The sequence below is a fragment of the Gramella sp. KN1008 genome (genome assembly GCF_004332155.1).
In the GTDB taxonomy this organism is placed as follows: Bacteria; Bacteroidota; Bacteroidia; order Flavobacteriales; family Flavobacteriaceae; genus Christiangramia.
Genome location: NZ_SJDV01000001.1, coordinates 516,736 through 574,406, shown reverse-complemented (window position 1 = coordinate 574,406; position 57,671 = coordinate 516,736). Strand labels below are relative to the sequence as shown.

56 protein-coding genes (2 of these 56 only partly in view) are annotated in these 57,671 nt (G+C 41.9%); 30 read left to right on the top strand and 26 right to left on the bottom strand.

Translation table 11 applies throughout. The features are described from left to right. The 12 genes from EZJ28_RS02665 to EZJ28_RS02610 all read right to left on the bottom strand — a co-directional run. Positions 1-24: the 5' end (the start) of an NAD(P)/FAD-dependent oxidoreductase gene (locus tag EZJ28_RS02665; protein ID WP_131394618.1), read on the bottom strand. Its footprint begins 1,044 nt before the window's first position; the window shows 24 of its 1,068 coding nt (coding positions 1-24); the start codon lies at positions 22-24; the stop codon falls past the left edge of the window. Continuing rightward, the gene (locus tag EZJ28_RS02660) at positions 17-610 is read right to left on the bottom strand and encodes a bifunctional precorrin-2 dehydrogenase/sirohydrochlorin ferrochelatase (RefSeq protein WP_131394616.1); all 594 of its coding nucleotides are present in this window, start codon (positions 608-610) and stop codon (positions 17-19) included. Before EZJ28_RS02660 ends, EZJ28_RS02665 begins: the two co-directional genes overlap by 8 nt. Positions 611-727: 117 nt before the next feature. Further along, positions 728-1,519: a uroporphyrinogen-III C-methyltransferase gene (gene cobA / locus EZJ28_RS02655; protein ID WP_131394613.1), complete on the bottom strand. Its 792-nt coding sequence runs from the start codon at positions 1,517-1,519 to the stop codon at positions 728-730. After that, entirely contained in the window at positions 1,512-3,605 is a 2,094-nt protein-coding gene (locus tag EZJ28_RS02650; RefSeq protein ID WP_131394610.1) for a HEPN domain-containing protein, read from the bottom strand. The genes cobA and EZJ28_RS02650 overlap by 8 nt, the downstream gene beginning before the upstream one ends. 335 nt (positions 3,606-3,940) lie before the next feature. Then, on the bottom strand, positions 3,941-5,185 hold the full coding sequence (locus tag EZJ28_RS02645; protein ID WP_131394607.1) for a sulfate adenylyltransferase subunit 1: 1,245 nt from the start codon (positions 5,183-5,185) through the stop codon (positions 3,941-3,943). Positions 5,186-5,247: 62 nt separating this feature from the next. Continuing rightward, complete coding sequence (gene cysD / locus EZJ28_RS02640; RefSeq protein WP_131394605.1) at positions 5,248-6,147, bottom strand: sulfate adenylyltransferase subunit CysD; 900 nt, start codon at positions 6,145-6,147, stop codon at positions 5,248-5,250. Between the two features lie 11 nt (positions 6,148-6,158). Continuing rightward, positions 6,159-6,788 (bottom strand): phosphoadenosine phosphosulfate reductase family protein, encoded by a 630-nt coding sequence (locus EZJ28_RS02635; protein WP_131394603.1) that lies wholly within the window; start codon positions 6,786-6,788, stop codon positions 6,159-6,161. Positions 6,789-6,790: 2 nt separating this feature from the next. Continuing rightward, a complete protein-coding gene (locus EZJ28_RS02630; RefSeq protein WP_242670053.1) occupies positions 6,791-7,042 on the bottom strand; it encodes a DUF2061 domain-containing protein in 252 nt (83 codons plus the stop codon). A 116-nt stretch (positions 7,043-7,158) separates the two neighbouring features. Beyond that, a complete protein-coding gene (locus EZJ28_RS02625) occupies positions 7,159-7,575 on the bottom strand; it encodes an Rrf2 family transcriptional regulator (protein WP_131394598.1) in 417 nt (138 codons plus the stop codon). 33 nt (positions 7,576-7,608) lie between these two features. Further along, the gene (locus EZJ28_RS02620) at positions 7,609-8,772 is read right to left on the bottom strand and encodes a PLP-dependent aspartate aminotransferase family protein (protein ID WP_131394596.1); all 1,164 of its coding nucleotides are present in this window, start codon (positions 8,770-8,772) and stop codon (positions 7,609-7,611) included. Further along, positions 8,772-12,152: a bifunctional aspartate kinase/homoserine dehydrogenase I gene (thrA, locus tag EZJ28_RS02615; RefSeq protein WP_131394593.1), complete on the bottom strand. Its 3,381-nt coding sequence runs from the start codon at positions 12,150-12,152 to the stop codon at positions 8,772-8,774. The genes EZJ28_RS02620 and thrA overlap by 1 nt, the downstream gene beginning before the upstream one ends. Before the next feature lie 67 nt (positions 12,153-12,219). Next, entirely contained in the window at positions 12,220-13,512 is a 1,293-nt protein-coding gene (locus EZJ28_RS02610) for an O-acetylhomoserine aminocarboxypropyltransferase/cysteine synthase family protein (protein ID WP_131394590.1), read from the bottom strand. A 943-nt stretch (positions 13,513-14,455) separates the two neighbouring features. On the opposite strand from EZJ28_RS02610, the gene metK reads away from it, so the two are divergent. The 10 genes from metK to EZJ28_RS02560 all read left to right on the top strand — a co-directional run bounded on the left by metK (position 14,456) and on the right by EZJ28_RS02560 (position 23,711). After that, positions 14,456-15,721, top strand: coding sequence for a methionine adenosyltransferase (gene metK / locus EZJ28_RS02605; RefSeq protein WP_131394586.1), 1,266 nt, complete (start codon positions 14,456-14,458; stop codon positions 15,719-15,721). A 157-nt stretch (positions 15,722-15,878) separates the two neighbouring features. Beyond that, entirely contained in the window at positions 15,879-17,243 is a 1,365-nt protein-coding gene (locus tag EZJ28_RS02600) for an acyl-CoA dehydrogenase family protein (RefSeq protein WP_131394583.1), read from the top strand. Positions 17,244-17,265: 22 nt separating this feature from the next. Continuing rightward, positions 17,266-18,195: a glyoxylate/hydroxypyruvate reductase A gene (locus tag EZJ28_RS02595; protein ID WP_131394579.1), complete on the top strand. Its 930-nt coding sequence runs from the start codon at positions 17,266-17,268 to the stop codon at positions 18,193-18,195. 18 nt (positions 18,196-18,213) lie between these two features. Further along, positions 18,214-18,663 (top strand): universal stress protein, encoded by a 450-nt coding sequence (locus tag EZJ28_RS02590; RefSeq protein ID WP_131394576.1) that lies wholly within the window; start codon positions 18,214-18,216, stop codon positions 18,661-18,663. 62 nt (positions 18,664-18,725) lie between these two features. Continuing rightward, a complete protein-coding gene (locus tag EZJ28_RS02585) occupies positions 18,726-19,661 on the top strand; it encodes a threonine/serine dehydratase (protein WP_394346087.1) in 936 nt (311 codons plus the stop codon). Positions 19,662-19,749: 88 nt separating this feature from the next. After that, positions 19,750-21,555 carry an SLC13 family permease gene (locus EZJ28_RS02580; RefSeq protein ID WP_131394571.1) on the top strand — a complete coding sequence of 602 codons (1,806 nt, stop codon included), beginning with the start codon at positions 19,750-19,752 and terminating at the stop codon, positions 21,553-21,555. A 2-nt stretch (positions 21,556-21,557) separates the two neighbouring features. Next, entirely contained in the window at positions 21,558-21,896 is a 339-nt protein-coding gene (locus EZJ28_RS02575; RefSeq protein ID WP_131394569.1) for a DUF202 domain-containing protein, read from the top strand. Between the two features lie 9 nt (positions 21,897-21,905). After that, positions 21,906-22,259: a DUF6122 family protein gene (locus tag EZJ28_RS02570; protein WP_131394566.1), complete on the top strand. Its 354-nt coding sequence runs from the start codon at positions 21,906-21,908 to the stop codon at positions 22,257-22,259. Positions 22,260-22,416: 157 nt separating this feature from the next. Beyond that, the gene (locus EZJ28_RS02565) at positions 22,417-23,031 is read left to right on the top strand and encodes a deoxynucleoside kinase (protein WP_131394564.1); all 615 of its coding nucleotides are present in this window, start codon (positions 22,417-22,419) and stop codon (positions 23,029-23,031) included. Positions 23,032-23,042: 11 nt separating this feature from the next. Beyond that, entirely contained in the window at positions 23,043-23,711 is a 669-nt protein-coding gene (locus EZJ28_RS02560; RefSeq protein WP_131394561.1) for a sterol desaturase family protein, read from the top strand. 115 nt (positions 23,712-23,826) lie between these two features. Here the strand turns inward: EZJ28_RS02560 and EZJ28_RS02555 are convergent, their stop codons facing one another. From EZJ28_RS02555 to EZJ28_RS02540, 4 genes are all read right to left on the bottom strand, one after another. Beyond that, positions 23,827-24,864 carry an App1 family protein gene (locus EZJ28_RS02555; RefSeq protein WP_131394558.1) on the bottom strand — a complete coding sequence of 346 codons (1,038 nt, stop codon included), beginning with the start codon at positions 24,862-24,864 and terminating at the stop codon, positions 23,827-23,829. An 82-nt stretch (positions 24,865-24,946) separates the two neighbouring features. Then, the gene (gene ligD, locus EZJ28_RS02550; RefSeq protein ID WP_131394556.1) at positions 24,947-27,346 is read right to left on the bottom strand and encodes a DNA ligase D; all 2,400 of its coding nucleotides are present in this window, start codon (positions 27,344-27,346) and stop codon (positions 24,947-24,949) included. A 3-nt stretch (positions 27,347-27,349) separates the two neighbouring features. After that, positions 27,350-28,126, bottom strand: coding sequence for a Ku protein (locus tag EZJ28_RS02545; RefSeq protein WP_131394553.1), 777 nt, complete (start codon positions 28,124-28,126; stop codon positions 27,350-27,352). Between the two features lie 2 nt (positions 28,127-28,128). Then, complete coding sequence (locus EZJ28_RS02540; protein WP_131394551.1) at positions 28,129-28,377, bottom strand: Rho termination factor N-terminal domain-containing protein; 249 nt, start codon at positions 28,375-28,377, stop codon at positions 28,129-28,131. 356 nt (positions 28,378-28,733) lie between these two features. Between EZJ28_RS02540 and EZJ28_RS02535 the strand changes: the two genes are divergently transcribed. Then, a complete protein-coding gene (locus tag EZJ28_RS02535; RefSeq protein ID WP_131394548.1) occupies positions 28,734-29,147 on the top strand; it encodes a hypothetical protein in 414 nt (137 codons plus the stop codon). A 50-nt stretch (positions 29,148-29,197) separates the two neighbouring features. On the opposite strand, the gene EZJ28_RS02530 is transcribed toward EZJ28_RS02535, so the two are convergent. From EZJ28_RS02530 to EZJ28_RS02515, 4 genes are all read right to left on the bottom strand, one after another. Continuing rightward, a complete protein-coding gene (locus EZJ28_RS02530; protein WP_131394545.1) occupies positions 29,198-31,615 on the bottom strand; it encodes a sodium-translocating pyrophosphatase in 2,418 nt (805 codons plus the stop codon). A 125-nt stretch (positions 31,616-31,740) separates the two neighbouring features. Continuing rightward, positions 31,741-32,268: an inorganic diphosphatase gene (locus tag EZJ28_RS02525; protein WP_394346086.1), complete on the bottom strand. Its 528-nt coding sequence runs from the start codon at positions 32,266-32,268 to the stop codon at positions 31,741-31,743. Between the two features lie 64 nt (positions 32,269-32,332). After that, complete coding sequence (locus EZJ28_RS02520; protein WP_131394540.1) at positions 32,333-34,825, bottom strand: DUF5686 and carboxypeptidase-like regulatory domain-containing protein; 2,493 nt, start codon at positions 34,823-34,825, stop codon at positions 32,333-32,335. Positions 34,826-34,884: 59 nt separating this feature from the next. Further along, complete coding sequence (locus tag EZJ28_RS02515) at positions 34,885-35,862, bottom strand: pyruvate dehydrogenase complex E1 component subunit beta (protein ID WP_131394537.1); 978 nt, start codon at positions 35,860-35,862, stop codon at positions 34,885-34,887. Positions 35,863-36,165: 303 nt separating this feature from the next. Between EZJ28_RS02515 and EZJ28_RS02510 the strand changes: the two genes are divergently transcribed. From EZJ28_RS02510 to EZJ28_RS02460, 11 genes are all read left to right on the top strand, one after another. Then, on the top strand, positions 36,166-36,912 hold the full coding sequence (locus tag EZJ28_RS02510) for an electron transfer flavoprotein subunit beta/FixA family protein (RefSeq protein WP_131394534.1): 747 nt from the start codon (positions 36,166-36,168) through the stop codon (positions 36,910-36,912). Positions 36,913-36,967: 55 nt separating this feature from the next. Beyond that, a complete protein-coding gene (locus EZJ28_RS02505) occupies positions 36,968-37,936 on the top strand; it encodes an electron transfer flavoprotein subunit alpha/FixB family protein (protein ID WP_131394531.1) in 969 nt (322 codons plus the stop codon). Between the two features lie 84 nt (positions 37,937-38,020). Further along, positions 38,021-38,647 (top strand): bifunctional nuclease family protein, encoded by a 627-nt coding sequence (locus tag EZJ28_RS02500; protein WP_131394528.1) that lies wholly within the window; start codon positions 38,021-38,023, stop codon positions 38,645-38,647. Positions 38,648-38,658: 11 nt separating this feature from the next. Continuing rightward, on the top strand, positions 38,659-40,365 hold the full coding sequence (locus EZJ28_RS02495; protein ID WP_131394525.1) for a NupC/NupG family nucleoside CNT transporter: 1,707 nt from the start codon (positions 38,659-38,661) through the stop codon (positions 40,363-40,365). 115 nt (positions 40,366-40,480) lie between these two features. Beyond that, on the top strand, positions 40,481-41,458 hold the full coding sequence (locus EZJ28_RS02490; RefSeq protein ID WP_131394523.1) for a YihY/virulence factor BrkB family protein: 978 nt from the start codon (positions 40,481-40,483) through the stop codon (positions 41,456-41,458). A gap of 128 nt (positions 41,459-41,586) precedes the next feature. Further along, positions 41,587-42,411: a thymidylate synthase gene (locus EZJ28_RS02485; RefSeq protein WP_131394521.1), complete on the top strand. Its 825-nt coding sequence runs from the start codon at positions 41,587-41,589 to the stop codon at positions 42,409-42,411. 27 nt (positions 42,412-42,438) lie between these two features. After that, positions 42,439-42,816, top strand: coding sequence for a TonB family protein (locus tag EZJ28_RS02480; RefSeq protein WP_131394518.1), 378 nt, complete (start codon positions 42,439-42,441; stop codon positions 42,814-42,816). A gap of 17 nt (positions 42,817-42,833) precedes the next feature. Then, positions 42,834-43,244 (top strand): energy transducer TonB, encoded by a 411-nt coding sequence (locus EZJ28_RS02475; RefSeq protein ID WP_131394516.1) that lies wholly within the window; start codon positions 42,834-42,836, stop codon positions 43,242-43,244. A 98-nt stretch (positions 43,245-43,342) separates the two neighbouring features. Further along, positions 43,343-44,506, top strand: coding sequence for an ergothioneine biosynthesis protein EgtB (gene egtB, locus EZJ28_RS02470; RefSeq protein WP_131394857.1), 1,164 nt, complete (start codon positions 43,343-43,345; stop codon positions 44,504-44,506). 12 nt (positions 44,507-44,518) lie between these two features. Next, positions 44,519-45,487 (top strand): L-histidine N(alpha)-methyltransferase, encoded by a 969-nt coding sequence (locus tag EZJ28_RS02465; protein ID WP_131394513.1) that lies wholly within the window; start codon positions 44,519-44,521, stop codon positions 45,485-45,487. 16 nt (positions 45,488-45,503) lie between these two features. Beyond that, a complete protein-coding gene (locus EZJ28_RS02460; RefSeq protein ID WP_207388424.1) occupies positions 45,504-45,785 on the top strand; it encodes a DUF427 domain-containing protein in 282 nt (93 codons plus the stop codon). A gap of 59 nt (positions 45,786-45,844) precedes the next feature. On the opposite strand, the gene EZJ28_RS02455 is transcribed toward EZJ28_RS02460, so the two are convergent. Both EZJ28_RS02455 and EZJ28_RS02450 read right to left on the bottom strand, forming a co-directional pair. Beyond that, a complete protein-coding gene (locus EZJ28_RS02455; RefSeq protein WP_131394507.1) occupies positions 45,845-46,135 on the bottom strand; it encodes an isoamylase early set domain-containing protein in 291 nt (96 codons plus the stop codon). 201 nt (positions 46,136-46,336) lie between these two features. Continuing rightward, a complete protein-coding gene (locus tag EZJ28_RS02450) occupies positions 46,337-47,413 on the bottom strand; it encodes an aminotransferase class V-fold PLP-dependent enzyme (RefSeq protein ID WP_131394504.1) in 1,077 nt (358 codons plus the stop codon). Positions 47,414-47,475: 62 nt separating this feature from the next. Between EZJ28_RS02450 and EZJ28_RS02445 the strand changes: the two genes are divergently transcribed. The 5 genes from EZJ28_RS02445 to fabD all read left to right on the top strand — a co-directional run bounded on the left by EZJ28_RS02445 (position 47,476) and on the right by fabD (position 50,935). Continuing rightward, positions 47,476-47,934, top strand: coding sequence for a 2TM domain-containing protein (locus EZJ28_RS02445; protein ID WP_131394501.1), 459 nt, complete (start codon positions 47,476-47,478; stop codon positions 47,932-47,934). A 7-nt stretch (positions 47,935-47,941) separates the two neighbouring features. Next, positions 47,942-48,424 (top strand): dihydrofolate reductase, encoded by a 483-nt coding sequence (locus EZJ28_RS02440; protein WP_131394499.1) that lies wholly within the window; start codon positions 47,942-47,944, stop codon positions 48,422-48,424. Continuing rightward, positions 48,411-49,271, top strand: a complete 861-nt coding sequence (locus EZJ28_RS02435; protein ID WP_131394496.1) for a fructosamine kinase family protein — start codon at positions 48,411-48,413, stop codon at positions 49,269-49,271. The genes EZJ28_RS02440 and EZJ28_RS02435 overlap by 14 nt, the downstream gene beginning before the upstream one ends. 96 nt (positions 49,272-49,367) lie before the next feature. Beyond that, positions 49,368-49,871, top strand: coding sequence for a pyridoxamine 5'-phosphate oxidase family protein (locus tag EZJ28_RS02430; protein WP_131394494.1), 504 nt, complete (start codon positions 49,368-49,370; stop codon positions 49,869-49,871). Between the two features lie 179 nt (positions 49,872-50,050). After that, complete coding sequence (fabD, locus tag EZJ28_RS02425; RefSeq protein WP_131394491.1) at positions 50,051-50,935, top strand: ACP S-malonyltransferase; 885 nt, start codon at positions 50,051-50,053, stop codon at positions 50,933-50,935. A gap of 193 nt (positions 50,936-51,128) precedes the next feature. Here the strand turns inward: fabD and EZJ28_RS02420 are convergent, their stop codons facing one another. Together EZJ28_RS02420 and EZJ28_RS02415 are read right to left on the bottom strand one after the other, a co-directional pair. Next, positions 51,129-52,412, bottom strand: a complete 1,284-nt coding sequence (locus tag EZJ28_RS02420; protein WP_131394488.1) for an amidohydrolase family protein — start codon at positions 52,410-52,412, stop codon at positions 51,129-51,131. 3 nt (positions 52,413-52,415) lie between these two features. After that, the gene (locus tag EZJ28_RS02415) at positions 52,416-53,549 is read right to left on the bottom strand and encodes a DegT/DnrJ/EryC1/StrS aminotransferase family protein (protein ID WP_131394485.1); all 1,134 of its coding nucleotides are present in this window, start codon (positions 53,547-53,549) and stop codon (positions 52,416-52,418) included. Between the two features lie 95 nt (positions 53,550-53,644). Between EZJ28_RS02415 and EZJ28_RS02410 the strand changes: the two genes are divergently transcribed. The 3 genes from EZJ28_RS02410 (at position 53,645) to EZJ28_RS02400 (ending at position 55,547) form a co-directional block, all read left to right on the top strand. Further along, the gene (locus EZJ28_RS02410) at positions 53,645-54,889 is read left to right on the top strand and encodes a 3-deoxy-D-manno-octulosonic acid transferase (RefSeq protein ID WP_131394482.1); all 1,245 of its coding nucleotides are present in this window, start codon (positions 53,645-53,647) and stop codon (positions 54,887-54,889) included. Between the two features lie 84 nt (positions 54,890-54,973). Continuing rightward, entirely contained in the window at positions 54,974-55,207 is a 234-nt protein-coding gene (locus tag EZJ28_RS02405) for a hypothetical protein (RefSeq protein WP_131394479.1), read from the top strand. 37 nt (positions 55,208-55,244) lie between these two features. Next, positions 55,245-55,547, top strand: coding sequence for a hypothetical protein (locus tag EZJ28_RS02400; protein WP_131394477.1), 303 nt, complete (start codon positions 55,245-55,247; stop codon positions 55,545-55,547). An 82-nt stretch (positions 55,548-55,629) separates the two neighbouring features. On the opposite strand, the gene EZJ28_RS02395 is transcribed toward EZJ28_RS02400, so the two are convergent. Both EZJ28_RS02395 and EZJ28_RS02390 read right to left on the bottom strand, forming a co-directional pair. Beyond that, a complete protein-coding gene (locus EZJ28_RS02395; protein WP_131394474.1) occupies positions 55,630-56,397 on the bottom strand; it encodes a LexA family transcriptional regulator in 768 nt (255 codons plus the stop codon). An 85-nt stretch (positions 56,398-56,482) separates the two neighbouring features. Further along, positions 56,483-57,671: the 3' portion of a heavy metal translocating P-type ATPase gene (locus tag EZJ28_RS02390; RefSeq protein WP_131394471.1), read on the bottom strand. 800 nt of this gene lie beyond the right edge of the window; the window shows 1,189 of its 1,989 coding nt (coding positions 801-1,989); its start codon lies off the right edge, out of view — the gene reads right to left on this strand; it ends in the stop codon at positions 56,483-56,485.

Here is a 57,671-nt window from a genome sequence, read left to right as displayed (position 1 = left end):
TATCAGGATGTCTGTTTTAATCATCTTTTTCTTTTTTTTCGATTAAGGATTCTGTTAAACTATTCAACTCATTTACTTTGGCTTCAAAATCGCCTTTAATTGTTTTTCGGTATTCATTAAGGTTCTCTACCATTTCGTTCACGTTCTCTGGGATCACTTCCTCGAAGAACTGCCGTAACCTCTTGGCCGTAGTGGGCGATTTTCCATTGGTAGAGATCGCTATTTTTACATGGCCCTTGTTCACTATACCACCCATGTAGAAATCACATAGTTCTGGGGTATCGGCTATATTGGCCAGCAGATAGCGTTTTTTAGCATGCCGGTGCACTCGTTTGTTGAGTTTAGCATCATTGGTTGCCGCTATCACCACATGCCTTTTCTTTAAAAATTTCCGCTTATACCGGCTTTTGGTCAGCTTTACCCCATGTTTAAGTGCTAATTCTTCAGTTTCTGGCAGAAACCATTTGGCGACGACTTCAACATTGGCATTCGGACTGGATTTCAGTAAAAAATGTAGCTTTTCATGCCCCACATTTCCACCGCCCACTACCAGAATATTGAGCTTGCTGACCTTTAAAAAAACCGGATATAATTCATTTCTCTCTTTCATAGCAATTTTATTTTTATCCAAACCTCTCGACTTCGCTCGAGGTGAATATTGTATTCGTCATCCTGAACTTGTTTCAGGATCTATTGAGAAGCTGAAACGAGTTCAGCTTGATGACTTTTATACAGCATCGGCATCAATAAATTTTGTTTGCTCCGGAATGCTCTTTACATTATGAAAAACCTGCTGCAAAGCATTCGCTTCCTTTACCACTTCACCAATAACTATTATTGCCGGTGCAGTGAGCTTCTTATTCTTCACAACCTCCACTATATTCCTTATCGTGCCGAAGCCCGCTTTTTCATTCACTGTTGTTCCGTTCTGAATGATCCCGACCGGGGTATCTTCTTTTCCAAACCGACTGAAAACCTCAGCGATCTCAGCGATCCTGCTCATTCCCATCAATATGACCACTGTGGCTGTTGACTGGGCTGCAAGGCGCACATCATTTGACAGTTTTCGCTGCGACGTGGTTCCCGTAATCACCCAGAAACTTTCAGAGGTTCCCCTTTGCGTTAAAGGAATACCCACATTTGCAGGAACGGCTACCGAAGAAGTAATACCAGAAACCACTTCGGTTTCCAGGCCCTTACTTCTGGCATAAGTGATTTCCTCTGATCCTCTTCCAAAGACAAATGGATCACCACCTTTTAATCTTACCACATGGCCTTTTTCCAAAGCATTTTTTACTATCAACTCATTGATCTCATCCTGGGAGTAACGATGTTTATCCTTACGTTTTCCCACAAAAACATGTTCTGCCTGTGGTGCATACTCCAGTAATTCCCGGTTGATCAAGGCGTCATAAAGAACCACTTTTGCGCTTTTCAAAGCCTTCACTGCCTTTATGGTGATCAATTCAGGATCTCCCGGCCCGGCTCCTACTACACTTAATTTTGGTGTATTATACATTTTGTACCTCCTTTGTTCTATAAGCATCTACTCTCTTCAGGAATAAATGAGCATCTTCCAGATATTTCTTTGCAAAAGCCTCTGTAGGCTCATTTTCATTCAACTGGTATGCGAACTCCTTGAAAGAAGTCGACAATTCAATTTTTCCAGGCTCTACGAATAGTTCATCAAACTGCGAAATAATCCCGGCCTGTGTATTTGTCTTCACATCTTCTGCCAGTAATAATGCCTTGGCCGAATTCACAATAGATGTATAAGAATGATAAATACTATCTGCCCAGGCCTTTCTTTCAAGAGCGCTTTTCGCGTTATCTATCTTTTCCTCACTTTCAAAAAGCAAAGTAGAAATCAGGTCTATCACAACTCCAGCACATTCTCCCACACCTACGGCCTTTATGTATGGCTTTTCATGTCCCCAATCCACATAGTCACTTTCGGTGAGATTGGAAGTATCGGCAAGGTCTTTAAGAAGATCATAGAAATAAGGCTTTTCCTGACGATCATAATAATCGGCATATTTCTCCTCGCTTCCCGAATTGGCTTCAAAATCATCGAGCAGGATCCTTAATGCTTCCGGCCCTCTCTTACTAGGCACTTTTATCACCTTGTCGGCAAAACGTCCCTTTCCATCACCAAGGGTTCCTCCACCGAGTAACACCTGAAGTGCAGGTGCCACTGTTTTTCCAACTTTAATTGACATTCCCTGGAAACCTATCTCGGCCATATTATGCTGGCCGCAGGCATTCATACATCCGCTTATTTTAATAGTGATATCCTTTCCGTTCACAAACTGGGGATATTCCTCTTTCAGAACATCTTCCAGTACATCTGCTATCCCAGTACTGCTAGCAATTCCAAGATTACAGGTATCTGTACCGGGGCAGGCGGTGATATCTACCGTCTTGTTATAACCGGTCTCAGCATAGCCAAGCTTTTTAAGTTCAGAATAAAAGAATGGTAAAAATTCTTCACGCACATGACGAATTAAGATATCCTGTCTCAAACTTAACCTGATCTCATTACCGGCATATTTCTTAACTAGATCGGCCAGCTGTCTTGCTCCACCGGTATAAAAATCCCCTAACGGAACACGGATCCCAACTGCAAACAATCCTTCCTGCTTTTGAGGAATAACATTGGTACTTTTCCAAAGCTCAAATTCTTTTTCGTCCTTGATCTCTACTGAAGGAACATCAACTTCCTTCAAAGGAGGTTCAACTCCATATTTTTCGATTTCAAACTCAGGCTGTCTTTTAGAAAGGGCAGTCTGCTGCTCTGCAACAAGATCCATAAAGGCTTCCTTTCCAATATCCTTAATAAGGAACTTCATCCTCGCCTTTAATCTTTTTGCTCTTTCTCCATGTCGATCAAATACCCTCAATACTCCTTCGATAAGAGGAAGGATCTCTTCTGCCGGAAGAAAATCATAAAGCTCATCGGCATGTCTTGGCTGTGAACCCAGGCCGCCACCCAGCAATACTTTAAAGCCACGTTTTCCATCTTTGATCTTTGCAATAAATCCAAGGTCATGGATATAACTAAGGGCTGTATCCTCATCTGAAGACGAGAATGATATTTTGAATTTTCTTCCCATCTCCTGGCAGACCGGATTCCTAAGGAAGAAACTGAAAGCTGCATGAGCATAGGGCGATACATCAAAAGGCTCTTCAGGATCGATTCCGGCCGTTGGGGAAGCAGTAATATTTCTTACCGTATTCCCGCAAGCTTCACGAAGCGTGATATCATCTTTTTCCAGCTGAGCCCATAATTCAGGGGTACGGTCCAGGCTCACATGATGTATCTGTATATCCTGACGGGTAGTGATATGTAATCTTCCCGTTGAATATTCATCAGAGACATCTGCAATCCTGTGTAACTGTTCTGAAGTCACTTTTCCAAACGGCAGTTTTATACGAACCATTTGAACACCAGCCTGTCTCTGCCCGTAAACCCCACGTGCAAGACGAAGGCTTCGGAATTTTTCTTCATCAGCCTTTCCTTCACGGAACAGCCTGATCTTTTTCTCTAACTCCAGGATGTCCTGTTCAACAACTGGATTTTCAATTTCGGTTCTAAAACTTTGCATGATTTACTTATTTAAATTCTTATCTGAAATTTCTCTCTATTTCCTATAGATGCTGAAACAAGTTCAGCATGACATCAAACTTATCGACTCGTCACCCTGACCTCGTTTCCGGGTCTTATTTATATATTTGGATAGGTGGGGGCTGAGATTATTCACTTCTAATATTTGAGATTGTGAAAATTCATAAAATGAAAAAAGTCCTTTTAGGCATGACACTTAAAAGGACTTTTTGAATTCAGTTTGCAGAATAGTCTTCTAAGTGTGAGGCGGTGAGCACATACACATGTTTTTGATCATATTCATAACTAAATTCTTCACTTCTATATCTGTTTTAATTAACTGATGAATCCTACTCCCGCTGTTGTATTAGTTTGAGGGTCTATAAGAATGAATCTTCCGTTAGCTTTATTCTCTTCGAAATTATCGGCAAAAACAGGTTTGCTTAATTTGATACTTACTTTGCCAATTTCATTCAGTTTTAAAGAGTCAGCTTTTGTCACACCTCCAAAGTTGGTTTCCACGTGACCTTCTATACGATCAATTTTGGCCAGAATCCCATTGGTATTATGTTGCAACAAATATTTATTTCCTGGAAGCAGAGCTTTATTATCCATCCAGCATACAGTCGCTTCAAGCAGTTTCGTTTGTTGCGGAACTTCACCAGACTTTACTAACATATCCCCACGGGCCACATTGATATCATCGGCCAGACTAATAGTAACAGAGCTTCCGGCTGGGGCCTCTTCAAAACTTTCATCAAAGAACTGTATATCCTTGATCGTTGAAGTGGTGAGGGAAGGAAGAGCGGTCACCTCGTCACCAACTTTCAGACTGCTGCCACTAATCTTCCCTGCGTAACCTCTGTAATCATGATATTCATCGGTTTTTGGTCGGATCACGGTTTGAACAGCGAATCTTGCCTGACTTTCTTCCTCGAAATCTTCAGCTTTTAGTGCTTCGAGATGCTCGAGAACAGTATCTCCTTCATACCATGACATAGCAGAAGACTTTTCGGCTATATTCTCACCCCATAAAGCACTTACCGGGATAAAGGTGATATTCTGTCCTTTAAAATCACTTTTACTTCGCAGTTCCTGAAACTCAGCAACAATCTCATTGAAAACATTCTCCGAATAATTGACAAGGTCCATCTTATTCACAGCAACGATCACCTCTTTCACCCTCAAAAGGTTATTGATGAAGAAGTGCCTGTAAGTCTGCTCGATCACTCCTTTCCTCGCATCGATAAGAATGATGGATGCCTGTGAGGTTGATGCTCCGGTAACCATATTCCTGGTATATTCCACATGTCCCGGAGTATCGGCAATTATATAGCTCTTCTTAGGTGTTGAAAAATATATATGGGCCACATCTATTGTGATCCCCTGCTCTCTCTCGGCCACCAGCCCGTCGGTTGCGAGGGAGAAATCAAGGTAATCAAGTCCTTTTTTCCGGCTGCTGGCTTCAATAGATTCCAGTTTATCTGAAGTCAGGGATCGGGTATCGTAAAGCAGTCTCCCGATAAGGGTGCTTTTCCCGTCGTCTACACTTCCTGCTGTCGCTATCTTTAAAACTTCCATTTTGTTCTTTTATAATAAGGTCTGAACCAATTCCGATCGAATCAGAAATACCTGTTTTTATTTTAGAAATATCCCTGTTGTTTTCTGGTTTCCATCGCTGCTTCAGAACGTTTATCATCAATTCTGGCTCCTCTCTCGGAAATAGCTGATTCTCTTATCTCCTGGACGATCTTGTCAATACTGTCTGCATCCGACTCCACCGCTGCGGTACAGGTCATATCTCCCACGGTTCTGAATCTCACTCTTTTTTTCACCGGGATCTCATGTTCCTCTCTGTAAACATATTCTGAAGCCGACCATAAAAGGCCGTCACGTTCAAATATTTCCCTGTCATGAGCATAATAAATTGAAGGAATTTCGATGTTTTCAGTGGCTATATAACTCCAAACATCGAGTTCTGTCCAATTGGAAATTGGAAAGACCCTTACATTTTGTCCAATTTCTATCCTTCCGTTAAGCATATCAAAGACCTCGGGGCGCTGATTCTTTTCGTCCCATTCTCCAAAATCGTTTCTTACTGAAAATATCCTTTCCTTGGCCCGGGCTTTTTCCTCATCCCGCCGGGCTCCTCCTATACAGGCATCGAATTTGAATTCCTCTATAGCATCCAGGAGTGTGTTGGTTTGTAAAGAATTCCTGCTGGAATATTTTCCGCTTTCTTCAATCGCCTTTCCACTGTCAATATCATCCTGTACATGACGAACTATAAGCTTAAGCCCAAGTTCCTCTACAAGTTTATCCCTGAACTCTATGGTTTCAGGAAAATTATGACCGGTGTCTATATGCAGAAGCGGAAAAGGAATCTTAGCTGGAAAGAAGGCCTTTTGCGCCAGTCTTACCAGGGTTATCGAATCTTTCCCTCCAGAAAATAAAAGCACCGGATTCTCAAACTGTGCAACTACTTCCCTGAAAATATAGACCGCTTCGCTCTCTAAGGTATTTTGATTTAAAACTGCTCCCATTTTATTCTTTTTTAGGCATGTAAACCACACTCCCTGTTTCCTAATACTTTAGTTGGATCGAAATATTTGAATTCATTTGGCAAGTTTTTTTCTGCCAGGTATACATCCAGTTCTTTGTCACTCCAGTGGTAGAAAGGGCTTACCTTTAACAAGCCATCTTTACTATAGCTCAGGATATCTATACTGTCCCTGAATGCAGTTTGTCCCTTTCTTAAATTGGTGAACCAGAGATCTGGTTTCTGCTGAGCCATAGCCCTCTGAAATGGTTCAAGTTTTACCTGGCGGGTAAATTCTTCATGCTTTGGGCTGTTTATTTCCGGAATTCCTCCAAAATAGGCATCCCTGTAAGCTGCCGTTTGCTGAGGGATATAAAGCTTCACATTCAGGTGCAGCTGTTCTATCAATTCACTGGCATGTTTGTAAGTTTGAGGAGTATTATAACCCGTATCACACCATATCACCTTAATGGAAGGGTCTTCACTTGCACAGGCGTAAAGAATTGCCGCTTCATAAGGCCTGAAATTAGTGGTTACCACCGGCTTATCGCTCGCGGCTAAAGCCCACTTGATAATTTCTCCAGGACTTGCTTTCCTGAATTTCTCGTTTAGAATTTTTAATTCCTTTTCTGTATACTTTTTCATAATTAATCCCTCCCAAAATTTATCATGTTCCAAACTCGTTCATGAGCAAAATAGAGGATCATCTTAGTCACCAGTTCTACCGAACCAATTGCCAGGGCCGTCTCGATCTGACCCGTAAGCAACCAGGAGATCCCAATGGTATCCAGGGTACCAACGATACGCCAGCTTACGGTCTTGGCGATACTCCTAAGAGGCTTCTCCGAGGCCCTGTCTTGCTTAAAAGTTTGGCTTGCTTTTGACTGGTTTAAAAACATTCCCGTGATCATTTCTATATATTCCTATCGGTTTACTAGGTTTTTAGCAAAACTATGTTCGAATTCCCTAACGACCAATAAATTCGTTAATAAAAAACTTATTTTAACATTCGTGATTATTCAGTAACAGCAATATCTCTCAATGTATTTTCACCAAGTATGTTCAATGTGGCATCCCTTACCTGGATAAGCAATTTATGCACTGAACAGGTTTTTTCATCCGGACAATCATCACATTTCTCATAATAATTAAGGCTTACACAAGGTACCATCGCTATTGGACCTTCCAAAACCCGGATCACCGAGGTCATCTTTATCTCTTCAGGTTCTTTAATGAGATAATAACCTCCTCCTTTTCCCTTTTTTGAACCCAGGAATCCCGATTTTCTTAATTCCAGCAGAATACTTTCCAGAAATTTCTGTGAAATATTCTCACTTTCAGAGATCTCTGAGGTCTGGACCGGTTTCCTGTCCTTTTTTCTGGCAATGTAGGCCAGTGCCTTAATTCCGTACTTGGTCTTTTTTGAAAGCATAAGACGAATATAAAAATATTCCTCCTGCTTCCTTTAATTGTTTAATGCGTTTTTTAAATCCTTAATAATATCTTCTACAGATTCCAGCCCTACCGAAACCCTAACCAAACCTTCAGAAATCCCTGCGGCTGCCAGTTCTTCCTTAGATAATTTACTATGAGTGGTAGATGCCGGATGCGTTACTATGGTCCTGGTATCGCCCAGGTTTGCCGATCGCGAACAAAGCTCAAGTTTATCGATGAACTTTCGCCCGGCTTCAATTCCTCCCCTAATTTCAAATGAAACGATATTTCCTCCCTGCTTCATCTGCTTTTTCGCGATCTCATATTGTGGATGCGATTTCAGAAAAGGATACTTAACGTTTTCTGCATTATTTTCAGTTTCAAGAAACTCTGCCACTTTCAATGCATTCTCGCAATGCCTGTCCAGCCTTACTGCAAGAGTCTCAAGACTCTTTGATAATACCCAGGCATTGAATGGTGACAATGCCGGTCCGGTATTTCTGCTGAAAAGGTAGATCTCTCTGATCAACTCCCCACTTCCAACTGTCACTCCTCCAAGCACCCTTCCCTGGCCATCAATAAGTTTGGTTGCCGAATGGATCACCAGATCGGCTCCAAATTTTATCGGATTCTGAAGATATGGAGTGGCAAAGCAATTATCTATGACCAAAAGCAGATCATGCTTTTTTGCTATCCTTCCCAGTTCTTCAAGATCCAGGATATCCACACCCGGATTCGTGGGAGTTTCTGCAAAAATGACCTTTGTTTCCGGTTTTATGAGACTTTCAATCTTATCGACTTCATTCACATTAAAATAGCTGTGTGAAATGTTCCACTTTGGAAAAAATTTGGTGAACAGACTATGAGTAGAACCAAAAACAGCTCTTGCCGAGATTATATGATCATCACTATCCAGCAGTGTTGCCAGGGTTGAGAAAACCGCCGACATTCCCGTAGCAAATGCATAGCCCGCTTCGGCTCCTTCCATCTTCGCGATCTTTTCTACAAATTCGGAAGTATTGGGGTTTGTGAATCTACTATAGATATTCCGCTCTTTCTCCTCGGCGAAGCTCGCTCTCATCTCCTCAGCATCTTCAAACACATAACTTGAGGTGAGATACAAGGGCACCGAATGCTCCTGAAACCCTGTTCTCTCTGCCTGTGTTCTTACTGCTATGGTTTCAAAATTTTCCATTAACTTATTTTTTCTGATAATTTTAAAATATCCCCAAATACACCTCTTGCCGTAACAGCCGCTCCGGCTCCGGCTCCCTGAATCACAATTGGTCGGTCTCCATAAGATTCCGTATAAATTTCAAAGATCGAATCGGCACCCTTCACCTGCCCGAGACTACTATCTGCCGGAACAGAGACAAGCTTGACTTCCAGCTCACCCTTATCCTGTTGTAAATCTCCTGACAGATCCCCGATAAATCGCAAAACATGACCCGGCTCCTGTGCTTCTTTTATCTTTTGGTAAGTTTCATCCAGTTTTTCCAGATTGGAAATAAAGGTCTGGGCGTCTCCCCCTCTCAGGTTTTCCGGCACTAAATTCTTAATCTTCACATCCCCAAATTCATTCTGCAAATCGAGTTCTCTTGCTAGAATAAGTAGTTTTCTACCCACATCATTTCCATTAAAATCTTCCCTTGGGTCTGGTTCTGTAAAACCTTTTTCGATTGTTTCTTTCACCACACTGCTAAATGGCCGGTCTTCAGAAGAAAACGTATTAAAAAGATAACTCAGGGTTCCGGAAAAGACACCCCTGATTCTAGTAATATTTTCTCCTGAAAGATGCAGAATTCTGATGGTGTCTATAAGGGGAAGTCCTGCACCCACATTGGTTTCATAAAAATATCGTTTCTGGTTTTTCTCCAGATCTTTCCGCAAATCATTATAAAACTGCATACCTAAAGTATTGGCTATTTTATTGGATGAGATGAGATCGAAACCACTTTTAACCAATTTCGGATAGTGATAAACAAAATCATGGCTGGCCGTATTATCAATCGCAATAAGATTTTCAAGATGATGCAGTTGCGCGTAGTCAATAATTTCTGAAACCGAAGATCCCCTTTTTGATGAATCCAACTGGTCTTTCCAATCTGCTGAAATACCTTCTGAATTCAACAGCAGTTTTCTGGAATTGGCCACTGCGAATACATTCAGCCTTATTTTCTTACGCTCCTCAATAGAAGCTGCAGAATCCAGGATCTGTTCGATAAGCGTTCCGCCCACATTTCCATGTCCGAAAATGGCAATATTGATCTTCTTATATACTTCAAAAATTTCCCCGTGAATTACATTCAGCGCTTTATGAAGCTGTGTTTTTTTCACTACGAGACTCACGTTTTTCCCTGTCACGGTATTATTGAAAAGAAGCGGCACGATCTGATTCCTGATAAGCGCGTTATAAGGTTTATGAAAAGTGCTTAAATCCTGACCCACGATGGATATTACCGAAACATCTTCTACGACAGATATCTTATTGACGTCCTTGGAATAAAAATCACTTTCAAATTCCCTTTCCAGCGCTTTCACAGCACGATTCGCGTTTTCTGCGTCAACCACAAGACCAATACCTCTTTCTGAAGAGCCCTGTGAAATAATGCTAACACTAATCCCGTTGTCTCCAAGCGCCCTAAAGATTCGTGCATCAACACCAGATTTCCCTAACAGTCCACGGCCTTCCAGATTAAGCAAGGAAGTATGTTCAAGAACTGATAGTGACTTTATCCCTTCTTTAGTAGGTTTGGCAGTGATTAACGTTCCCTGATTGTCTCCATTAAACGTATTCAAAATACGTAAGGGAATATTCTTTTCAATTAGAGGGATAATCGTTTTGGCGTGTAAGATCGTCGCGCCAAAATTAGCCAGTTCGTTGGCTTCACTATAAGAAAGCTCCTCTATACGTTGAGCATTTGGAACCAGATCAGGGTTCGCGGTGAAAATTCCGTCAACGTGAGTATAGTTTTGCAACTCTTCGGCATCCAGATAATTGGCGATCAGCGCCGCCGAATAATTGCTTCCGTTTCTACCCAAAGTAGTGGTTTCGCCATTGGGCGTTGAACCAATATAACCGGTAATGATATTTACAGTTTGTCCGTTATGAAGTTCAAAATGTTTTAGAAAATGTTCCTTGGAAATCGCTTCAAGCGGCTGGGCGCTTCCAAAATTATCATCGGTTTTAAGAAGGTTTCGGGAATCGGTAAAGTGAGCCTGATGGCCTCGTTCCCGTAGCACTACTGTTATAAATTTAGCAGATAAAATTTCTCCCTGAGCCAGCAGCTGATCTTTGACTTTAAGACTGTAATCTCCCAGCAGTTTTACACCTTCCAGAATATTTTCAATATTTTTAAATTCTTCGGAAAAATCCAATGTCTCATAACCGCCTGCCTGATATTTTTTGAATTTATCAAAGGCAAGACTATAATCCTGATTTGAAGCAGCCATTTCCAGGAGATCTTGCAAATGATCGGTTGTTTTTCCCCTCGCGGAAACCACCACTCCTATTCGCTCCTGTTTTTCAATTTTATCCTCAATAATATCAAGAACCGCATTGATCCCATTTCCGTTAGCCAGGGATTTACCACCAAATTTTACAATTTTCAGCTTATTGCCCTGCTGAAAGATCCCAGAAATGATTTGCTCAACCTGCCTGGCTTCAATTAAGAAAGCATCATGACCATGCACAGAATGAATTTCGCTATAGGTAACTTTATTACTGCTTTGCGCTAGTTGACGATGTGTTTCCCTGTTCTCTTCCGCAGTAAAAAACAGATCTGAATCAACTCCAATAATGCAAATATTAGCCTGAATTTGTTCCAGAATTTTGTCCAGCTCCGGCCTGCCTCGTGAAACATCAATAGTTTTCAAAAGCTGATTCATCAATTTGTACGCTCCTATCTGGAAGCGTTCCTGAAGTTTATTTCCATGATGCAGCAACCAGCTTTCAACATTAAAAACCTGCAGCTCCTCATTGGTACTGCGTTTAAAACGGGACTTGAATGATTCCGGCGTGCGATAACACAACATCGCATGCATCCTGGCATCATGAACCGGATTTTTTGAATTATTAAGGAATAGTTCCTGTACCTGGCAGTTAGCGATCAACCAGTCGGTAGATTTCCAGTCGGTAGCTATAGGAATTAAATTTTGAGTAATTGAAGGACTGATCGCAGCCATTTCCCAGGCAATTCCGCCTCCAAGCGAACCACCAATGAGTGCGAACAATTCTCTGACCTTTAATTCTTCCAGGCCAAGAAGAAAAATATTCGCGATATCCCGGGCGACGAAATCCTTATAGTTTTCTATGATAAATCCGTCATAGCCATTTCCGGGAATATTGAAAGCCAGGACGGTGTATTTAGTGGTATCGATACATTTTTTCTCACCAACGATCTCCTTCCACCAGCCGTCATCTCCTGCCACATTGGAATTTCCGGTTAGGGCATGATTTATCAGCACTACTGGCGCTGAATGCAAAGGCTGACCAAAGACCTCATACGAAAGCTTAATATCCTGAACCGTTCCCGCAGAATTTTTAAAATCTTCTATGACTAATTTTTTAAGCATATTCTTTTAATTTAATCCGGGAAGGGCCTCCTGCTCCCTGCCCGGATTTACTAACCAAACCAACAATTTAAACCAGTGTGTTTTTCTTGATTTTTGAAAAGGACTCCTTAAGGTCATTTTGAAGGTCTTCTATATCTTCCAGCCCCACCGAGAGTCTTATAAGGTCTGGTGTAACCCCTGTTGAAGCCTGTTCATCTTCAGTAAGCTGTTGATGTGTGGTACTCGCAGGATGTATTATTAATGACTTGGTATCACCAATATTTGCCAGAAGTGAGAAGATCTGAGTTTCGTCTACCACTGTTTTTGCAGCTTCGTATCCTCCTTTCACGCCAAATGTCACTATCCCGCTCTGACCTTCTGTAAGATATTCCTTAGCCAGCCCGTGGTATTTACTGCTTTCCAGACCCGGATAATTAACCCATTCCACTTCTTCCTGTTCTTCCAGCCATTTGGCCAGTTTCAATGCGTTGCGGCTATGTTCCTTTATTCTTACCTTAAGGGTTTCAAGTCCCTGCAGGATCTGGAACGCGTTGAACGGACTAAGCGCGGCCCCATGATCCCTTAAGCCTTCGATACGCACCTTTGCGATGAAGGCCGCCTCTTCCAATACTTCATGATAAACGATCCCGTGATATCCCGGAGAAGGCTCGGTAAATTCAGGAAACTTACCATTTGCCCAATTGAATTTCCCCGCATCAATAATCACTCCGCCCAGTGAAGTTCCGTTTCCACCAATATATTTGGTAAGGGAATGAATTACTATATCTGCTCCATGCTCAATTGGATTCAAGAGATAGGGAGTGGCCACCGTATTATCCACTATAAAAGGAACATTGAAGGCCTTAGCCTCTTTTGAGATTCCTTTCAGGTCCAGTACATCCAGTTTTGGGTTCCCTATAGATTCGGCAAAGAACACGCGGGTATTCTCCTTCGCGGCTTTGGTGAAGTTTGCCGGATCTGATGGATCTACGAAAGTGGTAGTGATCCCAAGTCTTGGAAGTGTATTTTTAAAAAGATTATAGGTTCCGCCATACAAACTGTTAGAGGAAACTATATGGTCCCCGGCCTTTAACAGGGTTAATAATGCGGTATTGGTCGCAGCAGTTCCCGAAGCGGTTACTACTGCAGCGATCCCACCTTCCAGAGCAGCCAGGCGTTGCTCGAGAACATCATTGGTTGGGTTATTTATCCGTGTATAGATATATCCAGGTTCTGCAAGTGAGAAAAGATCGGCTGCATGATCTGAATTCTTAAAGACGTATGAAGTTGACTGGTAAATTGGAACTGCTCTGGTTCCACCGTTAGAAGTTGTATCGTGTCCTGCATGTAATGCTGCTGTTGAAAATTTGTGTGTACTCATGATTGAAAATTTTAATATTGTTATTTATCCATAAAAAAAGTCCCCCTGATCTGCTATTACCAAGGGGACTTTTGAATTGAACTTTATAACTAATATTAAATTCTCCTGTTTTGGTAATAGCTTTCCATGTAACGCATGCACATGTGCATCATCATTCGGCAGATCATCATATTTACTATTACTCTTGTTCTCATTTTATCTCTCTCTAATTAGGCTTCGACTTCGCTCAGCCTGACTTCTTATTTTTTACGCCGTCCCAAATCCCGGTTCAGTTAGACGTTTTGATTTTATAATAAAAAAACCGCTGCGGTTGGCAGCGGCTCTTTACAATATTATCTGTTTCAGATTCATGCAATAGGATGCGCTGCGGACCCTGTCCCCATCATACACATCATCATATTGCAAATTCTTCTGATCATTTACTTTTGATTTGTTGACAAAGATAACGACGGAGATTTTTAATTTCCAAGCGATTACAAAAGAATTATTGAAATTTGATTTTTAAAAGGGCTTTTTCGAGAATTTCGGAATTTAACCCGGGATTTTCTGATTTATTCCAAAAATGCCTGCGTTAGGGATTGAGGGGTTTGTTTGAGCTCTCCCGATCCCAAAGAGCGGGAAGCGAGTCGCGAAAGCCCGGCGCGAGACCCTTACGGGCGAAGCGCAACGCCATTATCATTAAAAGTACGCTACGACCTTACCAGGAAATAAATTTTAAAGAAAAACAGCTCAAATAAATTGACGTTAAATCAATTTGCCTTCATACTAATTTTCATACATTTGTAACCTAATTATTGAAAGGGACAGATTTGACTGATTGCAACCCTAAAATGTACGGCGAGTTTTGCCTTACATGCTAAAATGCTAAAGCAGTAGTTTTCTACACTCCTATTAGCCTTTCACGTCAAATTTTCTGTTCGCATAAACTTAAAAAAGGAATTGAATGGCTTATTTATTTACTTCAGAGAGCGTTTCTGAAGGACACCCTGATAAAATCGCAGACCAGATAAGCGATACTTTACTCGATAATTTCCTTGCTTTTGATGAAGAGTCAAAGGTAGCCTGTGAAACTTTGGTGACTACTGGCCAGGTTGTTCTCGCCGGTGAAGTTAGAAGTAATACCTACCTGGATGTTCAAAATATCGCCAGGGATGTGATCAATGATATTGGCTATACCAAAGGCACCTATAAATTTAGTGGTGATTCGTGTGGAGTGATCTCATTGATACATGAACAGTCCCAGGATATTTACCAGGGTGTGGATCGTGGAAACAAGGAAGAACAGGGAGCCGGTGACCAGGGTATGATGTTCGGGTACGCTACCAATGAGACAGAAAACTACATGCCGCTAGCACTTGATATCTCTCACAAGATCCTTATCGAACTCGCGAAACTGAGAAGAGAAGGAAAAGAGATAGATTATCTTCGCCCCGACTCCAAGAGTCAGGTGACCATTGAATACAGCGATGACAATGTACCTCAGCGCATCGTCTCCATAGTTGTCTCTACCCAGCATGATGAATTTGATAAGGATGATGAGGCCATGCTGAAGAAGATCAAGAAAGATATCATTGAGATCCTGATCCCGCGAGTAAAGGAACAGTTGCCGGAATACGTTCAGAAATTGTTCAATGATGATATCGTTTATCATATTAACCCAACCGGTAAATTCGTTATAGGCGGGCCGCATGGTGATGCCGGGCTTACCGGAAGAAAGATCATCGTGGACACTTATGGCGGAAAAGGAGCTCATGGTGGAGGCGCTTTTTCAGGAAAGGATCCTTCAAAGGTGGACCGTTCGGCCGCTTATGCTTCAAGACATATTGCCAAGAATCTTGTAGCCGCAGGCGTGGCACCCGAAATTCTTGTACAGGTATCCTATGCGATCGGGGTGGTGGAGCCTACTTCTATTTCGGTTTATACCTACGGAAAAAAGAACACTGATCTTACCGACGGACAGATCGCCGAGAAAGTAAAAGAAATCTTTGATATGAGACCTGCTGCCATAGAGGACCGCTTAAAACTTAGAAGTCCTATCTACCGGGAAACAGCAGCTTATGGTCATATGGGGAAAGAACCTCGAAAAGTGACCAAGATCTTTGAAAGTCCGTATAACGGAAGGATCACTAAAGATGTGGAATTGTTCACCTGGGAGAAACTTGATTATGTTGACAAGGTGAAGGAAGCTATTCCGCTAAACAATCAATAAGATTTAATAGAAGTTGAAACAATTCCGATAGCTATCGGAACCGATTGACAAATTTGGCCGCCACTGAGCGGCCTTTTTTTATCATTTCTTCGGAAAACCTTAACAGCTGTGAGCTTTAATAATTCCTACTTTTAAAATTCACCAAGAGGTTTCTCCTATGTCTTTATTCAAAAAAGTAAAAAACACCATCAGCCTTTTAAAGTCGGTAGACATGGATCAGCTGGCCAAGATCAATGAAAAAGTAGATCTTGCCGAAGCCATGAAAAGCCTGGGTGAATTAGATGACCGCCAACTGGCCGGTTTGATGAAAATGTTAAAAACCAAGCGCCGAAAAGGTCAGCATGACCTCCCTCCCATCGATGGTGATTTTTATAATCTGGACCTCAAATTAACTGAAGAACAACGGGAGATCCAGATGAAGGTGCGCAATTTCATGGAAGATGAAATCAGACCTTTGGTGAACGAATACTGGAAGAAGGACCAGTTCCCGTTCGAGATCATAGAGAAATTCAAAAAGATAGATATAGTAGGAGTACCATATGAAGGCTATGGATGCCCTAACCTCCCATTTTTAATGGAAGGTATCATCGCCCAGGAACTTGCCAGGGTGGATGTATCGGTTTCCACATTTTTTGGAGTTCACAGCGGGCTGGCCATGGGATCTATCTACCTCTGTGGAAGCGAACAGCAAAAACAGGAATGGCTTCCAAAAATGCAGAAGCTGGAAAAGATAGGAGCTTTTGGACTTACCGAGCCGAATGTGGGTTCTGGGGTAGCAGGAGGACTGGAAACCACCTGCAAATTTGACGGTGAGAACTGGATTTTGAATGGTCAGAAAAAATGGATAGGAAATGCGACTTTCGCCGATGTGACCATTATCTGGGCCAGGGACGAGGATTCCAACAGAGTGAAAGGCTTTCTGGTGCGAAAAGAAAATCCGGGATTCAAAACCGAAAAGATCAAGGATAAAATGGCGCTGAGAATTGTTCAGAATGCCATTATTACCTTAAAGGATTGCGTTGTACCGGAAAGCGATCGGCTTCAAAAGGCCGACTCATTCAAGGATACCGCCAATGTATTGAGAATGACCCGAGCCGGAGTGGCATGGCAGGCGGTTGGATGTTCACGTGGGGCGTATGAAAGCGCGTTGAAATACACCAAAAAACGTGAACAATTCGGGAGGCCAATAGCCTCTTTCCAGCTGATACAGGATCACCTGGTAGAGATGCTTTCCAATCTTACCTCCATGCAAACTCTGTGTTTCAGGCTTTCTGAAATGCAGGATCAGGGAATGCTTACCGATGAGCACGCGAGTCTGGCAAAGGTCTACTGCAGTATGCGCATGAGAGATATCGTTAGCCGGGCAAGAGAAGTACTTGGAGGTAATGGAATTCTTCTGGAGTATGATGTTGCAAGATTTGTAGCAGACGCCGAAGCGATCTATAGTTATGAAGGAACAAAAGAAATAAATTCACTTATTGTGGGCCGGGCCATTACAGGTTACAGCGCCTTTGTAAGTTAAATATGAAAAAGAAAATAAATTTATGTCAGTATTAGTAGTATGTCCCGGGAAGGATCCGGAGAATTGGGTAAATGAATTGAGGAACCAGCATCCGGGAATGAATATATATGTATATCCCGAGGATCACGATAAGGAGGAAGTAGAGTTCGCCCTTGCCTGGAACCATCCCCGGGGACTATTTAAAAATTATCCGAACCTGAAAGTTATAGCCAGTATGGGTGCAGGGGTTGATCACATATTGAGCGACAGCGGATTGCCCGAAGAGGTTGCAGTAACAAAGGTGGTAGATGATATGTTAACCCAGGATATGAGCGATTTTGTGCTTAGCCAGGTAATGAATCATATTCGGGGATTACATTATTACACCAAGGCACAAAAGGAAAAGAAATGGGACCGTTTCCAGTATCAAAGACCCAAAGACACTCAAGTAGGTATCATGGGACTGGGAGTATTGGGTAACGCGGTGGCCGATAAACTAGATAAAAATGGTTTCAGAGTTTATGGATGGTCCAGAACAGAAAAAAACTGTGAGAATGTGACCAGCTTCCATGGAAAGGAACAAATGGAAGAGTTTCTTCAAAATTGCGATATTCTGATCTGCCTGCTTCCTCTTACCCAGGATACCGAAAATATATTAAATGCCGATCTGTTTGATATGCTTCCTGAAGGTGCTTATATCATAAATGTGGCCAGAGGCCAGCACCTTGTGGAACATGACCTTATGGAAATGATTGATAGCGGACATCTTTCAGGGGCTTCTCTGGATGTCTTTAGAGAAGAACCCCTTCCGGAAGAACACCCCTTCTGGGAGCATGAGAAAATAAACATAACACCTCATATCGCCAGCCTCACAAACCCTAAATCTGTAGTGCCTCAGATCGTTGAAAATTATGAACGAATGATGGAAAACGAACCCCTTAAGAATAAGGTGGAAATAGACAAAGGTTATTGATAATAAAAACTTTTAAGGATGGATACTTTAAAGAATATCATGGTGGCGGTTGATTTTAACGACAGTATAGGTGAGTTAATGGTCTATGCTGAAGGTCTGGCCGAAAAATTTAATTCCAAGATCTGGGTTCTGCATGTGGCAGAGCCAGAGCCCGATTTTGTGGGCTACGAACCCGGCCCTCAATATATCAGGGATATCAAAGCCGAAGAATATCGTGAAGAGCACCATAATCTGCAGGAGGTCTGCAAGAATTTCATTGGGGAGAATATCGAGTCTGAAGCCCTGCTCATCCAGGGTTCCACGGTAGAAACTGTTCTTGATGAAGCCAGAAAACTGAATATTGATCTTTTAATTGTGGGGACTCATAAACACAGTTTTCTTCATAATCTCCTTCAGGAAAATGTATCCCTGGAACTTATCAAAAAAGCTGAGATACCAATGCTTACAATCCCAATAGACGAAGATTAAAAAATATTACCTGAAAATTCAGCGGAATTTTTAACTTCATCCAAAACTTAAGAATTTTGGAAATCACAAAGCTTCAGCTTGAGAAAGTTCAGGAACATGTGCGCCCCTATATACATCGTACACCTGTATTGAAATCACGACTCCTAAATGAAATAACAGGAGCCGAATTATGGTTCAAATGTGAGAATTTTCAGAAGATGGGAGCCTTCAAAATGAGGGGTGCAGCCAATGCTATCCTAAACCTGAGTGAAGAGAAGAGAAACAAGGGAGTGGTAACTCATTCTTCGGGAAATTTCGCTCAGGCCCTTTCCCTTGCTGCTAAAAGCCTGAAGGTCCCAGCATATATCGTAATGCCGGAAACTGCTCCCGAAGTAAAGAAAGCCGCGGTAAGAACTTATGGCGGCCAGATCACAGAATGTCCCGCTACCTTAAAGGACAGGGAAGAAACGGCATCCCAAATTCAACAACAAACCGGCGCTACTTTTATCCATCCTTCCAATGATCTGGATGTAATCCTGGGACAGGGCACCGCCGCCATGGAACTTTTACAGGACCATCCCGATCTTGACTATGTGATCACTCCCGTAGGTGGTGGCGGACTTATTGCCGGAAGTGCTCTTGCCGTGAAATATTTTAGCGGTGAATGTAAATGCATCGGAGCAGAACCATTGGAGGCCGATGACGCCTGGAGATCACTGAAAAGCGGAAAAATTGAAACGAATGAATCAGCCAATACCATAGCTGATGGTCTGAAGACCAATCTGGGAGATATTAATTTTCCTATTATTCGAGAAAATGTTGAGAGGATCATCAGGGTTTCGGAAGATGAAATAAAATCGGCTTTAAGACTCATCTGGGAAAGGATGAAGATCATCGTTGAACCTTCAAGCGCAGTGGCACTCGCGGCTGTCATCAGGGAGAAGGAGACCTTTAAAAACAAAAAGACAGGAATTATAATTTCGGGAGGAAATGTAGATCTGAGCAAACTTCCATTTTAATCTAACTACCTAATTTTTAGGACTGTTTGAGCTTACAGTCTTTTATTCGACAGAAACTTACTGTATATTTAAACTCAACTTGGTTTAAATGGAGCTCTACCTGACCGTTGCGATTATCATTATAGGGATCATTCTCTTTGTGCGTGATTATTTCTCGATAGATACCACCTCCATTATCATTATGGCCCTTTTCATTGTCTCTGGGGTGCTAAGTCCCGAAGAAGGTTTTTCGGGCTTCAATCATCCGGCGACGATCACCCTTGGCTGTATGTTCGTTGTAAGTGCAGCTGTATTCAAATCCGGAATTATAGACGGGATAAGTACCAAGCTCATCAAGATTGCCCGGATCAATTATTTTCTGGCCCTGGTATCCTTATGTGTCACCGCAGCGGTACTTTCAGCATTTATAAACGATTCTGCCGTGGTGGCAATATTGATACCAGTGGCTTTACTGGTATGCCGCGAAGCAGGGATTAGTCCGTCGCGATTACTAATTCCCATCTCGTTCTCGGCGCTTTTTGGCGGCACCTGTACACTGATAGGAACCTCAACGAATATCCTTGTAAGCAGTTATGCCGAAAAACTAGGTTCGGATGGCTTCGGAATGTTTGAATTCTCTTTGCTTGCGCTTTGTCTTCTGGCCATTGGTATGTCTTATATTTTATTGCTTGGCCCCATAATTCTGCCTAAACGCAGTCTTCCGGAAGATGCAGGACTTAAAAAGGAAGCCGAGAAATATATGGCAGAAATAGAGCTGCATGGGGAAAGTGATGATATAGATCAGTCTATCTCCCAGTCTAAACTGGTGAACGATTATAAAGTACAGATCCTTCGTATTAAACGTAAGCATTATCGGGTATATGAGATTAACGGGGAGACAGTGCTTCGTGAAAGCGACCTCATCCGGATTCTTGTAGACCCGGTAAACCTGGCCAAACTGAAAGTGAAACGTGGTGTTTCAGTGAGAGGTGATAAGGAAAATATTCAGAACATGGAGACCAATGATTTGGTAAGCCCTAAGAATTCACCTCCCCACGAAGAAAAAAAGATCTATGAAGTGATGATCCCTTATGGCTCTGAACTGGCAGGAAGATCCATAAAACAGCTTAATTTGAGAAGTACTTATTACGCATCGGTGCTGGCCATACGTCACAGGAAAGAGACAATTACCGAAGACGTGTCCAACGTGGTCTTAAAAGAAGGAGATATGATGCTGCTTTTCGCTTCCGAAAAGGCCATTTCTCTGCTTACCGCTGAAAAGCTTATCGTCACCCTTTCAGAATACCAGGGAAGAAGGGTTAATTATAAAAAAGCCATACCTGCACTACTAATAGTAATTGGAGTAGTGAGCGCCGCGGCTTTCAATATAACTTCCATTCTAATAAGTGCTATGATAGGAAGCCTGCTACTGGTCACCCTAACCATATTAAAACCCCAGGAGGCCTATGAAGCCATAGAATGGAAAGTGATCTTTATGATCGCAGGTGTCCTCTCCATGGGAAAGGCTCTGGAAAAGACCGGGGGTTCAGACATCATTTCGCAATATATCTATGAGTCGCTGGGAAGCATGGACCCACGTTATACACTTAGCGTCATCTTTCTTTTTACTTTCCTTTCTACCAACGTTTTATCCAGTAAGGCCGCGGCCGCCCTTATGACCCCGATAGTTATTAGCCTTGCCGCCGCGATGCAGGTAAGCGAGAAGCCATTTTTAATTGGAGTGATGTTCGCCTGTTCGTTAACCTTCATGACCCCCGTGAGCTATCCTGTAAATACGATGGTATATGCTCCAGGAAATTATAAGTTCCGGGATTTTTTAAAATTCGGAACTCCTCTTAACTTTATCGTCTGGATCGCTGCATCGTTTTTGATCCCTATATTTTTTCCCTTTTAGCTATGAGAAAAGTAAAACTGCATAACCCGTTAAAGACAAGACTGATCGATGAGAAGCTCATCAGGGAACATCTCGCTCTGGAACGCACTAAGCTGGCTAATGAGCGAACCTTACTATCTTATATAAGAGCTTCCATATATTTACTTATCAGCGGACTGGCATTACTACAGATCAAGGAATATCAGGGCATCAGCCTTACCTGGTTGGGTTACCTGGCCTTATTTATCTGTGTCCTATTCCTTCTGGTTGGGGTTTCCCGCTATATTGCTCTGGAAAGAAAGTTAAACAAGTTGCTCCGGGAAGATCCCAGGGAAAATGAGGAAGATTCCACTAACAAGTAAAATTAAGATTTGCTGCAGGCCCTAGTTCACTATTCGCTCCACTTCCTAGCCATTGGGATAATCGCCTATCTCTATGACAAGGAGAACTGGCTTAAGTACTGGCTGATCCTGGCGGCCACGATGCTGGTAGACCTGGATCATCTACTGGCCACTCCAATATTTGATCCTGAAAGATGCGGGATTGGTTTCCACCCTTTACATTCTGAACTGGCCATCACCGCTTATGTTCTGGGGATGATCTTTATTAAGCATAAAGTGATCAGGCTAATATGTATTGGCCTGTTCTTTCATATGTTAACAGACTTTATTGATTGCATCTGGACCTACGCCAAATGTGCCACCTGCCTTCAGGATATATTCTAAAACCCACACGGCTAATTTATAACGTCAAAAAATAACGGTTTTTAACTATTCTGTTTCTCGCTTGAAGACCTCTTTTATCTTAAATCTATTATCTTTACTCCCTTGAAAACTGAGACTACAATCAACCTTATCTAACCAGGAAAGTAAATTATCAATTATGCATGTAGCCATCGCAGGAAACATTGGTGCAGGAAAAACCACTCTAACTAAATTACTGGCAAAACATTATAAATGGGAACCCCAATTTGAGGATGTTCTTGAAAACCCGTATTTGGAGGATTTTTACAACAAAATGGAACGATGGTCTTTTAATTTACAGATCTACTTTCTTAACAGCAGGTTCAGGCAGATCCTTCAAATAAGGGAAAGCGGTAAAAAGATCATTCAGGACAGGACGATTTATGAAGATGCGTATATTTTCGCCCCTAACCTTCATGCGATGGGTTTAATGACCAACCGGGATTTCGAAAATTACAAATCTCTCTTCGACCTTATGGAAAGTGTAGTACAGGGTCCCGATCTGCTTATCTATTTAAGAAGCAGTATTCCCAATCTTGTGTCTCAGATTCATAGCCGTGGAAGGGATTACGAAAATTCGATCTCCATAGATTATCTAAGCCGTCTGAATGAAAGATATGAAGCCTGGGTGCATGGTTACGATAAAGGAAACCTGCTGATTATTGATGTAGATAATATTAACTTTGTGGATAATCCTGAAGATCTTGGTGGAATAATTAACCGCATCGATGGAGAACTACACGGACTTTTTTAAACATATCTATTATGGAATCTACTAAACTAAAAAGACCAAAACACAAAGGATCGCCAAAATTGTTCAAAAATCCGATCCTTGAGAAACTAACTCATACGCATATATCTATCCCTCTTATAATCTTTGGTGTGATAGCCGCTGCGTTGATCTACTACGGGATTATAGAAAAGGGATTTGAAGTACCTGAAATGGTTCTTTTATTCTTCGCCGGAATGTTCTTTTTTACACTGGTAGAATACCTGATGCACCGATACCTGTACCATATCCCTGCAACTACGCCAAGGAGACAGAAATTATCTTATACCATGCACGGGGTTCATCACGATTACCCAAAAGATAAATCAAGACTTGCTATGCCTCCGGTATTAAGTCTTATCATCGCTACCGTATTATTCATTATCTACCGGGCTGTTCTCGGAGATTATGTATTCGGATTCCTGGCGGGATTTCTTATTGGATACGCTGGTTACCTTGCCGTGCATTACTCGGTACACGCATTTAAGGTGCCAAACAACTTTCTGAAGGTTTTATGGCATCACCACAGTATTCACCATTATCGTGAACCAGATAGGGCTTTTGGAGTTTCTTCTCCTCTGTGGGACCATATCTTCAGGACCATGCCAAGAAAATCACCAAAAAGCGAGCGTGCTAAAGTTGGGACCAGTATAGACCCCAGTTAGTAACGTCTTTGCTCAAGACTTATTAAATGATTTAATTAAAAAGATCCCGGAAATTCCGGGATCTTTTTTTATCAACTTGCATGCGAAATTTCAAATAATGGCATTAATCGAAACCTTACTGAATAAAGCCATTTTCGCGAGCATGCTTTTCGGCCTCATTTGAATTTTGAGCCAGAAGAACTGGGACAGTATCAAAATTGTCAATAAGACTTCTCACCCGCTCCATTCTTCTTTTATGTTTAACGCTACGCAGGTAAATAGCCAGGATCCTGTCTGAATACTGCGCAGCGATCTCAGTATAAATACTGGCATCGTGCTCGCCACTATCACCTATTAGAATAAATTTAAGGTCGGGATAGGTTTTGAGTATATTGATGATCTCCTTCTGCTTATGAGGTTTTTCAGGCTTCAGGGTGCTTTCAAAAGGTGTACGCAGATCTCTGAGCAAAATAGGTCCTTTTGGAAATTTATTATAATCCAGAAACAATCTCAGATATTCGTAAAGATTCCAAGGACTATTGCTCAGATAGAACATTGGATTCTTGTTCTTCCCACTTTTTCCTTTATGTAGCTTCTGATAAAGATCTGGCGCTCCCTTTAAAGGAATCCTTTTATAGGCGTTCGTAAGAAGGGAGTTTTTAAGAAGTCGCCATTTAAGAAATGAGGTTACCCCCGTGTGTAAAATCGTATCGTCAATATCGCTTATCACTCCAAATTCGGCATCTACCTGAGGCACCAGAAACTCACCTCTGAAAGGGTTCGCCAGGAGTTCTGTCCCTTCTTCAAGTTCATTGCGGTAATATACCTCATATTCTACCCAGCCTTCCGGGGACGCATGTTCAGAAAGGTTCTTATCAATCGTCCTTTCAAAAAGAAAATAACCTTCATCACCGGTAATTTCCCGAAGATTGATCTTATCAGGAATTATGAGCTCAATAGCCGCATCGGGAATTTCAAAACTGTCAAATTGCTTATAGGTATTCTTGATCGTCTTAAAAAAAGACTGGTCTTTAACGATCTTTAAGGGTTCATTATCCAGAACCCTTCCTTTTACATATAAATGGGAATACGTGCCATAACTTCTATAAGGAACTATATACACCTGGTCCAGATTCCGGTATCGGCCAATGATTTTTTTAAAGCGTTTGATCATCAGAGTGTAACTTTATTTTCAATTTAAACTTAATTCGTAAGCAGCCGGGTAATACCCTTAAGTTTTATCAAATTTTTAATACCTAAAGCTCTTCCAGTTTTTCGATCGCCTTTTCCATATCTATGCTTTCAGAAAGCAAACCTTTAAAAAGATCTCCTTTTTTCTCCAACCTGGCAGGCATATTCGTTATATTGAAATCACTGAGCTGCAATCCCTTTTTCAGCTCATTCCACTCGATGGGTGCAGATACAGGCGCTCCTTCTTTTGGTCTAACGCAGTAAGCGGCCGCCAGGGTTTGCCCCCTTCTATTCTGAAGATAATCAAGGTAGATCTTAGCTTTCCTGTTCTTTACAATCCTTTCCATACTGGTTAGGCCCGCCGTCCTTTCCCTGATGAAATAACAGATAAGTTTTGTAAAATCACGGGCCTCATCATAAGTGTACAGGGCTCCCATTGGCAAATAGATGTGTATCCCCCTAGACCCGGTAGTCTTGCAATAAGCTTTGATCCCGGCACTATCCAGGATCTCTTTGGTAACCCGGGCAACCTCTATCACCTCATCAAAAGTATTTTTTTCAGAAGGATCAAGGTCGATAACCACATAATCGGGTTTATCCAGCTCCTGTACCCGGGAATTCCATGGATTTATCTCGATACATCCCAGGTTCGCCATATAAAGCAGAGTAGGCTCATCCTGGCAAAGCAGATATTCAATATTTCTTCCCGCAGATTTGGAATATATCTTTGTGGTCGCTATCCAGTTCTCTAGTAGCCCTTCATTATCTTTCTGATAGAATCCCTCTTTTTTGATACCATTCGGGTGCCTGTGAAGATTCTGAGGACGATCTTTAAGATAAGGCAGAATATATTCTGAAATTTTGATGTAATAGTCTATCAGGTCATATTTCCTCAATCCGGAATCGGGCCAGTAAACCTTGTCCAGATTTGTGAAGTTCACAAGCCTTCCATCCACCTCAATAGCATTTGAATTTTTCGTCTTTTTATAGGTAGTGGTTTCCTTTTCTATTTCAGGTGATGTTTTATCCTCCCGAAGGCCTTTATAGACGGGATGCCTCATTCGTCCGCTTTGTGTCCATTCTGAAAATATCACCTCGCAGATAAGATATGGCTGAATCCAGTTTGGTTTTCTGCCTTTTAGGTTTACAGCTTTTGGAAAAGGGCTTTTTCCCAATTTGAACTTTTCCATCTTTTTCAGAAGAGCTCGCTTTTCTGAAGCTGAAAATCCCGTTCCACAATTCCCTACATAATTAAGATTTCCATTATCATAAATCCCCAGAATAAGCGATCCGAAGGCTGAACTTTCAGAATCCGTATACCCGCAGATCAGAGCCTCCTGACTCTCATGGGCTTTTATTTTCAACCATTTTTCACTTCGATAGCCCGGTGTATAAACCGAATCGGCCTTCTTGGCAATCACCCCTTCCATTCCGGCCTCGACCGCCTTTTCGTAAAAAGCAGTTCCCATTCCTTCCACATGGTCACAATAAACGGAGAGAACAGTTTCCTCCAGAACTTCAGGAATCAGGCTCTTTCTCTCCAGCAGGGGTAGTTCCAGCATGCTATGGCCATTCAGGTAAAGCATGTCAAAAACGTAGAATCTGAGACTGCCTTTGGTTGTGGAATCGTAGTTCTGTAGTTCCTGGAATAAAGGGATACCATTTTTATCAAGCACTACCAGCTCTCCATCCAGGATCACATCATTAGATATGTTCTCCAGGTCCTTTACCAGATTCGGGAATTTTGAATTATAAACTATACCGTTACGCGAATAAATAGACACCTTCCCGTCTCTGATATTTGCGATCAAACGGTAGCCGTCCCATTTCAGTTCATAAAGCCAGCCGGGTTTATTGAAAATATTTTTATGCGCTGTGGCAAGCATAGGCTTTACTGGCTGCCCGGGCTCCAGCTTACGCACTTTAGGTCTTTTGGCAGGTGCTTCGGTTACGAAAACTTCTGCATCGTAATCCAGCTCTGTAGAAAAGCTGTCTTCTTTTTTTATTAAAAGCCAATGATTCTTTTCATCTTCTCTTCTGGTTCTTACCAGAGCGAATATGCCTTTCAGTTTCTTGCCGAAGAACTCAAGCTTCAGATTACCATCCTTAAACTGATCTATCAGGTCTTCCCCTTCTCCGGCAGAGATAAAAGTACCTTCATCCCAAATGCTCATTTCCCCGGCACCATAATTCCCTTTGGGGATGGTTCCCTGAAAACTGAGGTATTTAACAGGATGATCCTCGGTTTGTACCGCAAGCCTTTTATCCTTAGGGTTCATAGACGGGCCTTTAGGCACGGCCCAACTCTTAAGCACTCCTTCCATTTCCAGGCGTAGATCATAATGTAGCCGCCGGGCCTGATGCCTCTGCACAACAAAACGCCCTTTGTTTTCATCACTGACCTCGGCAGAAGGTTCAGGCGTATTATCAAAATCCCTCTTTCTCTTGTAGTCGTCCAGTGCCATCTGCTAAGACGCTTTAGTCTTTTTCTTTTTTTCCAGACTTGCCTTTAGTTTAGACATAAGATCCCTGGCCGGAGTAGGTTCACTTTCAAAATCTTCAATTTCAGGTTTCTTCCCGGTAGCTTTGGAATTAATGATCTTCAATAGCTGGGCATTGTATACATCCTTGTATTTTTTAAAATCAAAATCTGAGGTATACTGCTCTATCAGGGAAATAGCCATATCTACCTCGTTCTTTTTTACTTTGGATTTTGAGAGTTTAAGATCGGATGGATTTCTTATTTCATCAGCAAACCTAATGGCATGAAGTACCAGAGCATTCTTATATACTCCAATAAGGCTTAAATGTTCCTTTTGCCTCATAACAAAAGTCGCCACGCCAAGTTTTTTGGTTTTCTTAAGTGCCTCTCTTAATAAATTATATGATTTTCCGCCTTCTTTCTGGGGTTCCAGGAAATAAGGTTTTTTAAAAAGCACGTCAGCTACCTCAGCTTCATCAATAAATTCTTCTATATCGATGGTCTTGCTCTTCTTCATATTGGCTTTCTCAAAATCCTCTTTTTCCAGCACTACGTAATCCTCGTCCTTCTTAAAGCCCTTTACAATATCTTTCCATTCTACCTCCTTACCGGTATCTTCATTCACCCTCTTATATCTTATTCGGGCATTGTCCCTACGATCCAGCATATCCAGTTCCAGACGCCTGTCTTCGGAGCCGGAATATAATTTTACAGGGATTGAAACCAGGCCAAAACTTATTGAGCCATTCCAGATAGATCTCATTTTTAATGATTTCTAAGAGCTTTAATAAGTTCATCCTTTGTCATATCACTTCTGCCCTCAATTCCTACCTCCCGGGCCTTTTTATAAAGCTCTTCTTTAGTTCTTTGTTCATACTCATCGGCATGTCCTCCTTTTTTCCCAGATTTGGGATCATTGGCAATTCTTGCGGCTTTTTCTTTGCTCATTCCCTTGTCACGCAATTCTTCATACTGTTCATCATTCTTGATCTGCGGTCCATGATTTTTAGACATAATAGTTAACTTTTTGAGTTATATATTAAATCTACGATTTACCTTAGATTCACGAAAGAACTGGAAACCGATTAACTAGTTTTTAACGACTCCTTCAGGTATTCATTTTAAAAGCATTAACCCCCAGGGAATCTTGCAATTGCGTCAATTAATAGTTTCTTTAGACACATCGGGAATTTATGATAATAAGGGGTTAAATAAGTTAAAAGTGTATGTTCTCTTGAGCTTTACTTTTAATTTTGTCCTTCCGCTATTCAGTAGAAAAAATATACACAACAGATTAATTTCAAGGGGGAAGAACTATGCGTTTATGGGAGAAAAAACAAATTATTGAACATCTGGAAAAATTACGGGTAATGAATTATAAAAGTGCATTCATTTATAAGATTGCGCTGCGTAATGAGAAACGTCTCATATTACAGAATTTCTATAACAAAATATATCAACAGAAAGTGGAATTTCAGAAAGATATCGATGAAAAGATCGAACAGGTAAAAAAGGAGATTTCACCACTTAAGGATCCCAAGTTATTATCATTTTATAGACGCCGGCGATGTGAACTCTCCCAGCTATATCTTAAGTACAAAATGAAGCATACCTATTCCCGAGTCTACAAGAGAGAGCTTAAGAGCTTTAAAAAATACAATACATATCTTTCCAAAATAAATCATGCAAGTGTAAGAGAAGTACTGCTGGCACATAAGCATACCGTAAAAACCAATCTAATTGAAATGAACAACACCGGGGTAATGAAGTTCCCTATAGCATAAAAAAATCCCCGCCAGTAGCGGGGATTTTTTTTTTAAATTATTTACCGATCCTATTTAAGAGCATCTATCTGAGATCGTATCTCTGTTTCGGTTCCGGTAAAAGTATGAGTTTCAGTGAAGGTTTCACCGTCTTTTGTTTTTGTTACCACAACATAGGCCTCGGCCATTTCACCTTCTGAAGTAATCTCAACCTTTATTTCCTGGGATACCATTTTCGCTTCTTCGGAATTTTCGTAAACCGCTGAAGTCTCTTCATCATTAGGTATATCGGTTTCTGTATGTCCTCCAAGAATAGGAGCGATCACAAGGCCTATAAGGCAGGTAAGTTTGATAAGAATGTTCATCGATGGCCCGGAAGTATCTTTAAAAGGATCTCCCACAGTATCTCCGGTCACGGCTGCTTTATGAGCATCAGATCCCTTATAGGTCATTTCACCGTTTATCATAACCCCGGCTTCAAAAGATTTCTTCGCATTGTCCCATGCGCCCCCGGCATTATTCTGGAATATCGCCCACAATACACCACTTACCGTTACTCCGGCCATATAACCTCCAAGCATTTCAGCAATTAGAACATTTTCATATCCGAAAAGCATTGGTAGAAATGCGATAAGAATAGGAAAGCCAATAGTGATCACACCTGGCAGTAACATCTCTTTAAGTGCAGCCTGAGTTGAGATCTCAACACATTTATCGTATTGAGGTTTTGCAGTTCCTTCCATGATACCCGGGATATCCTTGAACTGTCTTCTAACTTCGCGTACCATCTTCATGGCTGCCCTACCCACTGAACTCATGGCAAGGGCTGAAAATACCACAGGCACCATTCCACCAACAAATAGCATTGCCAATACCGGAGCTTTGAAGATATTAATTCCGTCAATTCCTGTAAAAGTCACATAAGCCGCAAAAAGTGCCAGGGAAGTAAGTGCCGCCGAAGCGATCGCAAATCCTTTACCTGTTGCCGCGGTGGTGTTTCCTACCGAGTCAAGAATATCTGTTCTCTCTCTTACTTCCGGAGGCAACTCACTCATTTCAGCAATACCACCAGCATTATCGGCGATTGGTCCAAATGCATCGATAGCAAGCTGCATAGCCGTTGTTGCCATCATGGCTGAAGCTGAAAGTGCCACTCCGTAGAAACCTGCAAATGCATACGAAGCCCATATGGCTATGGCAAATAAAAGAATAGAATAAAAAGTTGAGATCATCCCGGTAGAGAGACCTGCAATTATGTTTGTGGCTGCTCCTGTACTGGAGTTTTGAACTATGCTCAGAACAGGCTTTTTACCAAGGCCGGTGTAGTATTCGGTAACAGCAGAGATCACACCTCCCACAATGATACCTACCAGGGTTGCATAAAATACTCTAATGGCTTCTATCTCCTTAAATTCAAACCCGGCTTCTCCTCCGGTAAAAAATCCCATGGTCATGGCTTCCTTAGGAAGCATCCAGGTGACAAGAAAATAACTTGCAATAGCAACTAAAAAGATGGAGAACCAGTTCCCGATATTAAGGGCTTTTTGAACCTCGGCCTCTTTAGCATCATTGGATTTTATTCTAACCAGAAGGGTTCCAATAATGGAAATTATTACTCCGGCTCCGGCTATGGCCATAGGTAATAGAATTGGACCTATTCCGCCAAAACCTGAAGAGGTTATATCACCGCCCATATCTTTTATAATATAGTTACCAAGTACCATCGCAGCAAGAACTGTGGCTACGTAACTACCAAAAAGGTCGGCTCCCATTCCGGCAACATCCCCCACATTATCACCTACATTATCGGCAATGGTAGCGGGGTTACGCGGATCATCTTCAGGAATTCCTGCTTCCACCTTACCTACCAGATCGGCTCCAACATCGGCTGCCTTAGTATAGATACCTCCACCTACACGTGCAAAAAGTGCAATAGACTCAGCTCCCAAAGAGAAACCGGCAAGTGTTTCCAGTACAATAGTCATTTGCTCTGTGTTGGTCCACTCTCCTCCCATAAAATAATTGAAGAAAAGGATAAAGAACCCGGTAAGGCCCAGCACCGCAAGGCCTGCCACGCCAAGTCCCATAACGGTTCCACCGCCAAAAGAAATATTAAGAGCTTTTGGAAGACTGGTTCTGGCCGCCTGGGTAGTCCTAACATTGGACTGTGTAGCGATACGCATTCCCATATTCCCGGCAAGAGCAGAAAAGAACGCACCAAAGATAAAGGCAACGATTATTAAATAGTGAGTGGTTGGAACAAAATAAGCGATCGCGGCCAGCGCTATACTGGCTCCTATCACGAAGAACGTCAATAATTTATATTCTGCCTTTAAAAAGGCAAGGGCACCTTCATAGATGTGAGATGAAATATCCTTCATTTTTCCGTCACCGGCGTCCTGTTTCATCACCCAGGACCTTTTGACCCACATAAAAATGAGGCCGATTATTGCCAGCACCGCAGGCATATAAATCATTATTGCTTCCATATTAGCTAGGTTAATTATGTTAATAAAATATTAATGCCCGCTAATGTAGTAAAATCAGTCATAACTAAAAAAGCAATAACTTGGAAGGTTATTGCTTTTTTATTAGTATAAATTCTGGTGATTTTTTAAGAAATCATAAATCTGGATTTATCTCCTTCGTAATTCTTAAATCGCTCTACACATTGTCTTATAATTTCCCTTGCCTCACCGGCATCTCCAAAATCACCGGTATCAACCTTTTTCTTTTCAAGATCCTTATATACCTGGAAGAAGTGCTCAATTTCCTTAAGCATATGGCCATTGAGTTCTTTAAGATCATTAAGCCTGTTCCAGATAGGATCTGAAACCGGTACACAAATAATTTTTTCATCAGGACCTTTCTCATCGGCCATATGGAACACCCCAATTGGCTTTACTTCCATCACCACGCCCGGGAAAGTTGGCTCAGATACCAGAACCAGTACATCTAACGGGTCTTCATCAAGTGCAAGTGTATTAGGGATAAAACCATAATCTGCAGGATACATCATGGAAGAAAAGATCATCCTGTCATAACGAACCTTCTTCAGTTCAAAATCATATTCGTATTTGTTTCTACTCCCTTTTGGGATCTCGATCAATACATCAAAAGTCTCAAAGTTGTCAGACATTATTTTTAGTTTTCTCAATTATTTTAAGGGCTGCAAAGATAATGAATTTCAGACTTTAAAACCTTAACTAAAAGTGAAAACCGAAATCTGCAATAATGGCAAAAGATCGTGCATCTGGATTCTGAAAATAATTTCCTCTGAAATGTGCTTCTAACTGAAGGATCTTAAAAATATTTCCTATACCAAAATAGTATTCAAAATAAGGATTAGCATCCGGAGCCCGAAGCACCAGTCCCGACGCATCCAGCATTTTACTTTCTTCAGATATTTCTCCCCATACCGCACTAATTCCTGCCAGTTCCCTTAAGTTGAGTTCTCTGAGTAACGGAATCCTTGAAAAGAATCTGCCATTAAAATTATGGTGGAAATGTGCCGAGGCATAAGAATCGGTTATAAACTCATAGTAATCCAAGGTGGGAAAGGTATTGTAAATACCAAAATAGGTCTGGTTGCCCGGTACCACACTCAAAAGGCCAAGAGGTACTGCCCCAAAAGTCTTTCCCGATTCAATGCTCAAATTAGATCTTCCCAGTCCTCCAATTAGTAAGGGCTGATTATAGAAGAACTGAAGTTTCTTATAATTAAAATCACTATTTAAAAGATTCTTCACTCCAAGGCTGTAATTAAGGAAAAAGCCTGGAAATTCTCCATCATTCACAATATTTGGTTCAACACCGTAGCCTGATATTTTTCTACCGGGTGTAAAACTAACTATGGTTGAAAGTTCGGTTTGAATGATCTCAGAATTCGTCAAAGTCCTTTCTTCATCTACATAATAATCCAGGCTAAAACCAGGAGAAGCTGGTTTTATTTCTCTGTAATTCACTCCCAGCCTGAAGCTAAGGTTTTTAACCGGTTCAATGGAAATAGCAAAAGTGCTGAGACTGATAGAGCTTAACTTATCGTTATCTCCAACATCAAGAAGCGAGGATGAAGCCAGGCTCCTGCCAAGCACATCGGTAGAATTGGTAAGACTGGCACCAAGTTGCTCCACATCCCTTCGATTCCCTCCTGAAAGGATAAGCCGGGATTTAGGATCAAGAAGTACTTTTCCTGAAATGCCATACTTGAATTTTTTATCCCTGAAACCATAAGCTCCGTAAGCCTCAATCCTCCAGGGATCATTTTGCCCAAAATAGGTACGGCCTCCAAACCTAATACGCATCCCTTCAACCTCGTTGAAGCCAAAAATGGAATACACCGGGCCATAATCCCAACCATCGAATTCCACGTAGCCCGATTCTGCTATGGTAGCCAGGTCATACAACCGGTTAAAGGCCCTGGTTTTCGTAAGACTATCCAGCATTACATAGACACCTTTCTCATCCTTGTTAAGCTCTTCCAGTCTATGGGCTTCCCAGAATTCATCGCTACGGTCATAAACCTGGGGGCGTGGATCGTAGACCGGTTCCTGATAAAAGGATTCAGACTTTAACTTATTGAACTCATAATCATCATAAAGCAAAGTTCTTTTCGCATATACTCCCCTGGAACCTTTCTTTTTGGTAAGTCCAAAATCAGCCATAAAGAAATCACGGGTAATCAGGAATATTGAGTCATTAAGAACTTCATAATCCTGTTCTATATATACCTGCTTCACCCAGTTGATATTGGCATCCCTGGAGCTTTCCAGGTTTATATGTTTTACAGCCCAGGTGGTATCGTTCACCCAGAAATTCCCCCTGAAGGTCAGTTCATTCTCACGACGGGGATAGTAAATTATATTATAGCACCATTTACTATCAATATAGGCGCTATCAGATAGTATATAATTATAAGTATCTATCCCGGTGGTTGAGATGGGGCTTACAAAACTTTTATCAAAGAATTTTATATAGCTCTTATAGATATCATAATCATCATAGATATCCTTAACTGCATCAATGAGATGCCGATTCTGGCTAAAACCTGAATTCTTATTGCCCAACAGTACCTCTTTTTTCTTGGCCATCATATTATCGCCATAGACCCTGGAAACCGATTCGTTGATGAACACCGGTAAATAGGTCTTACCGGTAACATTATTGGTATCGGTATAATCAAAGATGAATTCCATACCGTTAAAAATGCGGTTATTAATAACTGCGCTGTCTATGGTATTAAGATCGAATTCAAGTTTTTCATATTCCTTATATGAATATTGTTCAAAAGCCTTTACGCCGTTCTTTCTCCGGTTCTTCCATACCTTCTTCAGAATATCCACCGCCGGATTGTCCTTCTTGGGAGTCTTACCCCGGTATACCACAATCTCATCAAGACTGGAGGTCTCTTCTTCCAGAACCACCTTCATATTCAGATTTACGGAAGATTCCAGCGGTACTTTTAAAGTTTTGTATCCGAGAAACGAAACTACTATGGCGTTATGGTCTTCTTCCGACTGCAAATAAAATTCGCCGGCTTCATCGGTTGTGGTTCCTGTTGAAGAGTCTTCAAATATGACATTTGCAAATGGGATGGTCTTTCCCTGATTATCCACAACAACACCACCCACTTTGGTCTGGGCATGAACAATACCCATCCAAAGGAAAAAAAGGAGAGCAGTAAAGAGATAATTGTTCATGTTCAGATAAAAAAAAACTTCATCTAAAAGATGAAGTTTCAAATATAAGTGGATTAGTCTTACTTGTACATTACCTTTTTAACAGCTTTAACAACATCGTCACTGTTAGGCAACCATTCTTTCAGTAGAACCGGTGAATATGGTGCAGGTGTATCTGCAGTGTTCAGTTTCACGATCGGAGCATCCAGGTAATCGAATGCTTTAGACTGAACCTGATAGGTGATCTCTGTCGCCACATTCCCGAAAGGCCATGCTTCTTCAAGTATCACAAGTCTGTTTGTCTTCTTAACCGATTCCAGGATCGCTTCATGATCCATTGGGCGCACAGTTCTAAGATCTATGATCTCACAGGATATTCCTTCTTCCTCAAGCTGATCTGCGGCCTTAAAAGCTTCTTTGATGATCTTTCCAAAAGAAACGATGGTCACATCACTACCTTCTCTTTTTATATCGGCCTTTCCAATCTCTATTACATATTCATCTTCCGGCACTTCACCTTTATCTCCATACATCTGCTCACTTTCCATGAAGATAACCGGGTCGTCATCGCGTATTGCCGCTTTCAGAAGTCCCTTGGCATCATAAGGAGTAGAAGGAACTATAACTTTAAGACCAGGAGTATTTGCATACCAGCTTTCAAAAGCCTGTGAGTGGGTTGCTCCTAACTGCCCGGCTGAAGCGGTTGGACCTCGAAAAACAATAGGGATATTGAACTGCCCGCCACTCATCTGTCTCATTTTAGCAGCGTTATTGATGATCTGGTCTATTCCAACAAGTGAAAAGTTAAAGGTCATGAATTCAATGATTGGCCTGTTACCGTTCATTGCTGAGCCTACTCCAATTCCGGCAAAACCAAGCTCTGCGATTGGAGTGTCTATAACCCTTTCCGGACCAAATTCGTCTAGCATTCCTTTGGAAGCCTTATAAGCACCATTATATTCAGCAACTTCCTCTCCCATTAAATAGACGCTTTCGTCACGACGCATTTCCTCGCTCATAGCTTCGGCAACGGCTTCTCTAAATTGAATTGTCCTCATTATATAATATGTTATTTTTTTATTCCTGCATCGCAAAAATAGTAATTCAATAAGGTAAAAACCATATTTGGCGATTAAAATTTTCCCAGGTCCCAATTAGCATCGGGCTTCTGTTGTTACCATATGCAATAAAAGCATTTCCTTCAAACCTCATTAAATTGTGAACCAGCATCAAAGCAATTAAAATATCAGGAGATAAATCTCAGAATTTTAAGAAAATTTATTATGCATGCATAGCATTTTTTGGTTAAAATTACTTACCTTCGTCAGCGAAATCGTTTTATTAAAAAAAGAACTTTATATATGAAAATCTTAGTATGTATTAGTCATGTGCCTGACACTACATCCAAAATCAATTTCACAGAAGGAGACACCAAATTTGACACCAGCGGGGTTCAGTTTGTGATTAATCCTAACGATGAATTTGGTCTTACCAGAGCAATGTGGTTCAAGGAAAAGCAGGGCGCGAGTGTTGATGTTGTGAACGTAGGTGGAGCTGAAACCGAGCCTACCTTAAGAAAGGCCCTTGCCATTGGTGCCGACAGTGCTATTCGTGTGAACGTTCAGCCTACTGATGGATTTCAGGTAGCAAAACAACTTGCACAGATAGTAAAAGACGGAGGATATGACCTTGTAATTGCCGGTAGGGAATCTATCGACTACAACGGTGGAATGGTTCCCGGAATGCTTGCGGGACTTATAGATGCTAATTTTGTGAACAATTGTATTGGCCTGGAAGTGGAAGGTGACAAAGCTACTGCAACTCGTGAAATAGATGGCGGTAAGGAAACCCTGACTGCTTCTCTCCCTCTTGTTATAGGAGGTCAAAAAGGCCTTGTAGAAGAAAGCGACCTTAAGATCCCTAATATGAGGGGAATCATGCAGGCACGTAAAAAGCCTCTAAATGTTGTGGAGCCGTCGGAAACTTCAGTACAAACCGAAGTCGTGAAATTTGAAAAACCTGCTCCTAAAGGAGAGGTGAAACTTGTTGATCCTGAAAATCTGGATGAGCTGATAGATCTGCTTCATAACGAAGCCAAAGCGATTTAAAGCTTGGTTCTACAAACAGAGGTTCAATAAATTTCAAACTTAAAATCAGAAGAAAATGTCAGTTTTAGTATATATAGAATCAGAAGAAGGTAAATTCAAGAAAGCATCCTACGAAGTGGCTTCATACGCCAAGGAAGTTGCCGGAATGATGGGAACAAGTGTTACCGCCATTACTATTAATGCCGGGGACACAGGAGAACTGGGAACTTACGGAGTAGACAAGGTTCTTAAAGTGAACAACGATAAGCTTTCAAACTTCAACGCAGAAGCATACGCCGATGCGATCGCCCAGGCAGCAAAAAAGGAAGACACAAGTCTTGTAGTACTTAGCCAAAGTGCCAATAGTAAATATCTTGCTCCTCTTTTAGCAGTACAGCTTGAAGCAGGTTATGCTTCCAATGTGGTTGCATTGCCGGAAAGTACTGATCCGTTTACGGTAAAAAGAAATGCCTTTACAAACAAGGCTTTCAGTTTTACAAAGATCACTACCGATGTTAAGATAGTGGGACTTGCCAAGAACGCTTTCGGACTTAAGGAAGCCCAGGGAGAGGCTGCTGCAGAAGACTTCAGCCCTAATCTTTCTGATGAAGATTTCACAGTAAATGTAGAGTCTGTAGATAAGGCCACTAATAAAGTGACCATTGCAGATGCTGAGATCGTGGTATCTGGAGGTCGTGGTCTAAAAGGCCCGGAGAACTGGGGAATGATAGAAGAAATGGCAGATATTCTTGGAGCTGCCACTGCCTGTTCCAAGCCTGTTAGTGATATGGGATGGAGACCCCACAGTGAACACGTGGGCCAGACCGGTAAGCCGGTAGCTTCCAATCTTTATATCGCAGTTGGGATTTCTGGAGCTATCCAGCACCTTGCAGGTATTAATGCTGCAAAAACTAAAGTTGTGATAAACAACGACCCGGAAGCCCCGTTTTTCAAGGCGGCAGACTACGGAGTGGTTGGAGATGCCTTTGAGGTGGTACCTAAGCTCAACGAAAAATTGAAGGAATTTAAAGAGAAAAACGCATAATTTTCATAAATTGTGCCCCATAAAAGGGCTGTCTAAATCTGGCGATTTGTCCTTATTTAGACAGCCTTTTTAACTTATTGTAGTATGAGTTTAGTGCGACTGAATATTAAAGGAATTTCTTATAGTCAAACACAAAACGGAGCTTACGCTTTAATCCTCAGCGAGATAGGAGGAGAGCGAAAGCTACCTATTGTGATAGGGGCGTTTGAAGCACAATCTATCGCAATTGCCCTGGAAAAGGAAATAAAACCACCCAGGCCGCTTACTCACGACCTGTTCAAGAACTTTGCAGACAGGTTTGAAATCGTGGTAAAACAGGTTATTATCCATAAACTGGTAGACGGGGTCTTCTACTCCAGTCTCATTTGTGAAAGAGACGGGATAGAGGAGATCATAGATGCCAGAACCAGTGACGCCATTGCACTGGCTCTAAGATTCAATGCGCCAATATTCACCTATAAAAACATTCTTGATAAGGCCGGTATCTACCTGAAGGCGGAAGAAAAGCAACGCAAGAAAGACGAAAAAGAGGAAGAAGACATCATTGAGGAAGAACTCTTAAAAGAGGAGATCGAAATGAAATCTGAAGACACTACAGATTATAAGAAGATGTCTCTTGATGAATTGAAAGAATTGCTTTCGCAGGCTGTGAGTCAGGAAGATTACGAAAAAGCGGCCCGGATCAGGGACGAGATTTCCAAAAGAAAATAATTCCCCCGAAAATGAACAAATTCTGGTGTTGCCTATTTCTGATCGTATTTTCCATTACATCAGTATTCTCTCAAACTATTTCAAAAACCTGGCAACTAACTCCTGAGGCTGATACCACCAGCTCACAGAATATTTTTTACGAGGCCAGCGACATCAATTTCCAGGAAGGCAGGTTTCATTTTATATCCGAGAAGGGGCAGGACACCTTAGCAAAGGGAGATTACCTGTACCAGAACAAGCTTCTGGTATTATTTTATAACGCACCCATAGACACTATCCAGAACCTTCGTGTAACTACACTTAGCGATTCTACTCTCACAGTGACTTCCAAGGGTTCCGTTTTCAGCCTGAGGGCAAAAGACCAGAGCGCCACAGAAGTGATCCCGGCGGAAACGGCCAAAACCATGGTGCCTAGTCAAGGAATAAGCACTTCCAGCATATTCAGAGGTGTTATAGGAATGATGCTTCTTATATTAATAGCATTCATATTCAGTAGTAACCGTAAGGCGGTTAACTGGAAAACAGTTGGATTGGGATTGACTGCCCAATTATTGCTGGCTATTGGCGTCTTAAAGATCACTGTGGTTCAGAAAGTATTTGAATTCGTGGGAGGCATCTTCGTTCTTATCCTTGACTTTACTGCTGCAGGTAGTGAATTCTTACTTGGAGGGATGATGGATGTTGACAGTTTTGGCTTTATATTCCTTTTCCAGGTTTTACCCACTATTATATTCTTTTCTGCGCTGACTTCAGTGTTGTTTTATATTGGAGTGATACAGGTAGTGGTTAGAGGAATGGCCTGGGTTTTAACAAAATTACTTGGAATTTCGGGACCTGAGAGTTTAAGTGTGGCGGGAAATATCTTCCTGGGACAAACCGAAGCTCCACTTATGATCAAAGCCTACCTTGAAAGAATGACGAGATCTGAGATACTCCTTGTAATGGTTGGCGGAATGGCCACCGTTGCCGGAGGAGTGCTGGCGGCCTATATAGGTTTTCTTGGAGGTGATGATCCTGAAATGCGTTTACAGTTCGCGAAACACCTTCTTGCGGCTTCAGTGATGGCTGCTCCGGGAGCAATCGTGGTTTCAAAAATATTATATCCGCAGCAACAGGCAGTAGATACAGATGTGGAAGTCTCTTCCGAAAAGATAGGTTCAAACATCCTGGACGCGATCGCTAATGGAACAACCGAAGGTCTAAAGCTTGCCGCCAATGTTGCGGCCATGCTTCTGGTATTCATCGCTTTTATAGCAATGATCAATTATATACTGGGCTGGATTGGAGGCTGGACCACCCTTAATTCGCTCATGGCAGAGCATACCCCATACGCCAAATTTTCCCTGGAATCCATTCTTGGATTGATATTCGCACCTTTAATGTGGGTTATCGGGGTGGCCAAAGAAGATATGATGCTCATGGGACAGTTGCTGGGAATTAAACTGGCTGCAAGTGAATTTGTGGGTTACGTTCAGCTGGCAGATCTCAAGAATCCGGCGAACGCTTTAAGTCTTACGTATGAGAAATCGGTGATAATGGCAACCTATATGCTTTGTGGGTTCGCGAACTTCGCATCTATAGGTATTCAGATCGGCGGGATTGGCTCCCTGGCTCCGGGCCAGCGCAAGACCCTATCAGAATTCGGTATGAAAGCACTGATCGGCGGTACGCTGGCATCATTACTTTCTGCAACCATCGCCGGGATGATAATCGGCTAAATTTTTAGAAAACTTTCTAATTTCATTTTCTTTAAGGTAACTGATATATTCTAAATTGCCCTGAGCGTTTTTTCGTATTGAAAAAGCTGAGGAATTTAGATTATTGCTTTGGAAAATGAATGATTCGAATAACAGATCGGTTTATCGTGGGGAAGAAGCCCAATGGCCTCACCAGATTCCTCCAAAAGGCTGGATAGATATAGGTAAACGTGTTTGGCAAGAAATGAAGGCCGATCATGTACAGATCGTTTCTGCAGGAGTCGCATTCTATTTCTTTCTGGCTATTTTTCCAACCATTGTAGCTGCTATTTCTATCTACACCCTGGTGCTGGAACCCGCGCAGATAGAAGAACAGATCTCCCGACTCAATCTAATATTACCGGAAAGAGCCTTTGGAATGATCAGCGATTTTCTTCATCCTGTCATTCAGCAATCCAGAAAAGAGATCAGCTGGGGACTGGTAGTGAGTGTACTTGTAAGTATCTGGAGTGCCAACAAAGGAACCAATGCCTTGTTCCAGGGGATCAATATCGCGTATGACGAAATAGAGACGCGTAATATTTTTAAAAAGAATCTTATAACCCTTCTTTTTACTTTATGCGGACTTGTACTTGGGCTTATAAGTTTACTTATAGTGATCTTTTTCCCTCTTTTAATTGATAAGCTCGGGCTTCCACAGATGCTTGAAAGAACCCTTACCTGGCTTCGCTGGGTAATACTTGGTTTCATCCTTATTTCGGCATTAAGCATAGTTTATAAGATCGCTCCCAACAGGAGAAGTCCGCAGTTCAAATGGGTGAGCTGGGGAGCTGTTATGGGCACCCTTTTATGGCTTGCCGGTTCCATGCTGTTTTCATGGTATGTGAGTAACTTTGGAAGCTACGACGATCTCTACGGAAGTTTTGCCGCAGTTGCCATTTTAATGCTATGGCTCTTCCTTACCGCTTTCATTGTTTTAATGGGTGCAGAGGTTAATTCAGAAATGGAGCATCAAACCAGACATGACACCACCATCGGCAAGCCAAGGCCAATGGGAGAACGCCAGGCATATCATGCCGACAGGTGCGCGGTAGACCAGGACTGTGAAGATTAGTATTTAGTTGATACAAAGTTGATAACTATTCCCTATTCCATTCGATTTCAGCCTTCAGTTTTTACATGTTTTATTATTTTTATCCGAATATGTTTGTTGAATTTTCATAGTAAAAAAGGCCTTTCCATATGAAACAATATCACGATCTACTGAAGCATGTACTGGAGAATGGAGCACAGAAAGGAGACCGTACCGGTACCGGAACCAAAAGCGTTTTCGGTTACCAGATGAGGTTTGACCTTAGCGAAGGTTTTCCCATGGTCACCACCAAAAAACTGCATTTAAAATCTATTATCCACGAACTCTTATGGTTTTTGAAAGGAGACACTAATATTGAATATCTCAAGGAGAATGGAGTTCGTATCTGGAACGAGTGGGCCGATGAAAACGGCGACCTTGGCCCTGTCTACGGTCACCAGTGGAGGAACTGGAACAGTGAGGGAATTGACCAGATAAAAGAAGTTATAAATACTTTAAAAAATAATCCTAACAGCAGGAGAATGCTGGTTTCTGCCTGGAATCCGTCGGTACTTCCCGATACTTCCATTTCATTTTCAGAAAATGTAGCCAATGGAAAGGCCGCGCTCCCACCCTGCCATGCCTTTTTTCAGTTCTATGTTGCAGACGGGAAGTTATCCTGTCAACTCTATCAGCGTAGTGCCGATATTTTCCTGGGAGTGCCTTTCAATATAGCCTCCTATGCCCTTCTCACCATGATGATGGCACAGGTTTGCGGTTACGAACCCGGAGATTTCATACATACCTTTGGTGATGCCCATATCTATAGCAACCATATGGAGCAGGTAGAACTTCAACTAAGCAGGGAGCCAAGACCCTTACCTACCATGAAGATCAACCCCGAAGTCAAAGATATTTTTGGATTTAAGTTTGAAGATTTTATTTTAGAGGATTATGATCCGTATCCCGGCATTAAGGCCAGGGTTGCGGTATAGTTTAACCCTTTAAAATTTTCAAATATTATGAAGAAGTTATTAGTTATCACATGTTTTTTACTTGGCGGTATGGGATTCGCGAATGCTCAGCAAACCTCTCCGGTTTGGCCTGGCTGTGAAGATGCCGAAGACGTAAAAAAATGTTTTAACCAGAAACTTTCACAGCACGTAAGAGAGAATTATGAATATCCGAAAAACGCAGCCGGGGAATATGTTCGCGGAAAGGTGACAATTTCATTCCAGATAGACGAGAATGGAAAGGTTCTTGTTAATTCGGTGGAAGGAGCGAAGCCTAAAGTGAATCAGGCGGCTAAAGAAATGATCCTGAAAATTCCTGAAATGGAACCGGGAACATTGAATGGCGAGCCAGATGCAAGGAATTTTACCGTTCCGTTCAATTTCTAAAAAAATAAAAAATTGTTATGAAAAAGTTTTTAATTATTGCCTTAATGCTCACCGGGATCACCGGTTTTGCCCAGGAAGATGTAGAAGTGAAGGGTAATACCATCACCATAAAGGAAACCGCTCCTGTTTGGCCGGGTTGTGAAGACAGTGATGATAAAAAATCCTGCTTTAACTCTATGCTGATGAAGCATATCAAAGAGAATTATAAGTACCCGAAGAACGAAAAAGGAGAATATATCAGGGGTAAAGCCACCATATCCATGGAAGTTACCGAGAAAGGAAACGTGGTGGTAACAAAAGTAGAAGGTGAAAATCCGAAGGTGAATGCTGCGGCAAAGAAGATGATCATGGCAATCCCACAAATGACCCCGGGTCATGCAGGAGGAAAACCACGTTCTATTAAGTATACAATACCGCTTACCTTCTAGGCATAAATACATTTAACTTGACCTTAACTACTGATTAGGAAGGTCATTTTTAAAAAATTGTAAATTTGAGTGATACCCAAAAGTATCACTCTTTTTTTATGCTTTCACAACAGGAATTAATCACACTTTTTAAAGAGACCAGAAAAGATTCTGAAAGTATTTGTTCTTTTCTTGAAACCGAAGATTATGTGGTCCAGCCCATCGTAGATGTTTCTCCACCCAAATGGCATCTTGGACATACCACCTGGTTTTTTGAAGAGTTCGTGCTTAAAAAATACGCCGATTCTCATAAGCTTTTTGATGATAATACCGCTTACGTTTTTAACAGTTATTACGAAAGTGTTGGTGATAAGGTAATAAGAACCAACAGAGGAAATCTTTCAAGGCCAACCGTGGCATGGATCTATGACTTCAGGAAATATGTGACAAGCGCCATGCTGGAACTGATGGATTCCAAAGAACTTGATAAAGAGGCACTGGGGGTTATTGAAATTGGATGCCATCACGAAAAACAACATCAGGAACTATTATATACAGACATCAAGTATATCCTGGGAAACAATCCTCTTTTTCCAAAATATAATGACCAGTTCATAGAAAACCCCATCCAGAATTTTAAAAGGGAATGGGTGCGGGTGGAGGAAGGAGTTTATGAGATTGGCCATAAGTCTGATGATTTTTGTTATGACAATGAAAAAGGCGTACATAAGGCTTATCTCTGTGACTTCGAGATCTCAAATAAACTAGTCACGAATGCAGAATTTATAGAGTTCATAGAGGCTGGTGGTTACAAGGATGTCATGCTATGGCACGCCGAAGCCTGGGACTGGGTGAATGAGAACAACATAAATTCTCCTTTCTACTGGCATAATATAGATGGAGAATGGAATCAATACACCCTGAACGGTCTTATCAAGCTGCTCCCGGATGCACCGGTCACCCATATTTCATATTATGAGGCCTTTGCTTATGCCCAATGGAAAGGAATGCGTTTGCCTACTGAAGAGGAATGGGAAACAGCCCAGCAATATTTTGAATGGGGCAGTCGCTGGGAATGGACCGAAAGTGCCTACTCCCCTTACCCCAATTATACAAAACCGGAGGGTGCTCTTGGTGAATACAATGGTAAATTCATGGTTAATCAGAAAGTCTTAAGAGGCGGTTCCGTGGCCACCTCTGCTAACCACACCAGGCATACCTACAGAAATTTTTTTCATCCGCAGCTACGATGGCAATTCACAGGCTTCAGGCTGGTAAAATAACTAATACATCAAATGAAAAATCCACCAGAAACCATGTTTGAATCGGCCTTTGCTGAAGACACTTATAAGGGACTTACCAGCTATCCAAAATATCTTTTATCCAAATACATCTACGACGAGAAGGGAGACAAACTTTTTCAGAAGATCATGGAGATGCCCGAATATTATCTCACCGCCTGTGAGTTTGATATCCTCCGGATTAATGCTTCGGCCATTGCTGAATCCTTCAGCAGTGATAAAGGCTTTGACCTTATAGAACTGGGGGCAGGAGATGGTAAAAAGACAAAGGTACTTCTACAGGAACTGGTAGAAAAAGGTTTCAAATTCGATTATCTGCCGGTAGACATTAGTCAGCATGTACTTGATCAGCTTGAACTCTCACTAAAGGAAGAAATCCCGCAGGTAAATGTTAAAGTGCAGCAGGGAACCTATTTTAAAACCCTTGAAAAACTTGCGGAGTATGATTCCCGTAAAAAAGTGATCCTGGTGCTTGGAAGTAATATTGGGAACCTGTTACATGAGAAAGCCGTGGAGTTCCTGGCTAATATAGCCAAAGCCATGGGTAAGGATGACATGCTGTTCATGGGCTTCGATCAGAAGAAAAATCCACAAACCATTCTCGATGCATATAATGATCCTGCAGGCATCACCGAAGAATTCAACAAGAATCTACTGGTTAGGATTAATAATGAACTGGAGGGAGAATTTGATACTGATAAATTCATTCACTGGGAAACCTATAATCCCGAAACAGGTACTGCCAGGAGTTTCCTGGTGAGTAAAACACGGCAAACGGTAAATATCAAAAAACTGGGACTGGAAGTGAATTTTGATGCCTGGGAAAGTATACACACTGAGATCTCTCAAAAATATGACGATTCTATCGTTAATTGGCTTGCCGATGAAGCCGGACTTATGGTTGAACGATCCTTCAGCGATAAGGAAAACTGCTTTAAAAATTATATCTTTAGAAGGAAGTAACTTCTAAACCCAAATTATGAAAGCCATCTGGAATGGTAAGGTGATCGCCGAAAGCGATGACACCCGTATCGTTGAAAACAATCACTATTTCCCCATGGACGATATCGAAAACACATACTTTACTGAAAGTGATCACAGCACCCGCTGCCCCTGGAAAGGCAAGGCCTCATATTTTCACATAGAGGTGGATGGTGCAGTTAACCAAAACGCAGCCTGGTATTACCCGCAGACAAGTTATGCAGCCCGGCCAATAGAGAATTATGTAGCATTCTGGAATGGAGTAAAAGTTACCGAATAAATCCGGCAACTTTTATCCATTTTTGGCATGACCGGCCCCTCACCGACCATTCCCTTTAACTAAACCACTAAGACGGAGTTTTCTGAAGCAGCATAATCGTTCCACTGATAACGATCGGCTTCCGACTCGTTAACCCACTCCCCGTCTACTATATATTTGAATTGGTATTCTTTATCTACAGGGAGGTTGAACTGAGCCTTAAAATTGCCGTTCTTATATTTTTTTAGTTCAGCAGAACTCCAATCGTTAAAATCTCCGGCTACTTCTACTTTCTCAGCATCTTTTGCAGGAACGCAAAATGTGATCTTACATTCCGGCCTGGATTTAAGGTATTGTTTTGTGATAGGCATGTCTTAATCCTTTTATTGATTCATCCTTCAAATTAAAATAATATCACGCTATAAAACAATAAAAATCAGGCAGTTAGATTCATTTTTTCGAATATCGAAAATAAAAGGTCAATTATTGAAAGAGTCCCAAATACGCAAACGATATCAGGGATCAATCTTTCATATTTCCGCAACAAAAAGGACCTTAGTAAAATTTGAAGATCAGATCTTTAACTCCTTAAAAAGACGCTCAAGGTCTTCTTCAGTGTTAAAATAATGCATACTTACTCTTATACCATTCCCTCTTTGTGAAGTAATAATATCCTTTTCCCTTAAACGAGCGAAGAGCTTATCATCTCCCTTTATATTGAAAAGCGGGGCAAAATCCTCTCGCTCAGCCGTCCATTCTTCAATGAGGCCGGCGGCAGCGAATCTTTCGCGTGAAATATTTTTCAGCACATTTATCTGTTGGGTGATCGCATCCATTCCTTTTTCCTTAATGAGATCTATAGCCACCTTAAGGCTCCCAAAATTGAGGGTATCATAATGACCGGGCTCAAACTTTCCTATAAAATTCCCTTCATGAGCCTTATACTTTCCCTGCAGAGAACCAAAGCCCAGGTGTTTTGGAGATATCTTTCCCTGGATCGATTCATTGAAAAGCATAAATGCATTTCCGTAACCGGCATTCATCCATTTATAGCAACTGCTAATTGCAATGTCTATTCCTGACTGGTCGAAATTGAAATCTTCAATCCCGAAATACTGAGTGCCATCAGCGATAAGAATCAGGTCAGGAAATTTTTCCTTGAGCTCTTTAAGAAAATTAAAACTCAGCTTAACGCCGTTTATGTATTGAACTATACTGAACGCAAAGAAATCAGGTCTTTCCTTTTCTATCTGTTGAAGGATATTGGCTTCAAGATTTTCGTCAATTCCCGCATAACTCACAATGAAATTTCGAGATTCCACGGCCCAGTTTATGGACGGATAGTCATTCTCCAGAAGCAGAAATTTTGAGGGTTTATCTATACTCTCAAGGACGGAGTTGAAGCCATAAGAAAAATTGGGAACCAGCGCCACACGATTAGGGGCACAGCTAAAGAATTCTCCAACGCTCTCCCTTACCCCGGTAAGCATTTCACCCATTTTCTCCTTTAGAAGACTTGCGCTGATTAAAAAATCCAGATCGTGTTCCTGCCGGAACTCCCAGACCTTTTCCGGCAACAATCCTGAAGCAGCCGTGTTCAAATAAGTATATTGTTCAAGGACTGGGAAGCCTTTTCTTAAATTATCCATAAGCGTTAGGGAGTTCTTTTTTTTAAATGTAAATTTGATACTACACTAATGTAATTGTTATTATGTTTTCTAAAAAGAAAAACACTTCTAAAATAGATTACGAACAGCGTGAACTTTACGAAAATGCAAGGAAAAGAACCAGGGAAAAGAAGAGGCTTTTTCAGCATTTTGTGATCTTCCTTATCGGGGCGGTTTTTCTTATAGTTCTGAATGTGGTTATAGGCTACAAGGAAGAATTTCAACCGTTGGGATATAACTGGTTCGTATGGGCGGTATTGCTCTGGGCCCTCATCTTCCTGGTCCATTTTTTCAATGTTTTTATAGTGAACAGTTTTATGGGAAAAGACTGGGAAGCCAAACAGGTAGACAGACTGGTAAAGAAGCAGAAGGAAAAGATAGCCAGGCTTCAGGAACAGGTGGAAAGGGAGCATCCCAGCCCCATGAAGAAGGATCCACAGAAACCCATTGAACCCACAAAAAGAATTGAGCCGGATGATCCGGACAGACCAATAAACAGTTAGAAAGTTAATGCTTACAATGATCGCCGCAGCGGCAGAGAATAATGCTTTAGGAAAGGATAACGACCTGGTTTGGCACCTTCCCGACGATTTCAAAAGATTTAAACGACTCACCTCGGGTCACCATATCATTATGGGAAGGAAAACCTTTGAATCCTTCCCAAAGTTGCTTCCAGACCGCACACATATCATCATTACCCGCAAGAAAGATTATAATCCCGAAGGTACCATTGTAGTACATTCCCTTGAAGAAGCCATAAGGGTCTCGAAACTGGATGAACAGCCCTTTATTATTGGTGGAGGCGAGATATATAAAATAGGAATGGATGTGGCCGATAAAATTGAACTGACACGTGTACACGGTGAGTTTGATGCCGATACTTTTTTTCCTGAGGTTGACGAAGATGAATGGAAGCTTGTAAAAGAACAGTTCCATGAGAAGGATGAAAAACATGATTACGCCTTTACCTATCTAACCTATGAGCGGAAGTAGACGGGAAGACATTTTAAGACAGATAGCGGAAGAAAACGGAATAACTTATAAAAGCTCTTCTCCCCTTAGTGGTGGTGATATCAACGAGGTTTACCTGCTGGTTGGTCCATCGGAAAAGTTTGTGGTTAAACTGAATAACACAAGCCGCTTCCCGGGAATGTTCGAAGCTGAAAGACTAGGTTTACAAAAGCTGGCTGAACCGGAGGTGATCGATGTCCCGAAACCTCTCGCAACCGGTGCCATTAAGGAAATGGCTTATCTCCTTTTAGAATATAAAGATTCGGGACGAAAAAGCTCAAATTTCTGGGAAAGCTTTGGTGAACAGATGGCTAAACTGCATAAAACGACAGCAGAAGATTTCGGCCTGGAAAAAGATAATTATATAGGGAGCCTTCCGCAGTATAATGATAAAAAAGATTCGGCCGCTGAATTCTATATCAGCATGCGCCTTCAGCCACAAATAAAAATGGCCAGAGATAAAGGCTTTCAGCTGAATGTATCTGATAATTTTTATAGGAATTGCGAACAGCTGATCCCTCAGGAGCCACCTGCCCTTGTCCATGGTGATCTCTGGAACGGGAATTACCTCGTAAATTCTAAAGGCCTGCCCTGTTTAATAGATCCGGCTGTTGCATTTGCTCCACGGGAAATGGACCTCGGAATGATGAAACTTTTTGGAGGTTTTCAGGATCAGCTTTTTCAGACTTATAACGAGGTCTTGCCTCTCGAATCTGGCTGGCAGGAAAGAATTCCTCTCTGGCAATTATATTATCTCCTGGTACATCTCAATATCTTCGGCGCGGGCTACAGATCTCAGGTTACTTCCATCATAAGGCAATTCAGCTGATTTTACAATTCTTAACACCGCCAGTTCTTTTTTTAGCAGTTCCTTAGCGCAAAAGCCATTCTTACTAAAGTATATTCATAACAAATAAAATTGATTATGAGTACGAAAAATTTATATGACAAGGAAGCAAGAGAAAAGATCAAATCTTTGGTAGAGGATATCAAAACAGGAATCCTGGTAACAGATATGCTCTCCAAACCTTTGAGCGCGGTTCCCATGACCACAAAACAGGTGGATGAACATGGCGCTATCTGGTTCCTGAGCCGAAGTGACAGCGAACATAATAAGAATATTGAAAAAGACAGTGATGTCCAGCTGCTCTATAGTGATAACTCAGATATGGAGTATATCAGCATCTATGGTGAGGCATTTATTGAAACCAACCGCGAGGTGCTGGAAGACCTGTATTCCAAGGTAGATGACGCATGGTTCGAAGATGGTAAGGATGATCCTAAATTAACAGGTATTAAGGTAAATCCTAAAGAAGCCTATTACTGGGACACCAAATCGAATAAATATGTCACACTTTTCAAGATAGGCGTGGCCGCCATGGGAGGTGATGATAAAGACATAGGAGAAAAAGGAAAATTAAAGCTATAAAAGGCTGTATTTGTCGGAAAAGACCTCGTAGCGCCTCTTTTGTTATGAGGTCTTTTTTATTATACCTATTTTTGGCACCCTAAACCAACATCTTATAAAATGGCCAGTTACAATTCTTACTACCTAAAGAGCGTAATGGCGAATTGAATCTGACCGATAAAAACAATAAAATTTAACAGATGAAAGCATATGTTTTTCCGGGCCAGGGAGCCCAGTTTTCGGGAATGGGAGCCGATCTTTATGAAAAGTCTCCTCAAGCAAAGGAACTTTTTCATCGGGCGAACGACATTCTTGGATTCTCCATCACAGATATAATGTTCCAGGGATCTGCAGAAGACCTGAAGGAAACCAAGGTTACACAACCGGCCGTATTCCTGCATTCGGTAATTCTATCCAAAGTTCTTGGAGATAAATTCAAACCTGATATGGTTGCCGGACATTCACTGGGAGAGTTCTCAGCTCTCGTAGCCAATGGAGTTCTAAGTTTTGAGGATGGACTAAAACTGGTTTCCCAAAGAGCTCAGGCAATGCAAAAAGCATGCGAGATGAAACCATCAACCATGGCTGCAGTACTGGGGCTTGAAGATGAAATGGTGGAATCGGTGTGCGCTGAGACTGAAGGTACCGTAGTGGCAGCAAATTATAACTGTCCCGGGCAACTTGTGATCTCAGGCGAATACGATGCCGTTGAAAGAGCCTGTGAAAATCTTAAGGAAAGAGGTGCCAGAAGAGCCATGATACTTCCGGTAGGTGGAGCATTTCACTCCCCACTGATGGAACCTGCCAGAAAAGACCTTGCGGCGGCAATTGAGAACACGAACTTCAGTAATCCTATCTGTCCTGTTTACCAGAATGTAAGCACTTTTGCGGTGAACGATCCTGAAGAGATCAAGAAGAACCTGGTTTTTCAATTGACCGCACCGGTAAAATGGACACAATCCGTTCAGAACATGATCAAGGATGGAGCAAAGGAATTTATCGAAGTCGGCCCCGGAAAGGTTCTGCAGGGACTGGTAAAGAAAATAGACAGAAATATGGAAACTTCTTCTGCCGCGCTGGAATAAGACAAGACAAACTTCAAAAAATTACAAGAGCCCGGTCATTACACCGGGCTCTTTATTCTTAACAATAGATTTTCTTCATAAAAAAGTGGTCTAATTTTTTTAGTACGGTCATCCTGAACTTGTTTCAGGATCTTTTAGAAGCTGAAGCAGGTTCAGCTTGACGAAAACATGAAATTTCAACCCCACTTTTTTCTTATTCAGTCTTATAGACCTTACCTTCTTTCATCACAAATCTCACATTCTTAAGGGTTTCTATATTTTGAGTGGGATCTTCATCCACTGCGATGATATCAGCAAGGAATCCTGGATCTATCTGCCCCAATTCAGATTCCATTTTTAAAATTTTTGCCGGAGTTACGGTGGCCGACTGGATGGCTTCCATGGCTGGCATCCCGGCTTCTACCATATACCCAAATTCACGTGCGTTCTCACCATGTTTAAAAACACCGGCATCGGTTCCAAAAACGATGGGAACTCCTTTTTTATAGGCTTTGGCAAAGGTATTCTGGATCTTCGGACCGATCTCTTTTGCCTTTGGAACAACCAGCTCGGGATAATAACCTTCTATTTCAGAATTTTCGGTTACTTCTTTTCCTGCGGTAATGGTTGGAACCATATAAGCATCAAATTCCTTCATCAGCTCCATAGTTTCCTCGCTCATTAAAGTCCCGTGTTCAATGGTCTTCACGCCAGCTCTAACGGCACGTTGCATACCTTTGTCACCATGGGCATGAGCCGCTACATGAAATCCGTAATCCTTAGCAGTTTTAACTATCTCTTCGATCTCTTCCTTAAAGAACTGCGGATTGGAACTGCTCTTTGCTACACTTAATACACCGCCAGTAGCTGTTATCTTTATCAGGTCGGCACCATTCTTATAACGCTGTCTTACCGCTTTCCTCGCATCTTCAGGACTATTAACCACACCTTCTTTAGGACCGGGGTTACCCATCATTTCATCGTTCATCCCATTAGTAGGATCGGCATGGCCACCTGTAGTTGCGAGCGATTTTCCGGCTGTATAGATCCTTGGGCCTTCAATTTTCCCTTTATTTATAGCATCCCTTAGGGCTATGTTCACCCCGGAACCTCCAAGATCCCGTACGGTAGTGAAACCAGCCATCAGCGTCTTCCTGGCAAAACCGACCGAATTAAAGGCATTATCTACCTGATTATTGGTAAACCTGTTAAGATATTCGGCAGGATTAGACTCACTTTCCATATGCACATGCATATCGGTCAATCCCGGCAATACAATCTTTTCTTTAAGGTCTATCAAACTGTCTTTTTCTGAAGCGGGATCAACGAATCCATCTTCCACACTTTTTATTCTTTCTCGCGATACGATAATGGTTTTACCTGTAAGTACTTTTCCATTTTTAGTGTCTATCAGTTTTCCGGCATGGATATAAATATCCTGGGCCATCATATTGGAAAAGATAAAAATGGCCAGAACGGCTAAGAACAGTTTTTGCATGTTTTAATTATTTAAGAAGTGAATTATGGTTTTTGAGATATGATCTATCTGGTCGTCGTCCAGCTCGGTATGCATTGGAAGTGAGATAACCTCTTTCACCAGCTGATTGGTCACTTCAAAATCGGCTTCATTATACCTATCGTCCGCATAGGCCTTCTGCAGATGTAAAGGGATTGGGTAGTAGATCCCAAAAGGAATTCCCTTTTCCTGCAGGTGTTTTGCAAGCGCATCCCTTTTGCCATTCTTAATCTTAAGGGTGTACTGATGGTAAACATGTGTGCTGGAATCTCCAGTCTGCACAGGTGTTTCTATATTTTCCTGCCCTTTAAAAGCTTCATTATATTTCGCGGCTGCGGCTTTACGAGCCTCATTATATTTATCAAGATTCGGAAGTTTTGCCCTTAGAACTGCTGCCTGGAAACTATCCAGCCTTGAATTCACTCCCACTACATCATGGTGATAACGTTCGTACATTCCGTGGTTCACGATCCCTCTTATCGTATGAGCAAGCTCATCGTTATTGGTAAAGATCGCTCCTCCATCTCCATAGCACCCGAGATTCTTGGAAGGAAAGAAGGAAGTTGCAGCAACATGGCCAATAGTTCCCGCCTTCATCGTCTCTCCAGATTTTGAATGAAAATCGGCACCTATAGCCTGGGCATTATCTTCTATCACATAGAGATCGTGTTCTTTTGCAATTTCCATGATCGCGTCCATATTGGCCACCTGCCCGAAAAGATGAACGGGAACAATGGCTTTGGTCTTTGGAGTGATCGCTTTTTTAATCTCTTCAGGATCTATATTGAAGGTTTCAGGGTCCACATCCACGAGTACCGGCGTAAGCTGAAGAAGAGCTATTACCTCCACGGTCGCGGCAAAAGTAAAATCGGCGGTGATAACCTCATCTCCCGGTTTCAGGCCGAGGCCCATCATTGCTATTTGTAACGCATCAGTCCCATTCGCGCAGGGAATTACGTTCCTCACCTGAAGGTAATCTTCCAGTTCCTTCTGGAAAGCGTGAACCTGTGGGCCATTTATGAAAGAAGTATCTTCAAGAACTTCCTGTAATGAATCATTAACCTGTTTTTTTATACCTTGATACTGACCTTTAAGGTCGACCATTTGAATCTTTTTCATTTACAATATTTTTCAGGTCTACGAAAATACAAAATATAGACCCTACTAACAATCCATTTGAAAGACCTATTTTAGCAGACAGAAGTTTTTTTAGAGTGCAGGGAGTCTACAACGTATTGGTCAATTTAAGCGGTGTCGTACTTAAATCGGCATCCTATTTCAGCAAAAAGCTTAAGGAATTCACTGAAGGCCGAAAGGACCTTTTCCCGAAACTGGAAAACGTCATAGACCCGGCGCATGATCATATCTGGGTTCATGCCGCTTCCCTGGGCGAGTTTGAAATGGCCGTGCCGGTGTTGAAAATGCTGAAGGAAGAATCTCCGGAGTCAAAAATAGTGGTAAGCTTTTTTTCTCCGTCGGGCTATAAGAACAAGAAAAAACATGAGCTGGTTGACCATTTCACCTACCTGCCACTTGACACTAAAGGTAATGCCGAAAAATTCCTGGATATCATTAATCCCAAAATGGTCTTTTTCATCAAATACGATTTCTGGCCCAACTTTCTAAATGAGCTTAAGTCAAGAAAGATAAGAACCTTTCTGGTCTCAGGGGTTTTCAGAAAAGATCAGACATTCTTTAAAGCTTACGGAAAATGGCTGCGATCGTCACTGGAAGCCTTTGAACATTTCTTTGTTCAAAATGATGAATCCCGGGAATTATTGAATTCAATCGGTTTTCAAAATGTGAGCATTGCGGGCGACACTCGATTTGACCGGGTAGCCGCGCAAATTGAGGCCAACAACAAAATAGATTTCATCGAAGAGTTTAAGGAAGATAAATTACTGGTGGTTTGCGGGAGCACCTGGCCGGAGGATGAAGCACTTATCCTGGACTTTATAAACGGTTCCCGTAATATTAAATTTATCATCGCGCCCCACGAGATAAACGAGCATAAGATAAGGAAACTGGAAGCAGGCATCAGACTGCCCAGTATCAAATATTCTGACAGGGCCGGAAAGGAACTTAAAAATTACAGTGTGCTCATCCTGGATACCATAGGACTACTGGGAAGAGCTTACAATTATGCGAATATCGCCTATGTAGGTGGTGCTGCCGGGGATACGGGCCTTCACAACATTCTGGAACCGGCCACTTTTGGAATTCCCATAATTATTGGGAAGAACTTCGAAAAATTTCCTGAAGCAAAACGCTTACAGCAGTTAGCAGGCCTTTATACAGCGGAAGATTCACATGAATTTTCAGCGATTATGACCAGGTTCTATACCGATACCAACTTCAGAAGGAAAACCGGAATGATCACCGGCCATTTCATTAATAGCAATACGGGAGCCACCCGTATACTCCAAGAATACCTTCAAAAAGGCTTTTCGAAATCTTAACATATACTGCTAAAAAAACTTAAAATAAACACGGCCAACAGGTTTTAGTTGTACTTTCGATTCATAAACCAAAAAACTACTAAAATGAAACGTTTATCAATCCTAGCAGCTATGCTACTTACCGTAGCTTCTGTATTTACTTCCTGCAGGGAAACCAGAGAAAAGGAAACCATTGTGAAGGAAGTGGAAGTTGAGAAGGAAGTTGACACTCCAGAAGAAGAACGCGAAGGAATCCTGGAAAGGACTGCTAAAAAAGTGGATAAGGAAGTAAATAAAGAGATCGACGAAAAGATCGAAGAGATAGGAGACGACAACTAAAACATAGAGCAAAAACTACTAATTTAAATTTTAAATTATGAAAAAGTTATTTTTAATGTTCGCCTTAATGCTTTCTGTAAGTGTTATCTATTCGTGCAGGGAGACTGCCGAAGACAAAGCAGATGATATGGAAGAAATGCACGAAGAAGGTGAAGACCATATGGACGATATGGATGACATGAATGATGATGATAATGGCATTGGTGAAGATATTGAACAGGCGGCTAACGATGCCGGTGACGCGGTAAAAAATGCCGCTAAAGAAACCGGAGAGGCCGTAGAAGGAGCTGCCGAAGAAGTTGAAGGTGAGATCGAGGAAGAAACCTCTGACGACTACTAGCCTTACAAATTCAGATTAGGCAGAGTAAATATTCCTGATACTAACGATCACATGAACCCTTTTTCGCAGGAAAAAGGGTTCATTATTTTTTAAAGGATTTCAGTTCTTTTTTTAACTCCTCCATAGAATGTTGAAGCTCCTGGAAAAGCCCGCTATTGGACGGATTGTCCAGATTAAAGGTGAGTTTTGAGTTCACCTGCCATATTTCCTGAATATCATGGACATTTATTTCCAGCGGAAGATATTCCTCATTTAAAGAAATAAGAAGCACCTTGGAAGGATCTGGCAACTTCTGCAATTTCTTGACCAGGACAGAATCGTACATTACCACAACATACACCCGGTTATTACTGGCTTCCTCGATACTGGGAACGGCTTTTCCCATTACCCACTCTCCTGGCCTGTAGTCTGGCAACATACTATCTCCTTCTATCTGAAAACCCCGGTAAGTGGCGTTTCTGAATTCTGGCAGGGGAATATCAAAGGCCGGCAGCTGGTTATACCACTCCACATCCTGTACATTGTGGGGATATCCCGCCGCTGCTTTCTGATTTACAAGCACGATATTCTCATTATCGGCATTATCAACCGTAACTACCTTGGGGCTTACATCACCCTTGGATATTTTCAAATATTTCTGACCGCTCTGCCCAAATAGCCAGAGTGGGTTGATACCAAACTGGCTAAGGAGTTCAGCGACCACCTTACCCGATAATTTGGTGCGTCCTCTTTCAATATCTGCCGTGGAATTTTTAATTCCAAGCAGGGAAGCAAACTCTGCCTGCGTATAATTATTTTCTTCTCTTACTTCCTTAAAGTGCTTGATTTCAATAGATCCCGGTGTGCCCATAATTGTTCGGTTATTAGGAATATTTCCAAAATTTAATCAAAAATATTGGATTTAATCCTATTTCCCCAAATAAAGCTGATAAATTTTAAGTATTACTGTACCTGTCTTTAAAGGCAAGCAGTCTCAGGGCATTTAATACAACCACCACGGTAGAGCCTTCATGGAACACTACGGCGATCCCGATATTAGCCCAGCCAAAAATCGTTGCCGGAAGAAGCAGCGCCACTACTCCAAGGCTGATCCAGAGATTCTGTCTCACGATCTGCTGAGCCTTCCTACTTAAGGCGATAGCAAAAGGCAGGATCTCCAGCTTATCGGCCATCAAAGCGATATCAGCGGTTTCAAGGGCTACATCACTACCCGCGGCACCCATAGCTATCCCAACGGTACTGTTGGCCATGGCCGGGGCATCATTCACCCCGTCTCCTATCATCGCGATCTTGGATTCTTCCTTTTCAAGCTGTTTTATTCGTTCTACCTTTTCTTCTGGCAACAGGCTCCCATAGGCCTGGGTGATCCCTATCTGAGCCGCGACCGAATCGGCTACCTTCTGATTATCTCCCGTAAGCATGATCATTTTTTTGATCCCAATCTTTTTAAGCTTTTCCAGGGTAGGCTTCGCGGCCTTACGCGGAGTATCCATAAGGCCAAGAATTCCGCTGAACTGATCTTTATTCTTTACCAGCATTACTGTTTTTCCCTGCTTCTCCAGGTCTTCCACCTTTTGCTTCACTTCTAATGGCACTCCTCCGGATTCATTATACAATTCAAGATTCCCTATTCTTACAGGCTCCCCTTCAACTTCGCCTTTAATTCCTTTTCCCTGTATGGCTTCTGAATGCTTCACTTCCGGAAAACCGTTTTGCGCTTCCATCCTTTTCTTTCCATCGCGCACCACCGCCTTAGCAAGCGGATGATTACTTGAACTTTCCAGTGCGATAACCTTCCTCAGGAATTCATCATTAGAAAGTCCGTTAAGTAACATAAGATCGGTCAACTGCGGCTTTCCCTGCGTTAAAGTTCCTGTCTTATCAAAGGCCAGGGCCCGAAGTGTCCCCAGGTCTTCCAGGGGTTTACCTCCTTTTACAAGCACTCCTCCCCTTGCCGCCCGTGCAATTCCGCTTAGAACGGCAGAGGGCGTGGAGATCGCAAGAGCACAAGGGCTCGCGGCCACTAGTGCGGCCATAGACCTGTAAAAACTTTGTGCCCAGGTCTCATCTACCACCAAAAAGGCAAAATTGAGCAGTAGAACCAGGATGAGAACGGCCGGGACA

What these genes read in the sequence shown, in the direction of transcription:
- EZJ28_RS02420 (WP_131394488.1), bottom strand. Translation starts at nt 52,412, where the DNA reads ATGCAAAAACTGTTCTTAGCCGTTCTGGCCATTTTTATCTTTTCCAAT.
- EZJ28_RS02660 (WP_131394616.1), bottom strand. Translation starts at nt 610, where the DNA reads ATGAAAGAGAGAAATGAATTATATCCGGTTTTTTTAAAGGTCAGCAAG.
- EZJ28_RS02630 (WP_242670053.1), bottom strand. Translation starts at nt 7,042, where the DNA reads ATGTTTTTAAACCAGTCAAAAGCAAGCCAAACTTTTAAGCAAGACAGG.
- EZJ28_RS02575 (WP_131394569.1), top strand. Translation starts at nt 21,558, where the DNA reads ATGAGAAAAGTAAAACTGCATAACCCGTTAAAGACAAGACTGATCGAT.
- EZJ28_RS02500 (WP_131394528.1), top strand. Translation starts at nt 38,021, where the DNA reads ATGAGTTTAGTGCGACTGAATATTAAAGGAATTTCTTATAGTCAAACA.
- thrA (WP_131394593.1), bottom strand. Translation starts at nt 12,152, where the DNA reads ATGCTTAAAAAATTAGTCATAGAAGATTTTAAAAATTCTGCGGGAACG.
- EZJ28_RS02460 (WP_207388424.1), top strand. Translation starts at nt 45,504, where the DNA reads ATGAAAGCCATCTGGAATGGTAAGGTGATCGCCGAAAGCGATGACACC.
- EZJ28_RS02580 (WP_131394571.1), top strand. Translation starts at nt 19,750, where the DNA reads ATGGAGCTCTACCTGACCGTTGCGATTATCATTATAGGGATCATTCTC.
- EZJ28_RS02620 (WP_131394596.1), bottom strand. Translation starts at nt 8,772, where the DNA reads ATGGAAAATTTTGAAACCATAGCAGTAAGAACACAGGCAGAGAGAACA.
- EZJ28_RS02415 (WP_131394485.1), bottom strand. Translation starts at nt 53,549, where the DNA reads ATGAAAAAGATTCAAATGGTCGACCTTAAAGGTCAGTATCAAGGTATA.
- EZJ28_RS02440 (WP_131394499.1), top strand. Translation starts at nt 47,942, where the DNA reads ATGCTTACAATGATCGCCGCAGCGGCAGAGAATAATGCTTTAGGAAAG.
- EZJ28_RS02430 (WP_131394494.1), top strand. Translation starts at nt 49,368, where the DNA reads ATGAGTACGAAAAATTTATATGACAAGGAAGCAAGAGAAAAGATCAAA.
- EZJ28_RS02535 (WP_131394548.1), top strand. Translation starts at nt 28,734, where the DNA reads ATGAATTATAAAAGTGCATTCATTTATAAGATTGCGCTGCGTAATGAG.
- EZJ28_RS02490 (WP_131394523.1), top strand. Translation starts at nt 40,481, where the DNA reads ATGAATGATTCGAATAACAGATCGGTTTATCGTGGGGAAGAAGCCCAA.
- EZJ28_RS02555 (WP_131394558.1), bottom strand. Translation starts at nt 24,864, where the DNA reads ATGATCAAACGCTTTAAAAAAATCATTGGCCGATACCGGAATCTGGAC.
- EZJ28_RS02530 (WP_131394545.1), bottom strand. Translation starts at nt 31,615, where the DNA reads ATGGAAGCAATAATGATTTATATGCCTGCGGTGCTGGCAATAATCGGC.
- EZJ28_RS02645 (WP_131394607.1), bottom strand. Translation starts at nt 5,185, where the DNA reads ATGGAAGTTTTAAAGATAGCGACAGCAGGAAGTGTAGACGACGGGAAA.
- EZJ28_RS02560 (WP_131394561.1), top strand. Translation starts at nt 23,043, where the DNA reads ATGGAATCTACTAAACTAAAAAGACCAAAACACAAAGGATCGCCAAAA.
- EZJ28_RS02480 (WP_131394518.1), top strand. Translation starts at nt 42,439, where the DNA reads ATGAAGAAGTTATTAGTTATCACATGTTTTTTACTTGGCGGTATGGGA.
- fabD (WP_131394491.1), top strand. Translation starts at nt 50,051, where the DNA reads ATGAAAGCATATGTTTTTCCGGGCCAGGGAGCCCAGTTTTCGGGAATG.
- EZJ28_RS02515 (WP_131394537.1), bottom strand. Translation starts at nt 35,862, where the DNA reads ATGAGGACAATTCAATTTAGAGAAGCCGTTGCCGAAGCTATGAGCGAG.
- EZJ28_RS02565 (WP_131394564.1), top strand. Translation starts at nt 22,417, where the DNA reads ATGCATGTAGCCATCGCAGGAAACATTGGTGCAGGAAAAACCACTCTA.
- EZJ28_RS02485 (WP_131394521.1), top strand. Translation starts at nt 41,587, where the DNA reads ATGAAACAATATCACGATCTACTGAAGCATGTACTGGAGAATGGAGCA.
- EZJ28_RS02540 (WP_131394551.1), bottom strand. Translation starts at nt 28,377, where the DNA reads ATGTCTAAAAATCATGGACCGCAGATCAAGAATGATGAACAGTATGAA.
- EZJ28_RS02395 (WP_131394474.1), bottom strand. Translation starts at nt 56,397, where the DNA reads ATGGGCACACCGGGATCTATTGAAATCAAGCACTTTAAGGAAGTAAGA.
- EZJ28_RS02475 (WP_131394516.1), top strand. Translation starts at nt 42,834, where the DNA reads ATGAAAAAGTTTTTAATTATTGCCTTAATGCTCACCGGGATCACCGGT.
- EZJ28_RS02455 (WP_131394507.1), bottom strand. Translation starts at nt 46,135, where the DNA reads ATGCCTATCACAAAACAATACCTTAAATCCAGGCCGGAATGTAAGATC.
- EZJ28_RS02495 (WP_131394525.1), top strand. Translation starts at nt 38,659, where the DNA reads ATGAACAAATTCTGGTGTTGCCTATTTCTGATCGTATTTTCCATTACA.
- EZJ28_RS02595 (WP_131394579.1), top strand. Translation starts at nt 17,266, where the DNA reads ATGTCAGTATTAGTAGTATGTCCCGGGAAGGATCCGGAGAATTGGGTA.
- EZJ28_RS02650 (WP_131394610.1), bottom strand. Translation starts at nt 3,605, where the DNA reads ATGCAAAGTTTTAGAACCGAAATTGAAAATCCAGTTGTTGAACAGGAC.
- EZJ28_RS02545 (WP_131394553.1), bottom strand. Translation starts at nt 28,126, where the DNA reads ATGAGATCTATCTGGAATGGCTCAATAAGTTTTGGCCTGGTTTCAATC.
- EZJ28_RS02505 (WP_131394531.1), top strand. Translation starts at nt 36,968, where the DNA reads ATGTCAGTTTTAGTATATATAGAATCAGAAGAAGGTAAATTCAAGAAA.
- egtB (WP_131394857.1), top strand. Translation starts at nt 43,343, where the DNA reads ATGCTTTCACAACAGGAATTAATCACACTTTTTAAAGAGACCAGAAAA.
- cobA (WP_131394613.1), bottom strand. Translation starts at nt 1,519, where the DNA reads ATGTATAATACACCAAAATTAAGTGTAGTAGGAGCCGGGCCGGGAGAT.
- EZJ28_RS02435 (WP_131394496.1), top strand. Translation starts at nt 48,411, where the DNA reads ATGAGCGGAAGTAGACGGGAAGACATTTTAAGACAGATAGCGGAAGAA.
- EZJ28_RS02590 (WP_131394576.1), top strand. Translation starts at nt 18,214, where the DNA reads ATGGATACTTTAAAGAATATCATGGTGGCGGTTGATTTTAACGACAGT.
- metK (WP_131394586.1), top strand. Translation starts at nt 14,456, where the DNA reads ATGGCTTATTTATTTACTTCAGAGAGCGTTTCTGAAGGACACCCTGAT.
- ligD (WP_131394556.1), bottom strand. Translation starts at nt 27,346, where the DNA reads ATGGCACTGGACGACTACAAGAGAAAGAGGGATTTTGATAATACGCCT.
- cysD (WP_131394605.1), bottom strand. Translation starts at nt 6,147, where the DNA reads ATGGGAGCAGTTTTAAATCAAAATACCTTAGAGAGCGAAGCGGTCTAT.
- EZJ28_RS02600 (WP_131394583.1), top strand. Translation starts at nt 15,879, where the DNA reads ATGTCTTTATTCAAAAAAGTAAAAAACACCATCAGCCTTTTAAAGTCG.
- EZJ28_RS02625 (WP_131394598.1), bottom strand. Translation starts at nt 7,575, where the DNA reads ATGCTTTCAAAAAAGACCAAGTACGGAATTAAGGCACTGGCCTACATT.
- EZJ28_RS02450 (WP_131394504.1), bottom strand. Translation starts at nt 47,413, where the DNA reads ATGGATAATTTAAGAAAAGGCTTCCCAGTCCTTGAACAATATACTTAT.
- EZJ28_RS02610 (WP_131394590.1), bottom strand. Translation starts at nt 13,512, where the DNA reads ATGAGTACACACAAATTTTCAACAGCAGCATTACATGCAGGACACGAT.
- EZJ28_RS02635 (WP_131394603.1), bottom strand. Translation starts at nt 6,788, where the DNA reads ATGAAAAAGTATACAGAAAAGGAATTAAAAATTCTAAACGAGAAATTC.
- EZJ28_RS02520 (WP_131394540.1), bottom strand. Translation starts at nt 34,825, where the DNA reads ATGAACAATTATCTCTTTACTGCTCTCCTTTTTTTCCTTTGGATGGGT.
- EZJ28_RS02405 (WP_131394479.1), top strand. Translation starts at nt 54,974, where the DNA reads ATGAAACGTTTATCAATCCTAGCAGCTATGCTACTTACCGTAGCTTCT.
- EZJ28_RS02400 (WP_131394477.1), top strand. Translation starts at nt 55,245, where the DNA reads ATGAAAAAGTTATTTTTAATGTTCGCCTTAATGCTTTCTGTAAGTGTT.
- EZJ28_RS02510 (WP_131394534.1), top strand. Translation starts at nt 36,166, where the DNA reads ATGAAAATCTTAGTATGTATTAGTCATGTGCCTGACACTACATCCAAA.
- EZJ28_RS02445 (WP_131394501.1), top strand. Translation starts at nt 47,476, where the DNA reads ATGTTTTCTAAAAAGAAAAACACTTCTAAAATAGATTACGAACAGCGT.
- EZJ28_RS02465 (WP_131394513.1), top strand. Translation starts at nt 44,519, where the DNA reads ATGAAAAATCCACCAGAAACCATGTTTGAATCGGCCTTTGCTGAAGAC.